Below are 45013 nucleotides of genomic sequence, written 5' to 3' on the forward strand. Positions count from 1 at the left end.
TTGCCTGGCGCCGCGCCCATAAGCTGCCGCCCCAGCGCTTTGCCACCTTCAACCTCGCCTACGACGATCCCGCCACCACCCCGCCCGAAGCCTATCGTTTCGGTCTGGGGGTCGCGACCCATCAGAACTACCCGCCCGACGACAGCGGTTTGGAGCCTTTGACTATCCCCGCCGGGCGCTGCGCCAAGATCCGCCATATCGGGCCGGATAGTGGTATCGCCGGGGCCGTGCTGTACCTCTATCGCGCATGGTTGCCGCAGAGCGGCCTCAGCCCACGCGATTTTCCGCTGTTCTTTCAGCGCGTGACGCTATTCCCCGATGTGCCGGAGGCGGAGATGGTGACGGATATTTTCCTGCCCGTTTAACGGCTTACCCTGCCTTCAGCAGCCGCACCGGCGTTGCTTTGAAGGCGGGGGTTTTGCTGCGGGGATCGACGGCGCAGCCGGTTAGCACATTGGCTTCCGGGTAATAGGCCATCACCGTGCCGCGCGCGACGCTATAGGCGCGGACGGTGACGCCTTCCAGGCGGCCAAAGTCCGACTCCAACACGGCGGCGTCGCCATCGCGAAGCCCGTGGGTTGCCAAGTCTTCGGCGTTCAGCATCACATCCATCCGCCCCAGGCCGCCACGGTAGGAATCGGTGCGTTCGTAAACGATGGAGTTGAACTGACCTTCCGACCGCACGGTTGTCAGCAGCAGCCCGTCTTGCACAGGCGGTAACGGGCGGGTGACGAAACGGGCTTTGCCGCTTTCGGTCTTAAAATGTGGCGTATGCAGCAGGCGGCCCCTTATGTGGAATTCCTGCCGCGCCACGTCGATATCGGCCAAATCTTCCATCCCCGGAATGATCTTGGCAATCGCCTCCCGGATCGTGCGATGGGCCTTGAAGGCGGTAAAATCCAGCGGGCAACCCGGCAGGAGCCGGGCGGCGAGGTCGCAGAGAATATCCGTTTCTGGCCGAACGTCGCCCAAGCGGCGGATGCCGCCGTCCGATAGGCGAACGAAGTTGAACATCGATTCTTGCGTCGTCGGCTGCCATTCCTCGTCCCGCGCGGTGACGGGCAGGATGAGGGCTTCGCTGCGGTCATGGCCGTGGATATGGCCTTTATTCAGTGTCGTCGTCAGGAACAGTTTAAAGCCAATCTTGTCGAAGGCTTCGGCTGAAAACCGCGTGTTTGGGTTGGCCTCATAAAGATTGCCGCCCATCAGCAGCGCTGCATCGATCTCCCCGCGATGGGCCGCCTGCATGCAGGCCATCGTGTCCATCCCTTTGGCGCGGGGTAGGGTAACGCCGAATAGGGTTTCAATCTTCGCCATGACGTCGGCGGCCAGCACGGGTTTGACGCCGATCGTGCCGATGCCCTGCACGTTGGAATGACCGCGCAAAGGCAGCAACCCCGCCCCCGGGCGCCCGATCTGTCCGCAGAGCAGGGCGAGGTTGGCGATATATTCGACCGTCTCGACGCCATTGAGGTGATGGGTGACGCCCATGCCCCAGGCGATGACGGCGGAATGTGCCCCGGCATAGCGCGCGGCGACCCGCTCGATCTCCGTTTGGCTCAGGCCGGTGCGGGCTTCAATCTCGGCCCACTCGGTGCTTTCGGTATCGGCGCGGAAGCGGTCAAAATCATCGGCATGCGCGGCGATGAACGTCGCATTTGCCGCGCCCGCCGCCAGCACGGCTTTGGCGATGCCTTTCAGCACCGCAAGGTCCGACCCGACGCGCGGTTGCACATAGTCCGACGCGATCCAATCGCCGCCCGAAACCATCGACCGCAGGCTTTTTGGCAGGGCAAAGCGCACCAGCCCGGCTTCCTTAGCGGGATTGATGACGATCACGTCGCCGCCCCGGTCACGCACCGCCTTGAGTTTATGGATAAAGCGCGGGTGGTTGGAGGCAGGGTTGGCACCGATCAGCAGCACCAGATCGCAGCGGTCGAGGTCTTCCATCTCCACCGTCGCCGTGCCGGTGCCGATGGTCGCATCAAGCCCCACGCCGGTGGCCTGGTGGCAGTAGTAGGAGCAGTTGTTGACATTGTTCGTGCCATAAAGCCGCGCCAGCAACTGCAGCACGAACCCAGCTTCGTTCGAGGAGCGGCCGGAGGAATAGAAGAAGCTGCGGGCGGGATCGGTCGCGGCGAAGCGCGCAGCAGCAAGGTCCAGCGCCTCCCCCCAGCCGATGGGGGTGAAACGGTCGGCACCAGGGGCTTTGTAGATCGGGAAGGCGAGGCGGCCCAAATGCTCCAGCTCGTGCCCATCGAGGTCGCGCAGGTCGGCAAGGCTATGGTCGATGACCGCCGCCGGAATGCCCGGCTGAATGTCGGTCGATTGCGCCTGGATGGATTTATTGCAGACGGAGGGGAACTCCCCCGCCTCATTCGTCATGCCGCCCTTCTGCCCGCCCATCCCAAGCGCGCAGGCTTTGCAGGTATTCTTCGCCGTCAGGGCCTTGGCGGTATTGTCGAGACCGATGCGGGTTGCGGTTTTCAGCGCATACAGCACTTTCTTCGGCCCGCCGCCGACAATGGCTTTGCTCATGGTTCCCCCGATCATTTTGATTATCTTAAGGCCTTGAAGGGTAATTTTCATCCCCCGCCGAAAACCCATGAAAAAATCAGGGTTTTGCTGGGCTTGACTGGGAAGAACTTCTCCGTAAGGTGCGCCGATGGAAACGCCGAAAGCCTTATTTTCTTACCGCAAGCATTGGGCGCACCGCTTTGGCACCGCGCCCTTCCTGCCCATGTCCCGCGCCGAAATGGAGATGCTGGGCTGGGACGCCTGTGATGTCATCCTGGTAACGGGCGACGCTTACGTCGATCACCCGAGCTTTGGCATGGCGATCATCGGGCGCTTGCTGGAGGCGCAGGGCTTCCGCGTCGGCATCATCGCGCAGCCCGATTGGACCAGCGCCGAGGCGTTCAAGGTCTTGGGCAAGCCGACGCTGTATTTCGGCGTGACCGGCGGCAATATGGATTCGATGGTGAACCGTTACACCTCGGACCGCCGCCTGCGCAGCAACGACAGCTACACCCCGAACGGCGAGGGCGGTAAGCGCCCGGACCGCGCCGCGATTGTCTATTCGCACCGCTGTCGCGAAGCCTATGGCGATGTGCCGATCGTGCTGGGCGGTATTGAAGGCTCGCTGCGCCGCATCGCCCATTACGATTATTGGTCGGACAAGGTGCGCCGCTCGATCCTGATCGACGCCAAGGCCGATATTCTGCTCTACGGCAATGCCGAGCGCGCGGTGGTGGAAGTGACCCACCGCATCGCCAAGGGCAAGGATATCCAGACGTTCGACGATGTGCGCGGCGTCGTGCTGGTCAAAGACCGGGTGCCGGACGGTTGGACGGAAGTTTCCGCCGAGGATATGGACACCGCCGAAGACGGCGCGCGCCCGACGCCGCCGAATACGGTGCTGCGTCTGCCCGCCTATGATCAAGTGGCGGGCGACCCGGAAAGTTATGCCCGCGCGTCGCGCGTGTTGCACCGGGAAAGCAATCCCGGCAACGCCCGCCCGCTGGTGCAGCGCCACGGCACCCGCGAAGTGTGGTTGACGCCGCCACCGATCCCACTGGAAACGGATGAAATGGACGGGGTCTATGATCTGACCTACGCCCGCGCGCCGCATCCCTCCTATGGCGAGGCCAAGATTCCCGCTTGGGATATGATCCGCTTTTCGGTCACGATCATGCGCGGCTGCTTTGGCGGCTGTTCCTTCTGCTCGATCACCGAGCACGAGGGCCGCATCATCCAAAGCCGGTCGGAAGAATCGATCCTCAAGGAAATCGAAGTCGTTCGCGATAAAACCGAAGGGTTTACCGGCATTATCTCCGACATTGGCGGACCGACCGCCAATATGTACCGTATGGCGTGTAAGGATAAGGAGACGGAAGCCGTCTGCCGCCGCCCGTCCTGCGTCTATCCGGATATTTGCAAGAACCTCAACACCAGCCATGATTCGCTGATCCAGCTTTACCGCAAGGCGCGGGAACTGCCGGGGATCAAGAAAATCATGGTCGCGTCGGGCGTGCGCTACGATCTTGCGATCAAAAGCCCGACCTATGTGAAGGAACTGGTGAAGCACCACGTTGGCGGCTACCTGAAGATCGCGCCGGAGCATACCGAAGACGGGCCGCTGTCCAAGATGATGAAGCCCGGTATCGGCTCCTACGACCGCTTTAAGCAGCTCTTTGATCAGGCCGCGCGCGAGGCGAAGAAGGAATATTACCTCATCCCCTATTTCATCGCCGCCCATCCGGGCACCAGCGACGAAGATATGATGAACCTTGCGATTTGGCTGAAGAAGAATAATTACCGCGCCGATCAGGTGCAAACCTTCCTACCGTCGCCCATGTCGCTGTCGGCGGCCATGTATTATTCCGGCGCCAATCCGCTGCGTCCGGTGCGGCGCGGCCAGTCGGAACGGGTCAATGCGATTAAGGGGCTGCGCCAGCGCCGCCTGCACAAAGCCTTCTTGCGCTACCACGACCCTGAAAACTGGCCGATGCTGCGCGATGCCCTGAAGCGTATGGGCCGGGCCGATTTGATCGGGCCGAGCAAGAACCACCTCATTCCAAGCTGGCAGCCGGCGGGGACCGGGCTGAAGCATGGTAATAGCGCGAGCGGCGGCTCGTCGGGCAAACCGCGCGACACTGGTGCGGCACCGGCCGCGCAGAAGTTCACCACCAAAGGCGTGTGGGCGCGGCCCAAAGCCAAGCCGAAGGCGAAGGGGGCGTAACGCCCCCGGGCTCCTAGCCCAAAACCGCCCGCAGGCGTGGCTGCGGCAGGGTCAGGCCCAAATTTTCCGCCGCCGCGACAAGGGGGGCGAGGCGGCGCAGGCGTTTATCGGCGTGGTTCTGGGCAATATCCGCCAACCGGTGCTTGAGGAACGGGTTGAGGAAACGGTCGCGCACGTCCGCGAGATAGGCCGTCGCCTCGGCCCCGAGGCCCCAGGCGGCGAAGATGGGCAGCACCTCCTCGGTCCACATCGCCTCGAGATCGGTGCGGATTGTCGGGGTTTCCATTGCTTGAAACACCGTCTCCCCCGCCGCGCGCGCCTGCCGTAGCCAACCATCGGCGAGATAGGTATGGCCGAGGTTCAGCAGATGCAGCTTTAGCCGCTCGATCACGGCCAAATCTGGGACGATTTGGAGGGCCGGATGGCGGCAGGGTAGGGTTAGCCCCGCCTGCGCTTCGATGGCCCAAAGCGCATAGGGTTCCGCCACCGCGCCCACCGGCTCGATGGGTTCGGAAACGATGCGATCCACCAAGGAATTCGCCCAGCGGCAACTCTCCGCTAGCCAGGCGCGAAACCCTGCCGCCGCGCCCCAGGTCAGGGCGAGGTTCTGCACAATGCCCCGTAACGTATCGCCATTACGGCTAATGAGTTCGCAGGGAAACACCGAAAGGGGGGGCGCCCCCGCCTGCCAGCGGTCGTGCAAGAGCACCAGCAGCTTCGCCGGAAAGGACCGGGGGGCGTCGGCGCCCGGAAGGAGCAGGCTCGGCCCATCGGCAGGGTGGAGGGCATAGCCCGCATCACCGGTATTGGACAGGATGACCTCAACCTCGCCCGTGATCATGCGGCGCAGAACGGCCCAATCTCGCCCGGCGTGATAGGCGGCGCGGATGCCGGTGCACCGCTGTTCTGTATCGATGATCTGACCGTTTTGCCGCCCCCGGATGCGCACGGGATAGCCGCCGCCTGCCGCCAGCGCGGTCACGCGGGCGTGGCTGGATGGATTATCGGTTGTCTGCACCACGGCAATCGGGCCGAGGGCCTCGCCGCGCTCCAGCGCTTCTGAAACAAACAGATCGGCATGGGCTTGCAGAAAGCGGCTGGTGCCGAATTGCAGGATCGGCGTTAGCATTCAACGAGGGCCTTTACCACGCCCGCTGCCGGATCGAGCAGGGCGGGAAACCGTTCCGGCACTTCGGTCAGCGTCATGCGGTGGGTGGCCAACGCCGCGTCGGGAATCTGCCCGGCGCGCATCGCGGCCAGCACAGTTTCGAAATCCGCCAGCGTGGCATTGCGGCTGCCCATCAGCGTCATTTCGCGCTTATGAAACTCTGGGTCGGAAAAGCCGATGGTGGCATTGACGATGGAGACCAGCACATAGGTGCCGCCGTGGGCGACGAAGCCAAAACCGCGCTCCATTGCTTTTGGATTGCCGGTCGCGTCGAAAACCCGGTCGAAGAAAACCCCCTCCGTTAGATCAATCAGCCGCGCCTGATCGTCCGGCCCTAGGGCGACGGTTTCAACGCCGAGATGCTGGCGGCAGAAGGCCAACCGATCTTCCCGCCCATCCAGCACCGTAACGATGCCGCCGCGCAGCTTAGCGAAAATGGCGACCGCCATGCCGATAGGCCCGGCACCGACGACCAGCGTGTGCTGATCGGTTTCGACCTGTCCGCGCCGCACGGCATGGGCGCCGATGGCGAGAAACTCCAGCATCGCCGCTTGATCGAGCGAAATTCCCTCTGCCTTGTGCAAAAACTGTTCGGGCAGGCTCAGATATTCGGTGAAGGCCCCATCGCGGTGAACGCCCAAGACCTGAATATTGCTGCAACAATTGGTCTTGCCCTGGCGGCAGGCGTGGCAGGTGCCGCAGGATAGATAGGGCATGACGAACACCGGATCGCCCGCCACAAAGCGGCTGCCCTTCGGCGCTTCTACCACTTCGCCCGAAAGCTCATGCCCCATGACGCGCGGATACTGCAAATAGGGCTGATTGCCGGTAAAGATATGCAAATCAGTGCCGCAAACGCCAACGCGGCGCACGCGCAACAGCACTTCCCCCTCGCCGCGTTCGGGCGTTGGGCTATTCAGGGCGCGCAGGGTGCCGGGGGTTTCGCAAACGACAGTGAGCATCGGAACCTCGTCAGGGCAAATCCCGAGCGGATGGCCTCACCCGCGACGGTGCATTTGCTGAAAAGCAATAGGTTAGAAAACGGGGGCGGCGGGATGGACCAGCCCGCGCGCCTTCAGCGCCTGCCAAAAATCGGCGGGAATGTCGGTGCCGAACCAAGCGAGATTGCTTTCAAGCTGCCCGCGCGTTCGTACCCCCGTCACCACCGATACGACGGCAGGATGGGCGAGCGGGAACTGTAACGCTGCCGCCGGAAGATCGACGGCGAAGTCCTTTGCCACGGCGGCGAGCGCTTCCGCCCGCGCCAAAATCTCCGGCGGCGCATCGGCGTAATTGAACTTGCCATTACCAACCAGCAGGCCGGAGTTAAACACCCCCGCCGCGACGATGGCATGGCCGCGCGTGACGCACTCATCAAGGAACGGCGACAGGCTGGTTTGTTCCAGCAGCGTATAGCGCCCGGCGAGCATGGAGCAATCGAGGTCGATTTCCTGCATCGCATCGCGGATCACCTCCCACTCGTTGACGCCCAGGCCGATGGCGGTCACCCGCCCGTCGCGGCGGAGGTCGCCCAGCGCGCGGAAACCGCCACCGGTGGTCAGTTGCCCCCAATAATGATCGTGCTTTTCGCCGTGGGTAACCCGCCCAATATCGTGGACATAGAGAATATCAATCCGCGCGAGGCTGAGGCGTTGCAGCGAGTCTTCGACCGACCGCAGGATCCCGTCGTAGGAATAATCATAAACCTGATGGAACGGCAGCGGGTCGGCCCAGCCATTGGCATCGGCGCCCGCACCCCGCGTGCTATAGGCATTGGCGCGGATCAAGCGCCCGACTTTGGTGCTGACGATGATTTCATCGCGCGGCAGATCACACAAGGCGGCACCTAACCGATGTTCCGAGCGGCCATAGCCGTAATAGGGGGCTGTGTCGAAATAGCGGATACCGGCTTCCAGCGCATAAGCCGCCGTTTCCAGCGATTCGGCCAAGGGGCTACTGCGGTACAAGCCACCCATTTGGGCGCAGCCCAGGCCGAGGATCGGCAGGGCAAGGTCAGTACGGGGCAGGCGGCGGCGGTCGGAAAGGTTCATCGTCGGCTCGGGAAAAAGGTGGGCGTGCGCGGCAGAGAGGGGGAGAGACACGCACGCCCCAGGGGGCGGAGAGAGAGGCTTAGTACAGGACGTTCTTAGCGTCGGTGCCGTCGATATTGCCCTTCGTGACAATGACGACGCCGGTATCGAGGAATTCCGGCACGGGCTGCTTTGCCAGCAGCTTCACCACGCTTTGAACGCCGAGGTAGCCCATCTGGTACGACCCCTGAACGGCGATGGCTTCCAAGGTGCCATCCTTCACGAAGCCTTGCAGGTCTTGATTGCCGTCAAAGCCAACGGCAGCGACCTTTCCGGCCTTACCCGATTGCGCGAGGGCGCGGCCCATGCCGATGGCGGTCGGCTCATTGGCGCCGAAAATGCCCTTCAAATCCGGGTTGGCGGCCAGAACGTCGGTCGTCTGGTTCAACGCGGTTGCCATCTGTGACTGCGAATAGAAGGGGCCGACGATCTGAAGCTGCGAGTTCGCTTTGATATATTTGGTGAAACCGCCGACGCGGCCAATTTCAGACCCGGCACCCGCCACATAAGACATGATGGCGATCTTGCCGGTGGTGCCGGTCTTGGCGATCAGCGCCTTGGCCGAAAGCTCGCCCGCCTTTTCGTTATCGGTGGCCAGGAAGGACTGATAGTAGCGCTTGCCCGCTTCCGACAGCATCGAGTCGATCAGCACGACAGGGATCTTGGCTTCCCAGGCCTTCTTCAGCGGCGGTACCAGCGCATCCGGGTCGGACGGGGCCAGCACGATGCCGGCGACTTTGCGGTTCACGGCGTTTTCGACCATGTTCACCTGATCGGCGATGGCCGATTCGGCGGCCGGACCCTGGAAGGTCATGGAATAGCCCGCCGCTTCCTTCTGCGCGTCGGTCGCGCCCTTTTGCACATTCTGCCAAAAGGTAGAATTCACGGTCTTGACGATCACCGCAATTTCCTTATCGGCAGCTTGGGCCGAGGCGGCGAGTAGGGCGACGGCCGAGACAAGGCAGGTCGTCAGAAACTTGGTCTGCATGGTTTCACTCCTTGGGGTATAGCGGACGTTGACCGTCCTTTTAGGGTGGGCAGCAGGCCGTCCTTTAAGATTGGACGGCATACCGTCCGGGGGGTTCAGCGTCGGTTGCGGATCTGGTCGATCCAGACCGTCAGCAGAATGACGAGGCCGATGATGATCTGCTGGGTGAAGGCGGAAACGCCGTTCATATTCAGACCATTGCGGAGAATACCGATGACGAAGGCGCCGATGACCGTGCCGGAGATGGTGCCGACGCCACCGATCAGCGAGGTGCCGCCGATGACGGCGCTGGCAATCGCATCCAACTCGTACATTACGCCTTCATTCGGCTGGGCGGTGACGAGGCGCGACATCAGCACGCAGCCGGTCAGCCCCGCCAAAGTGCCGGAGAGCACATAAGTAAACAGGGTAACGCGGGCGACATGGACGCCGGACAGGCGGGCGGCTTCGCTATTGGAACCAACGGCGTAGATATGGCGGCCCAGGGTGGTGCGGCTCAGCATCACCGCAACGGCGATGGCCAGCACGACCATGATGATAACGGGATAGGGGATGCCGGGAAAAATCACGTTGGGGAACCCGTCTGACCCAATTTCCACTTTGCGGAACAGGGCGCCATTGCCAAGCTCGCCGAACGCATCGCCGAGGCCGGAGACGGCGCGCGCGCCAGTGATCTGCAAGGCAAGGCCGCGCGCAACCAACATCATGCCGAGGGTGGCAATGAAGGGCGGCAGCTTTAGTTTCGTGACGGCCAAACCGTTGACGACACCGCAGAGCGCGCCGACGATAATCCCCGCCGTCATGCCCAGCGGGATTGGAACCCCCGCCTTCACCAACAGCGCGGCGACGACACCCGCCAACGCCAGGACGGAGCCGACCGACAGATCAATCCCGCCTGTGATGATCACGCAGGTCGCGGCAATGCCGAGATAGGCGATGCTGGTCACCTGCAAAGCGATGGTCATGCCATTACTGACTGACAGGAAGGCGTCGCTGGTCGCGGCAAAGACGATCACGAGCGCCATGAGGCTCGCTAAGGCGGCGAATTTCTGGATCAGGTCTTTCTTGCGGTCGTTCATCACGCGGGCCTTATGATCGGCGATTTCTTTATCGGTCTTGGCCGAGGCGGTGCTGCTGAGGTCGGTCATTCGGCGGCCACTCCCGTGATGCCCGCGCGGCCGTGGCCGGAGGCGTAATGCATGATTTCTTCTTGATTGGTATCGCGCGTCGTTAGCACGGCGGTGATCCGGCCCTCGTGGAAGACGGCCACCCGGTCAGTCAGCCCCAGGATTTCCGGCAGTTCGGAGCTTATTAGGACGACGCCGATGCCTTGCGCCGCCAGCCGGTCGAGCAGTTGATAGATGGCGAATTTCGCCCCCACATCGATGCCGCGCGTCGGCTCGTCAAAGAACAGGATGCGCGATTGGCGGAACAGCCATTTGCCGATGACGATCTTCTGCTGATTACCGCCCGACAGCAGTTTGGCGATCTGATGTTCGGACGGCGTGCGGATCGACAGCATGTCGATATAGGTTTTTGCCGCCTCGGCTTCCGCTTTGAAGTCGATGAAGCCGAAGCGGTTCGATACGGCGTCCATCGTCGCCAGCGTGAGGTTCTGCACCACCGACATTTTTACGGCGAGACCGTGGCTCTTGCGGTCTTCCGACAGATAGGCGATCCCGTGGCCGATGGCGTCGCGCGGCGATGTGATCGTAAGCTCTTGCCCGCCCAAGCGAATGCGGCCCGCGTCCAGCGGATCGGCACCGAAGATTGCCCGGGCGACCTCCGTGCGGCCCGCGCCCATCAGCCCGGCAAAACCGAGGATTTCCCCTCGGCGCAGCTCGAACCCAACATCGTGGAACACGCCCGCCCGGCGCAAGCCGCTGACAGAAAACAGAATCTCGTTGGTTGGGGCCGAGGTGCGTTCGGGGAATTTTTCATCCAGCGACCGGCCGACCATACGACTAACGATCTCATCGACCGTGGTTGCGGCGAAATCCTGGGTGGAGACGTAGCGCCCATCGCGTAAGACCGTTACCCGATCCACAATCGCGGCCATTTCATCGAGCCGGTGCGAGATATAGACAATGCCGACGCCCTGGTGTTTCAGATCATGGATCACCTGGAACAGCAGCGCCGTTTCGGATTCGGTGAGGGAGGAGGTCGGCTCGTCCATGATCAGCACTTCGGCGTTCAGGGACAGGGCTTTAGCGATCTCAACCATCTGGCATTGGGCGACCGACAGGCTTTTCACCAGCGCATCGGGGGCGATATCGACGCCCAGCCGGTCAAGGCACGCTTGCGATTGGCGCTTCAGCGCCGCCCGGTCGATGAACCAGCCGCGCTTGGGTTCGCGCGCTAGGAAGATATTCTCGGCGACCGACAGATGCGGGATCAGGTTCAGTTCCTGATGGATGATGGCGATACCCGCTTTTTCGGCCTCGAGCACCGACGCAAAGCGCCGCTGGGCGCCTTTGTAAGCAATCGTGCCGCCGTCCGGCTGATATTGACCGCTGATGATTTTCATCAGCGTCGATTTACCCGCGCCATTTTCGCCGCAGACAGCATGAACTTCGCCGCGCCGCAGGTCGAACTGCACCTCGTCGAGCGCCAGCACACCGGGAAAGCGCTTCGTCACTTTCTCCAGGCGTAGAATTTCGTGGCCCAAAGCGGGCGGGCTGGAAAGCGTTTGCATGGAACCTCCCAAGCGTTGCGGTCAGCCCGCAAGCGTCTTTTTTCCCCACTCTGCGGCGGGTTCTGGCGGTGGCACCTTCTATCGGCGGCCCGCTGTTAGACCGAACGATAGGAGGCAGTTTTTATTTGGTCAAGCCAATTTGCCAATTTTTCGATATTGGCTTGACCATACTGGGTCAGTCTATCGAAGAAGCTAGATTTGCTGCGCTGCACAGCGGGTTAACCCTTGTGAAGAATTGGCCTGACCAGATAGGATAAGGCCACTTTAGCCGGGAGTTCTCCCATGCCTGCCGTTCTAAAACCCATCGAGCCGCGCCGCCTGTACCAGCAGGTTGCCGACCAGATCCGCAGCCTGATCGCCAGCGGCGGCTTCCTGCCCGGGACGCGCCTGCCGCCGGAACGCGACCTTGCCCAGCAACTCGGCGTCTCGCGCCCGTCGTTGCGCGAGGCTTTGATCGCGCTTGAAATCGACGGCAGTGTCGAGATCCGCATGGGCAGCGGGGTTTATGTCTGTGCGCCGCCCGAACGGGTGGCGGCCAATACGGTGGCGCTGGGCGAAAGCCCGTCGGAACTGATGCAGGCGCGTGCGGCCCTGGAAGGGGCGGTTGTCGCGCTTGCCTGTGCCCGCGCCACGCCGGATGGCATCGCCCGACTGCGTGAAGCCCTAAGCCGCATGCAGGCGGAAATTCAGGACGGCCGCTCCCCCGTCGATCACGACCGCCAGTTTCATCTGACGCTCGCCCAGATGAGCGGGAACTCCGTGCTCGCCCGGCTGGTCGGCGATCTTTTTGACGAACGCCACAGCCCCATTTCCTCCCAACTGCGCGAACGTTTTGACAGTCTGCAAACGTGGCGCGCGGCGGTGGAGGAGCATGAGGCCATCGTCCAGGCGCTGGAAGCCGCCGATCCGCTGGCGGCGCAAACGGCGATGCGCCACCATCTTAAAACCTCAACAGATCGCTGGATCGGCGGGTGAGACGGGGGTAAGCCCCCGCCCAGGCTTTACCCCTGCACGCAGACCTGCCGCTGTTCGCCGAGGCCCTGGATGCCCAGCGCCATCGTATCGCCCGCTTTCAGATAGATCGGCGGCTTTTGGCCGAGACCGACGCCGGGCGGTGTGCCGGTGGAGATGATGTCGCCCGGCCGCAGGCTCATGAAGCGCGAGAGGTAGGCGACGACAAAGGCGACGCCATAGACCATCGTGCGGGTAGAGCCGTTCTGATAGCGGTGGCCATTCACTTCCAACCACATATCGAGGTTTTGCGGGTCCGGCACCTCGTCTTTGGTCACCAGCCAGGGGCCAGTCGGGCCGAAGGTATCGGCGCTCTTGCCCTTCGTCCATTGGCCCTGGTGTTCAAGCTGAAAGGCGCGTTCCGACAGATCATTGATAACGCAATAGCCTGCGACGTAATCGAGTGCATCCGCCTCGCTGACATATTTCGCGGTCTTGCCGATGACGACGCCGAGTTCCACTTCCCAATCGGTCTTTTCCGACCCACGCGGGATTTCCACAGGATCATTGGGGCCTTGAATGGCGGAGGTAGCCTTCATGAAGATCACCGGCTCGCTCGGTACCGACGCGCCGGTTTCGGCGGCATGGTCGGAATAATTCAGGCCGATGCAGATGAACTTGCCGGTGCCGGTGACGCAGGGGCCAAGGCGCGGTGTGCCGCTGACGATGGGCAGGCTATCCAGCGGCAGGGCAGCAATCGCGGCCAGCCCTTCCGGCGCAATCCAGCGCCCGCCGATGTCGCCGACATGGGCCGACAGATCGCGGATCTGGCCGTTTGCATCGAGAATACCCGGCTTTTCGGCCCCAGGTTCGCCATAGCGCAGCAGTTTCATGGTCGTTTCCGTACTTTAGATATTGGACCAGCCGCCATCGACGGTGATCGCTTGGCCGGACATGAAGCCCGATTCGTCCGACGCCAGATAGACGGCGAGGGCGGCGATTTCTTCGGCAGTCCCCAGGCGCCCCATCGGCTGCCGGGCAATGAAGGCGGCGCGGGCCGTCTCGTAATCGCCCTGGGCGCGCATGCGGTCGTGCAGCGACGGGCTATCGACCGTACCGGGGCAAATGGCATTGGCGCGGATGCCCTTGGTGACGAAATCGGCGGCAACGGATTTCGTCAGCCCAACGACAGCGGCCTTGGTGGTGCCATAGATAAAGCGGTTGGGGGCCGCGATGACGGAGGAGGCGACGGAGGCCATATTGATAATCGACCCGCCCCCGGCCGCGATCATCCCCGGCAGCAGCGCGCGGATCATCCTGTACATCGAACGGACGTTGAGGGTGACGGAGAAATCGAAGGCCGCCTCGTCGCACTCCAGGATCGTCCCGGCGTGGACGTAACCCGCGCAGTTGAACAGAATTTGCGGGGCTGGGGCGTCTTTGGCGAAAGCCGCGATGGCGGCGGGATCGCACACGTCCAGGCGGCGGGGGGTAATCCCGGCAATCCCGGCCAAGTCGCCCAGCAGCGTTTCATTAATGTCGGTCGCGATCACCTGCGCGCCTTCGGCGGCAAACGCCAAGGCCGTAGCCTTGCCCATGCCTTGCCCGGCGGCGGTTACAATGGCGGTCTTTCCGGTCAGCCTTCCGGTCATTGAGCTTCACTCCCAAGCGAAGGACGGCGGCCTATATCCGCGTCAGGGTCCGGTATTCGGATCGTTGAATTTTACATACACAGCATCGTTGCATATGTAAATCGTAATTTCAGTCGAGCGATAGGCCATCGGAAATGCGGCGGGCGGCTTCGCTCAAGGCGGCAAGGATGGCTTCCGGCTCCTGCGGGTTCTGTTTCATGCGTAGGTAAGGGCAGGTGAGAGCGGCAATCGCCCCGCCCTCGTGGCTATCGAGGATCGGTACCGACAGATCGATGACCGCTTCGGAAATGCCGCTGGGGCGTTGGAGCACGCCAGCAGCGCGGATGCTATCCAGGCTTTCGGTCAGCGCGTCGAGGTCAATCCAAGCGTCATCCCGGCGCAAATCCTCGTAAGCGCGATGGCGGCGGCGGGCGCTCATAAAGGCGAGCAGGCAATGGCCGGACCCAGTGAGCACCAGCGGCTGCCGATAGCCGATGCGCACGGTAAAGCCGATGTGGCTCGTGCTTTCCACCCGCGCAATCACGGCGATTTGTGTGCCGGACGGCACCGCGAGGTGGCAGGCGTAGCCCGTGCTATCCGAAAAAGCGTTCATGAAGGGCAGCGCGGTTTCGACCAGCGACCGGTTGACCGGATGATTAAGCCCTAGGCGAAACAGCCGGTCGGTGACGCGGAAGCGATCATCGCCCTCCGTGCGCTCGATATAGCCACGCTCGGCCAGCACCGCGACCATGCGGAAAATCTCGCCCTTGGTGCGGCCAACGCCGTCGCCGATCTGCTGCAAGGACTGCGCGTCGCGGCATTCGGACAGAAATTCCAGAATATCCAAGCCTTTTTCGAGCGCAGGGGCGGAATAGCGCCGTTCCGGTGCGTCGGGAGTGGGGGTATCGAAATCGGCGTCGGTCACGCGGTCATCCTCACAGCGGCTTGACGGTTCATTTTATATATGATTATCCATTTTACAGGAAAAACACCTAAGCAAAAATCGCCCCCCGGAGGAATCATGCCGACCGATCTGCGCATCACCGGCCATCGCAGCTACGATATTCGCTTTCCCACCTCCTCGCAAAAGGATGGATCGGACGCGATGAACGCCGACCCCGATTATTCCGCCGCCTATGTGGTGCTGGAAACGGACGGCGGGTTACAGGGGCACGGGCTGACCTTCACCATCGGGCGCGGCAATGATCTGTGCCGGGCGGCCATCGACCTGCTGATGCCACGCCTGATCGGCCTGAGCCTGGCCGAGATCACGGCGGATATGGGCGCGTTCTGGCGGCATGTTACCGGCGATTCACACCTGCGTTGGGTCGGGCCGGATAAGGGCGTGATGCATCTCGCTACCGGCGCCGTCGTCAATGCCGTCTGGGATCTCTGGGCGAAGCACGCGGGCAAGCCGGTCTGGCAGTTGGTTGCCGATATGACGCCGGAGGAGATCGTGAAGCTGATCGACTTCCGCTATCTCACCAATGCCTTAACCCCCGACGAAGCCCGAGCCATCCTGACCAAAGCCAAAGACGGGCAGGCGGAGCGCCGGGCAAAGTTGCTCGCCGAAGGCTACCCCAGCTACACCACCTCCGCCGGTTGGCTGGGCTATGACGACGACAAAGTGCGCCGCCTGTGCCGCGAGGGCGTGGCGGCGGGCTGGAGCCACTTTAAGCTGAAGGTTGGCCGCGACCGTGCCGATGACATCCGCCGCTGCCGGGTGGTGCGCGAGGAAATCGGCCCGGACCGCGTGCTGATGATTGACGCGAACCAAATCTGGGAAGAAGCCGAGGCCATCGCCTGGGTCCGCGACCTTGCGCCCTTCAATCCCTGGTTCATCGAAGAACCGACCTCGCCGGACGATATCCTCGCCCATAAGGCCATCCGCGCGGGCGTGGCGCCGATCAAGGTCGCGACCGGCGAAATGTGCCAGAACCGTATTCTGTTCAAGCAGTTCCTACAAGCCGACGCGATCGACGTGGTGCAGATCGACGCGGCGCGCGTCGGTGGCCTCAACGAAAACCTCGCCATCATGCTGCTGGCGGCGAAATTCGGGAAGCCCGTCTGCCCCCACGCGGGCGGCGTCGGCCTGTGTGAATATGTTCAGCACCTATCGATGATCGACTATCTCTGCATCTCCGGCACGTGGGAGGGCCGCGTTGCCGAGTTCGTCGATCATCTGCACGAGCATTTCGTAACGCCCTGCGTGGTGCGCCAGGGCCGCTACCTCGCCCCGACCGCACCGGGGTTTTCGATTGAGATGAAGCAACCGTCGATTAAGGCGCATCTGTTCGCGGGGTGAGGGAGGGGCCAGGAACCGTCAGCCCACGGCTTCCGGGGCGCGCCCGACATACTGTTCGTAAGGGGCTGGATCGGTCGCGCCTTCGGTGGCGATGAGCAGTACGCGCGCCTCGGGGCCGAGGCCCAGGGCGCGGCGCTGGTCAGGGCATGGATTTTCGCGTCCTACCACCCCGCGAGCGACCAATCGCCTGCGCCCGTTCCCCCCTTTTCCACCCGCAGCACAGCGGTGCGCTTTCACGGCGGAACTATCGATCAGCACCTCCGCCGGAGGCCCGCCCACCGGGGCAAGCGCCTTAAAAAAAACCTGCCAGATGCCTTTGTCCCCCCAACGGACAAAGCGATTATAGAGCGTCTTACGCGGCCCATAGATCGACGGCGCATCCACCAAACGGCGCCCCGATTTCAACACATGAATGATATCGCTAATCACGCGGCGGTCATCCGCTCGCGCTTTCCCCCGGGGATCCTGCGGAAGATACGGCGCAAGCCGTGAAAACTGCTCGGCGCTCAGCCAAAAAGGTGCGTCGCTCATTCAACGCCTCCTTCACGAGGCTTTGAGTCATAACCGGATTGGCTTGAAAACAGAGTTTATGAGTCCAGAGCCTATGAAGCCTGAGAAACTACAGTGATCAATCATTTATAAACCTCCACTCTCATAAAGTTTAAAATTAACCATCGGATCATATATAAAAATTAATAAATATATATAGATAATATTTATTGCAATGAATGCAATGACAAACAATGTGCTAACCTTACTCCCCTTCACTAGCGCTACATAGCGATGGGTTGCGATGAAAATAATTAGCATTAGAACTAACAAGATAATTGCGATCTTCGCAATTCCTGTTTTTAGGTAAAAAATATTAGAACTCCCTGATGGAATAAAAGTAGTAAATAGAAATATATAATTAAATAGAAAAATAAAAAAATTCTTTTTGTCATTGAATAATAGTAATCAATTTTGATTTGATTTTTGCCATAAAATATTATCGCAATAACAGAAAAAAAGCTAAGTATATTTCGGAAGCGAAAACTATTATCGCCGTCATTGTCAGCAATGATAAAAACCTCTCTCCGAAAAGCTGAAGATAATACCCACTCATCACGCCTGCCCCCCGACCTCAATCCCGGGCACGACGCTCTTGAGGTCAGCAATCATCGCCTCCCTATGCCCAAACGGCGCCACCAGATCAATCAGGCGAAGGATCGCGCCGCTGTTCCAGTCGGCGGGATGCAGGCGCAGGGTGCCGCCGTTCAGCCGTTCCCGCACCTCTGGCGAGACCTTCCCCCACAGCGCCACGCCAATCGGCTTCTGCGGATCGCGAAAGATGCGGTAGGTGCCCAGCAGCAGGGCCGGGGCCACGAACCAATCGAGATCCGCCATGAAGAGATGCTTATGGGCGGGCGATTGCGACATCAGCCAGCAAATCTCCCCCATCGTCCCCGCAACGGTCTGTTGCGCGGTCTGCGGGGCCGAATCGGTTACAGTCGTCAGATAAAAATCCTTCGCATTTTAACGAGATATTAACGAACACAGCTTCNTTTCATCAGCGGTGCCGCCGCTTGAGTTATATTCTCCAATATATTATTTTGATAAAGATATTCTAAAAATTGGATACATGTTCAGGAATTTTCCTTCTTATGGCCGCTGGCTCAATGAGATTCCGTATGATGCTGGAAATATAATCTCTGATTATGTTGAAAAAAATATCCCATTTCGTAAATTTTATCAACAGTATGATAGTGTCGTGGTCGATGTTTCTGCTTTGAAAGGGAGAAAAATAAAATCTCTGGATCCTTTTCCGATGGGATATTTTCCGCAGTACCTTTTACCAACGCCTGGGATTGTAATTGACGAGGATGATAATTTGTATCAATTCTCCCCGAAACGCCATACTGGGAACTATAGTGGAGATGAATTTTTTCTAGCAGGCAGGGATCGCGATAAACAGAACTTTTATCTCCCCTATCCTCGGCTGGTCGAAATGCCGATTAAGACTTGGCCGGTTAGGGCTGTGATCCAGGAATAACCCCCTCGGTTTCCCCTTATTGCGCAAATTGTCGCAGATGTGCAGTCCTCGAAGCCCTGATGCCCGATTTGCGATCCTATCTTGCGCTTGCCGCTGCCAAGGACGCTAAGGTAACCAAAAGGCTGTAAACACCCGCCGCCGCCCAAAGGCGGGTATCGCCGACAACCGGGAGGGAAAGCCGCTCATGGCTGAGGATATCCGCGACGCCGCGCTAGAGTACCACCGCCTGCCCCAACCGGGGAAACTGGCCATCGTTCCCACCAAGTCGATGGCGACCCAGCGCGATCTGGCCTTGGCCTATTCCCCCGGCGTGGCCCACGCCTGTACGGCAATTGTCGAGGATGCCTCGAACGCCGCCAAATATACGGCGCGCGCCAATCTGGTGGCGGTGATTTCCAATGGGACGGCGGTGTTGGGCCTTGGCAATATCGGCCCCTTGGCGTCGAAGCCGGTGATGGAAGGCAAGGCGGTTCTGTTTAAGAAATTCGCCGGGATTGACGTGTTCGACATCGAAATCGACGCGGAAGATCCGGATAAGGCGGTGGAGGTTATCGCCGCGCTGGAGCCGACGTTCGGCGGCATCAACCTGGAAGACTTCAAAGCGCCGGAATGCTTCGAGATCGAATCGCGCCTGCGCGCGCGAATGAAAATTCCGGTTTTCCACGATGATCAGCATGGCACGGCGATTATCGTCGGTGCAGCTATCCTGAACGGGCTGCGCGTCGTCGGGAAAGACCTGAAGGACGTGAAGCTCGTCACCTCCGGTGCGGGGGCGGCGGCGCTCGCCTGCCTCGATCTGCTGGTCGATATGGGCCTGCCGCTCGAAAATATCACCGTCACCGACCTTGCGGGCGTTGTTTACAAAGGCCGCGTCGAGCTGATGGACCCGCGCAAGGAGCGGTATGCGCGCGACACCAATGCGCGCGGCCTCGCGGATGCTATCGTCGGCGCAGATATTTTCCTCGGTCTGTCGGCGCCGCGCGTGCTGAAGCCGGAGATGGTGCAGTCGATGGGCGAGCGGCCCATCATTATGGCGTTGGCGAACCCGACGCCGGAAATTATGCCGGACGAGGTAAAGGGCATCCGCCCGGATGCCATCGTCGCGACGGGCCGGTCGGACTATCCGAACCAGGTCAACAACGTCCTCTGTTTCCCCTTTATCTTCCGCGGCGCGCTGGATGTTGGCGCGACGGTGATCAACGAGGCGATGAAGATTGCTTGCGTTAAAGCCATCGCCGATCTTGCCATGGCCGAAGCGTCGGAAATCGTCGCCAACGCCTATGCCGGGGAAGAGCTGAAGTTCGGGCCGGAATATCTGATCCCGAAGCCCTTCGATCCGCGCCTTATTGTCGAAATCGCCCCGGCGGTCGCCAAAGCCGCGATGGATAGCGGCGTCGCTACCCGCCCGATCGAAGATTTCGACGCCTACCGCGATCATCTCAGCGAGTTCGTTTATCGCTCTGGCCAAGTCGCCCGCCCGATCTTCGACGCCGCCAAGCGCGACCCGCGCCGCGTCGTGTTTGCCGAAGGGGAAGAGGAACGGGTGCTGCGCGCCGTGCAGCAGGCGGTTGATGAAAAACTCTGCCGCCCGATCCTCATCGGTCGCCCGGATGTGATAGAAAGCCGCGTCGCCCGCCTGGGGCTGCGGCTGAAGATCGGCGAGACGGTGGAGATTTGTAACCCCAACTCCGACCCACGCTATAACGAGTATTGGACGCTCTATCATAGCCTCATGGCGCGGCGCGGCGTCTCGCCGGACAATGCGCGTACCATCGTCCGCACCCGGAGCACCGTGATCGCCGCGCTGATGCTGCGCCGGGGCGAGGCCGATGCGATGATCTGCGGCACTATCGGCCGCTACCATCGCCATTTGGGGCATATCGCCGAAGTGATTGGCCGGGCGCGCGGCGTTTCGGGCTTCTATGCCCTCAACGCCCTCATCTTGCCGAAGGGCACCTATTTCATCAGCGATACCCATGTGCAGCGCGATCCCAGTGCGGCGCAATTGGCGGAAATGACCATCCTGGCCGCCGATGTGGTGCGCCGTTTCGGGATCAATCCCAAGGTGGCCCTGCTATCGCATTCCAACTTCGGTGGGTCGGATGCCCCGTCGGCGGTGAAGATGCACGAGGCGCTGGACCTGATCGTCGAACGCTTCCCCGATATGGAAGTCGAAGGCGAAATGCATGCCGATAGTGCCTTGAACGAGGAAATCCGCAATCGCATCTTCCCCGGCTCGCGCCTGAAAGGATCGGCCAATCTCTTGATCATGCCGAGCCTTGATGCGGCCAATATCTCCTTCAATCTGATGAAATCGACCAGCGATGGCCTCTCCATCGGCCCGATGCTGATGGGCGCGGCCAAACCCGCCCATATCCTGACCCCCTCCGTCACGGTGCGCGGGATTTTGAACATGATCGCCACGGCGGTCGTGCACGCCCAGCAGTTGGAGCCGAAGTAGAGACTCTCCTTGACTTCGCGGGCGGAGGGGGGTACCAAACCGCCTCTTCCGCGAGGTTGGCCCGGCAGGGTCGATCTGGCTCCCGTTTCGGCGGGGTGAGCACGCGAAGGCTCGGGAAATCACTGTGTTTATAGAGTGAGCAGCAATGTCGAAGCGCATTCAAGCGAAGTACAAGATCAATCGCCGTCTGGGCGTCAACCTTTGGGGCCGTGCCAAGTCGCCGGTCAACAAGCGTGAAGGTGGCCCGGGCCAGCATGGCCAGCGTCGTCGGAAGCCGACGGACTACGGCACCCAGCTGCAGGCGAAGCAGAAGCTGAAGGGCTATTACGGCAATATCGGCGAGCGCGCGTTCCGCAAGCTCTACGAAGAAGCCGTGCGCCGCAAGGGCGATTCGGGTGAAAACCTGATCGGTCTGCTGGAACGCCGCCTGGACGCCGTCGTCTACCGTTTGAAGTTCGCCATCACCCCGTTCGCTGCCCGTCAGTTGGTCAGCCACGGCCATGTGAAGGTCAATGGCAAGCGCGTCAATATCGCCTCCTACCAGGTCAGCGACAATGATGTGATCGAACTGACCAGCAAGGCGAAGCAGATGGCTGTCGTTCTCGAAGCGCAGGCTTCGGGCGAACGCGATGTGCCGGATTACTTCGACCACGATCAGGCCGGTGCCAAGGGCACGTTCCTGCGCGCGCCGAAGCTGGCCGATGTGCCGTATCCGGTGCAGATGGAACCGAACCTGGTTATCGAATTCTACTCGCGCTAATCGGCGCGACGATCCGAGTTCCGAAAGGGGCGGCCTTGCGGTCGCCCCTTTTGTTTTGATCAGCGGATCGTGCCGTCCAGCCCGTGCTTCTTGACCAGGGCGGCATAGGCGGGGGTTGCTTTATAGGCCGCCAACCCGGCATTAAAAGTTTGCAGAAAGGCTGCGCCACCGGCCGTCTTTTTGCCGACAATCAGGTAGCTGGCGTTCTCTTTAAACGGGGTTTCGGCAAACCCGATCTTCTCCGTGAGGCCCAGGTCGCCCGCCGTCGCGCGGATCACCGGCAGCGACGAGATGATAAAATCGGCCCGTCCGACATCGAGAAATTTCAGACAGGCGGGCATATCGTTCGGTTCCTGCGCCCGCAGGTCTTTGGCGTCAAGGGCGGCTTTGATTTCCGGGTAGACCACATAGCCCGTCGGATTACACAGGGTCTTGCCCTTCAGGCTCGCCATCCCGTCATAGGCAATCGGCGCGGCTTTATTGAAGACGATGCGCGATAGGTCGAAATAGAGCGCGTCGGAAAACAGCATTTCCGCCTCGCGGTCTGGGTTCCGCACATAGGGGAAGGTGGCCAGGGCTTCGCCCGCCGCCGTCATTTGGTAACCGCGCTTCCAGGGCAGAAAGCGCAGGCGCGGGGCATCACCGAGGTTGGTGAGGACCGTCCGCACCAAATCGGTGGCGAAACCGCCCTCCGGCAGTTTTTCATCACTATAGGGGGCATAATCATTGCCGGTCACGATCTCGGCGGCGGCTGCGGGTAGGGCGAGCAAGCAGGCTGCCACGATCAGGCGGAGAGAGACGATCATCAGCGCGGTCCATTCTTAACATAGAAACCCCGGACGGGACTTCGATCTTAAGATCGGGCAAGAATGCCGCGCTACATCCATCTCCCTAAAAAGTTGCTAAATTACACTTAGCGAAGAACCTGCGCTAGAAACGCCTCCATCGGCTGCGTCCAAAAACCGCCACCGAAATACATCAGCAGATGCCCGTCACGCCCTGGTACCGGCGGTGTATTGACCAACCAGCCCTGACCGCCGCCCGCGCTGAAGGCGGCAAACCAAGTCTTCGGAATCTCCGGTCCCCAGTAGCTATCATTCGCCGCATATAGCCAGAGGCTGGGGCGTTTAAGGCGGGCGCCGAAACCGCGATAGAGGTCGGCCAGCACATCGGGCGCGCAGCTCTGGCCCGGGAATTTCTCGGGGAAGCCGCCCATCCCCCCCGCGAAATTGATCACCCCGGCAACCCCTGGCGGGTTTTCTGCCCCAAGGGCAAGGCTGACGACGCCACCGACCGAGCTTCCTTCCAGCAGGATCTGCCTGGGTTTCACCCAAGGTTGCTGGCGGGCCCACGCGAGGGCGAAGCGGCTGGCCCACACGGCGTTCTCGATTGCGGTCGTATAGTCGGGGCGGTTCACACAGCCGTCCGGTAGGCGCCAGCGGGTTTCGGTATATTCAGGGTCGATGGCCGCGCTCTCCCCATAGCCGGGACGGATGGGGGCTACGACGGCAAACCCTTTGTTCAGCCAATAATCGGCATGCTGGGGGGCGAGGCCGATCACTTTTGCGCGCGCTTCACGGTTGGCCGATCGGCCATGCGAATAGAGAATCAGCGGAAACGGGCCGTTGCCCGGAGGGCGATAGACGGCGAGCGGCAGGGCCAAGGTCTCCAACCCGTAGCGCGGCGGTAGCGGCAGCTTTACCCGCTCCGTCTCGGCAATGGCAGGGCGGAGGCCAAGCAGCAGCAACGGTAGGCCAAGGAGGGCCTGCCGAAGCCAGCCTAGCCCATGCCGCTTATGCCGCCGCGACGCGCGCTTTGCGCAGCAACTCGCTGGTGTAAAGCGCCAGGCTGAGCCAGATGCAGCCGAAGGCGATGGCATGCCCTTGGGTGAAACTTTCGCCATAAACCGCGACTCCCAGCAAAAACTGTCCCGACGGAGAAATATATTGAAAAATCCCAATCGTGGCGTAAGGGAGGCGGCGGGTGGCGGCGACGAAGGCAGCCAACGGCACGATGGTAACGATGGACGTGCCGATCAGCAGGGCGCTGAGACTGGGGGAGGGGAAAAAGACGCCGATCCCGCTGGGGTCCGTCATTGCCCGCCACGTCAACCAGGCGATGCAAGGGGTAAAGACCAGCGCGGTTTCGAAGAATAATCCGACGAGCGCATCGACCGGCGTGATCTTACGCACGAGGCCATAGAGGCCAAAACTCAGTGCCAAGGTCAGGGCGATCCAGGGGAACTGCCCACCGCCGATGACGAGGCCGAGAACGCCCAGCGCTGCAATGCCGACCGCGACCCCTTGGCGCCGGGTTAGCGTTTCCTTCAGCACCAGCACGCCGAGAACGACGTTGACCAGCGGGTTGATGAAATACCCAAGGCTCGAGTCGAGCACATGGCCGCTGCTGATCGCCCAGAGCCAAACGCCCCAGTTAAGGCCGATCAGCAGCCCGGAGATCACGAGCCGCCCCAGCAGTTTCGGCTGCCGTAGGGTCGCGATCACCTGCCGTAACCGTCCGGTGACGCAAACGATCAGGGCAAGCGCCAGCAGCGTCCAGACGATGCGGTGTGCCAGCATGTCGGTGGTCGGAACGGCCCCGAGCAGGCGGAAGTAGAGCGGGGCGATGCCCCAACTGCCGAAGGCCAGCAGGGCGCAAAGATACCCGATGGTCTGGGGGGAACGGTCGGCGGGGGGCATTCCAGGGGCCTCTTGACACTGTTAGCCTGCAAGCCTAGCAGACGCCCCCGCGCTTTATTCCTGCGAAACCTGCGGGTCAGCCCCCGCGTTGTGCGCAAAGATTAGACAATTTTAGCCGCTTGCTCGAAGCTGAAGCGCGGTTGACGGGGCCGCACCTGGCTGGCGTCGGCATAGCCGAGGTTGCAGATAAAGTTGATGCGATAGGGCGTTCCGGCGAAGAAGGCGGCATTGATTCCCACCGCGTCAAAGCCGCCCATCGGGCCGCAGTCCAAGCCCAAGGCGCGGGCGGCCAAGATGAGATAGCCACCCTGGAGCGAACCGCTTTGCAGGGCTGCGTCCGAGATCGCGCGTTCGTTCGTCGTGTCGTACCAGCTTTTCGCGTTGCTGCCGGGGGCGAGCAGGTCGAAATGCTCGTAAAACTCCAGATCGATCCCCAGCAGCGCGGTGACGGGGGAGGTGGAGACGGAAGCGCGGTTCCCGCGCGACACAAGCTCCGTCAGTTTTGCCTTTTCGGCCGGGCTGCGGACGAAGACCAAGCGTAACGGGCAGCAATTGGCCGCCGTCGGCCCCCATTTGGTCAGGTCGTAGAGCGCGCGCAGGGTCTCGTCGCTGACGGGGCGGTCGCTCCAGGCGCGGTGCGTGCGGGCCTCGGTAAAAAGCTGGGCCAAGCTATCGGCGGGCAGGGCGGCGGCCATCGAAATCTCCAGTTTCACGAATTGTTCTTGTGAAAGCGCTTAAAACGACAAAACCGCCCGAGAGAAACTCTGGGGCGGTTAACGTGCCGTTCCGTGACCTCCGAAGAGGAGAGGAAGACGCGAAAGGCTTAGAAGCCTTCGCGTTCCAGGCGCTTGCGCAGCAGCTTGCGATAGCGACGCACTGCTTCGGCCTGTTCGCGCGCCTTACGTTCCGAGGGCTTCTCGAAATTACGGCGCAGCTTCATTTCACGGAAAATCCCTTCGCGCTGCATCTTCTTCTTCAGCGCGCGCAGGGCTTGATCGACATTATTGTCGCGGACGATCACATGCACGGTTTAACTCACGCCCCTTATAGTCTGGACCTGTGGATAAGAGGGCGTCCGGGTACCATATGTGACGGCGTTTGGAAAGAGAGAATCGTGAAAACACCGAGTCTTTCTGCCTTGCGCATCGGTTTACGGCCGCGGCAATGCCTGCGATAATGGGCCATGCCGTTCGATTTTTCCATTCCCGACACTGATGCCGCGCTACCGATCGTTACCGCCGGACACCCGGTTTTGCGGGCGATTGCCGCGCCGGTCGCCGATCCGACCGATCCCGCGATTGCCCGCCTGGGGCGCATTCTGGCCAATAGCCTCGCCGCCGTGGGCGGGGTTGGGCTGGCGGCGCCGCAGATCGGGATTGGTCTGCGCGTCGTGCTGTTCGAAGTGCCCGCCCGCCGACTGACCGGCGCCGCCGACGATCCCGAACAGGCGCCCTTGGTGCTGGTCAATCCCGTTATCACACCCCTTGGGCCGGAAATCGCGGAAGATTGGGAAGGGTGCCTATCGCTGCCCGGCCTATGCGGCCGGGTGCCGCGCCCGCAGCGCATCCGCTACACGGGGGTCACCCCGGCGGGCGAGGCCATCGACCGAACCGTTGGCGGCTTCCATGCGCGGGTGGTGCAGCACGAGTGCGATCACCTCGACGGCACGCTCTATCCGCAACGTATGGCGGATCTGGGTAGCCTTATGTATGTCGCCAACCGGCTATCAGCCGCGACGGCGAAGTAGGAAAGGACGGCGCGATGACCCTTGAAGCCCTGCAAACCCAGCTTTTACCGGCCATTCTCGACGAAGTGCCCTTCGATGGGTGGACGGATCGTTGCCTCGCCCATGCGGCCAAGCTGGCGGGGCTTACCCAGGTTGATCTTCTCCGCGCCTTTCCCGGCGGGGCTATCGACGTGCTGGCCTATTGGAACCGCGCGCTGGATAGAAGTGCGGCTGACGCGATAGCCGCGTCGCCCGAACTGAAAGTGCGGGAGAAAATCACCCTCGGCGTTCGCACGCGGCTGGAAGCGGCTGCGCCCCATAAGGAAGCGGTTCGCCGCGGTCTTGGCCTCTTGGCGCTGCCTGGCCATGCCGCAACCGGCGCGCGCCTGCTGGCAGGCACGATGAATGCCCTCTGGTACGCAGCGGGCGACCGGGCGACCGACTTCAACTACTACACCAAGCGCGGCCTTCTGGCGGGGGTCTATCTCGCGACCCTGCTTTATTGGCTCGATGATGATAGCGAGGGCAGCGCTGCGACTTGGGCGTTCCTGGATAAGCGCATCGCCGATGCAATGCGATTGCCGACGCTGGTGGCGCCGTTGCGCGCGGGGGTGAAGACCCTGCTGACCCCGCCCTTCCTGCGCCGCCAGGCGCCCGGCCCGGTCTGATCGCTTCCGCCCCGTGCCGCCGCCCCCCGCAAAATCCGCGTCGCATCCCGATGTGACCCAGCAGCTTCTGGAAGAGATTCTGGAAATTCTGCCGGTGAATATCTTTGTGCGCGATACCGCCGGGCGGTTCATTTACGTCAATTCCCAAACCGCGCGCTTCATTGGCCTGACGCCGGAGGAGATGATCGGCTATACGGTCTTCGACCTATACCCGCCCCCCATTGCCCAGCGCTTTCATGAGGGCGATCTGGCGGCCCTGGCGGGGGAGGAGGTTCATCTCGAAGACTGGATCGTCCCCGATCCCGACGAAACGCCGCGTCAGTATCTGTTGCGTAAACGGGCGGTGGAGATCGGCGGTAAAAGCATCGTTATCGGTGCTTCGGTCGATATTTCCGACCGCCTGCTCGCCGCCCATAAGCTGGCGGAGAGCGAGGCGCGCTTTCGCCATCTCATCGAAGGGTCGCTGCAGGGGATTCTGATCATCTCCGGGCGGCGTGCGCAGTTCGTCAATCAAGCCTTCGTGCAGATTTTCGGATTCAACGATGCCGCCGAAGTGCTGGCCTTCGATCATTTGATCGGCGTGTTCGGCGATGAGGCCGAACAGATGATTCTCGACATCTGGCGCCGGATGGTCGAGGGCGAGAATGGCGTCATCCTCCATCGGCTGCCAACTCGGCGCCAGAATGGTCAGCGCATCTGGGTGGACGTGTTTGCCCGCGCTATCCGCTGGGACGGGCGGCAGGCGATGCAGGTGACGCTGATCGACGTGACCCAGCGCACCCTAGCCGAAGAGGCGCTGGAGGCCTCCAATCGGGCGCTGGAGGCGGCCCGCGCGCAGGCGGAGGAGGCGGACCGGGCCAAGGGGCAGTTTTTGGCCGTCATGAGCCACGAATTGCGCACGCCGCTGACAGGGGTGATCGGCATGGCCGATCTGCTGCTCGATACCGCCCTTGATGCCGAACAGGCGACCTATGCGACGACGCTCAAAACCTCCGCCCAAAGCCTGCTGACCTTGCTGAACGATATTCTCGATCTTTCAAAGATCGAAGCGGGCGGGTTGGTGCTGGAAGAAATCGATTTCGACCTGATCGAGCTTTTGGATGGGGTGGTCGCGCTCTATCGCGGGCGGGCGCAGGAAAATCGTACCGCGCTGCGGGTTGAAACCGATCCAGATAGGCCGCGTTTTCTGCGGGGCGATCCAACCCGGTTGCGCCAAATTCTGCTGAACCTGATCGGTAATGCGGTGAAGTTTACCCAGGCAGGGCAGGTGACGGTGCAGGCGGCGGTTGAACCAGCGGAAAGCGGGATGCGGCTGATCCTGTCGGTCGCCGATACGGGCATCGGCATTACCCCCGAGCAGCAGGCGCGGCTGTTTCAGCCCTTCGTACAGGCCGACGCCTCGACAACCCGCAAGTATGGCGGTACCGGCCTGGGGCTCGCCATCTGTCGGCGCTTGGCGGAGGCGATGGGCGGAACCATCGGCGTAACGTCCCGCCCCGGTGCGGGGGCGACCTTCACCGTCAGCGTGCCGATCCGCGCGGGGGCCGATGCCTCGCCCTTGCCCGATCCGCAGGCGGCGGCAATCACCGCCTGTCGGTTGTTGGTGGCGGAGGATAACGAGGTAACGCGCACGCTGTTGCGCCTGATGCTCACCCGCCACGGCCATACGGTGGTGACGGCCGAGAATGGGCGGGAGGCGGTGGCCGCCGTGCAGGATGCCGGGCCGTTCGATCTGGTGTTGCTCGATATGCAGATGCCGGAAATCGACGGTGTTGCGGCGGCACGGGTCATCCGGTCGCTCGCGGGGCCGGAAGCCCAAGTCCCGCTGATCGCCCTGACCGCCGACCCAACGCCAGAAGTGCGGGCGGCCTGCACGGAAGCGGGCATTGATCTCGTGCTGGCGAAACCCATCGACTGGCCCAGTCTGATGCTGGCGATGGCGCAACTGATGCCCGGCCAGCGCGAGGCGCTGCCGCTGCCAGCGGCGCCCGTCGCGGTGGAGGAGGCGCCCGTGCTCGATGCCGTCGTTGCCGTTACCCGCGAAGCGCAATTGGGGCCACTCGGGGTGAAAATCCTCTGGGCGGAGGCCCCGGCCAGCTTTGGCGAGGCGCTGGCCCGTTTGGGACGGGCACAACGCTCGCAGGATTGGGGGCAATGGGACCAAACGCTGACCGGGCTGGCGACCCTGGCCGATGGTCTGGGGGCGCCCCGGCTGGCGGCGGTTGCCCGGCAGGCGCTTCTGCCGGTCTCTCAGCCCTTGACTGCCGGGCAGGCCCAGCGGGTTATCGACCGGTTGACTGCTGCGGCGAAGGCCACGCTCAGCGCCGCCGACCAGCCGGGCTTACCCGCTTAAGTCAGTTTCCCAAAAGCCGCGTGACATGGCCCATCTTGCGGCCTGGACGGGCTTCCGCCTTACCGTAAAGATGCAGCTTTGCACGCGGATCGGCCAGAATCGCCCGCCATTGATGAACCTGATCGCCGATCAGATTCTGCATCACGCAGTCGGTCAGCCGTTCGGTGGACCCCAGCGGCAGCCCGCAGATGGCGCGCACCAATTGTTCGAATTGACTGGTGACGCAGGCATCCAGCGTCCAATGACCGGAGTTGTGTGGGCGCGGCGCCAGCTCGTTGACCAGCAAGTCCCCGTTCGCCGTCACAAAAAGCTCGACGCAGAGGACGCCGATCAGGTCGATGGCCTCGGCGATTTTACGGGCGAGGTCTTGCGCCTTGGCCGCCCCATCGGCGGGTAAAGGCGCGGGAACGATGGTTTCGGCGAGAATATGGTTCTCGTGGCGGTTCTGCACCGGCACATAGCAACTCATGCCGCCATCAAGCCCGCGCGCGACGATGACCGAGGCTTCGTAAGCGAAATCGACGAATTTTTCGACGATGCCGACCGACGCGCCCATCTGCCGCCAAGCGGTGGCGAGATCGCTGTCTTCCAGGATTTTCGCTTGGCCTTTGCCGTCATAGCCCATGCGGCTGGATTTCAGCACGCTCGGGCGTCCAACCTCCGCCACCACTTCCGCCATGCGGTCGAAGGCGGAGACCCCCCGGTAGCGGGTGGTGGGAACGCCGATGCGCGCCAGAAAGTCTTTCTCGTTCAGCCGGTCTTGCGTGATGCGCAGCACGCGCGGGTTCGGGCGCACCGGCAGCAGTTCGGCGAGAAAACTGACTGGTTCGACGGGGATATTCTCGAACTCATAGGTCACCACGTCGCAGTCGGCGGCAAAGCGGGCCAGCGCGTCGCGATCCTCATAGGCCGCCGTGGTCGTCTTGCTGGCGACTTGGGCGGCAGGCGGATCATTTTCCGGCGCATAGATATGGGTGCGATAGCCCAGGCTGGCGGCGGCTTGGGCGATCATGCGCCCGAGCTGACCGCCGCCGAGAATGCCAATCGTGCTACTGGGGGCGAGGATCGGATCGGTCATCGCAGCCTCAACGCCCCGTCTTTTGCCAATAGGGATCGTCCTCATCCTCTGGGCTATCGGCGACATTGGCGGTCTGGCGGGCGCGCCAGGCATCGAGCCGTTCGGTCAAGGCGGCGTCGTTGAGCCCGAGGACGGATGCCGCGAGCAGCGCGCTATTCACCGCACCCGCCTTGCCAATCGCCAGCGTGCCAACCGGGATGCCGCCCGGCATCTGGACGATGGAGAGCAGGGAATCCATGCCCTTCAGCGCATGGCTTTCGACGGGAACGCCGAAGACCGGCAGGCTGGTCAGCGCCGCCACCATGCCCGGCAGATGCGCCGCGCCGCCTGCGCCCGCGATAATGACCTTCAGCCCGCGCCCGCGCGCGTCCTTGGCGTATTGATACAGCCGGTCCGGGGTGCGGTGGGCCGAGACGATGCGCACCTCGTGCGGCACATCTAGGGCTTGGAGGGTTTCGGCGGCGTGGCGCAAGGTGGCCCAGTCGCTCTGACTGCCCATGATGATGCCGACCAACGGCGAGCTGCTCATGAAAACGCATCCCCCTTAAAGAAAAGAGGCGCGCATTATAAAGCCCTAGGCCCCCCTGGCAATGCCAGACGGCGGCGGTTAGGCAATAATATCGGGCAAAAGCGCGCTTTCGAGCTTATGGATCTGGTCCTTCAGCACCAGTTTGCGCTTTTTCAGGCGTTGAACTTGCAAAAGATCGACACTATCCCGCCGCTCGATCAAGCGGTCGATCACCTCGTCGAGGTCGCGATGTTCCAGCCGCAGTTCTTCGAGCTTGCGGCTTAATTGTTCGATATCGTCGATCATAATGCCAATCAGGTCACACCCCGGGGGCCGACAGAAAGGCCTTATACCATGAAAAAAATCGCCCGCGCATCTTTCGTGTGCGGTAAAGCGATAAGCGAGTCTTGCTGCTGGTTCTTGCCACAATTCGTGGGTAGGCTTTTTCCTGGTTTCGGCAGAAACCGGGTGGGGCGATCCCGCCTCACCGTCCCACGATGGAGGGAGAGACGCATGGCATCTTTTGACCGGGTTAAGTCGTTGCAGGCTAAGCATGCACAACTCGAGTCCCTGCTCGATCGGGAGCGAACCCGCCCCGAACCCGATGCCGTGATGGTTCGCAACCTTAAACGTGAAAAATTACGAATTAAGGACGAAATTGCGCGCATGGCGTGACAATCGGACCTTAACGGCTTTAGGAGAGCTAATCGCTGCCCGTCGATCCCTCGGATCGACGGGTTTTTAATGGGTAAAGCGGCTATCGTATGATGAATGGCAGGCCTGCCAGCGCGATCAATCATAATTAATACATTTTTAGATATTTAATTTCACAGTGGCGCCCGACAAAAGGGGAGGGGCGCAATGACGATCCGGGCGAAGATCTTGGCGATGGTGGTGGCGAATGCCACGCTGATCGTCCTTATGGTGGGCGGCGCCTTCTGGACCCTACGGCATCAGTCGGGTGAATTGACCCGTGCCAACCGCGAGACGGTGCAGCCGATGCCGGATATTGTTGCCCTGGCCGATACGATCAAAAGTATCGAGGTCAATATCGTCGAAGTGCAGCAGTTCCTGACCGACGTTTCGGCGACCCGCGATCCCGATGCGTTCGAAGACGCCGAACAAAACGCCAAGGGCTTCGAAGAAAACAGCCGCAAGGCCCTTGCCCTAGCAAAGCAGCTCAACCTGACGGAGCTTATTGCGCCACTCCAGGCTATCCAAGGCGCGTTCCCCGCCTTCTACGACCTCGGCAAGCAGATGGCGCAAGCCTATCTCGATGAAGGGACCGAGGGCGGCAATCGCTTCATGCGCAAGTTCGACGGGGTGGCGCTGAAGATGGCCGAACGGATGGCCGCGCTGGCGGATGTCACCCACGGTGCCGTCGAAACTTCGACCCAGCGTCTGACAGGCGATATGCAGGATCTCGTCGAGGAAGGGGACCGGCTGCTGTCCCTGGTGCTGATCGCCGGTCTGCTGGCGGTGGCGGGGAGCTTGGCCCTGGCGGTCGGCTTCCTCGCCTGGGTCACGCGGCCGCTGACCCGGGTAGAGCAAGCAATGCACCGGTTGGCCGGGGGGGATCTCGAAACCCCGCTGCCGCAGCATCGTCACCGCGACGAAGTGGGCACGATGATCAATGCGCTGGAGGTGTTCCGCACGGCAGAACAGGACCGCCGCGCGCTTACCCAAGCGCAGGCCGATCAGGACGCGGCGGCCGCGGTCGAGCGTAAAACCCTGCGGGAAACCCTCGCGGCGCAGTTCCAATCGACCATTGGAACGCTGATCCGCCAGCAGGCTGAAGCGGCGGAAGCCTTGCGCGCCAGTTCGCAAGCGATGGCGGTGGCGAGCAAGCAGACCGTTCAGCAGGCCGCGACCGTGGCGACTTTGGCCGATGATACCGCCGACAATGTGAAGACGATTGCCGCTGCGACGGAAGAACTCGCCGCCTCGGTCGGGGAAATCGGCGCCCAGGTGGGCCGTTCGACCGATATTCACGAGCGCGCCCGTGCTCAGTCCGAAAAGGCTGATACGGAAGTCTGGCAGCTGACCCATGCCGCCCAGCAGATCGGTGACGTCGTGAACCTTATTCAGTCGATTGCCGGTCAGACCAACCTGCTGGCGCTGAATGCGACCATCGAGGCGGCGCGGGCCGGGGAGGCGGGGAAAGGCTTTGCCGTCGTCGCCTCGGAAGTCAAAAGCCTTGCCAATCAAACCTCTGGCGCGACGCAGGATATCATCGCCCGCATCGGCGATATTCAAGCCTCGGTCGAAGCGTCGGCCGGGGCGCTGAAGCTGGTGTCCGATACAGTGGGCAGCAGCCACGAGATCGCCACCTCGATTTCCTCCGCCGTGACGCAGCAAGGTATGAGTGCCCAGGAAATTGCGCGTCATGTGCAGGAGGCGTTTCAGCGCACCGCATCGGTCAGCAGTACGGTCGTCGAAATTCGTCAGGCCGCCAGCAAGACCGGCGACGCGGCAACCGATGTGCTAAGCGCCGCCAATAGCCTTGCCGAGCAGGCCAAGCGGTTGGACCACGAGGTCGAAGGCTTCGTAAAAACCGTTCTTGCGGTTTAGCGCCGAACGGGCGCCGGTTGGTCCGGCGCCCGTTCCTGCTTTTACAGAGCCTTCGCCTGATCGCGCAGAATGAACTTCTGCACTTTGCCAGTCGAGGTTTTCGGCAGGGCACCGAAGACGATGGTTTTCGGAACTTTGAAGCCCGCCAGATGCTGGCGGCAATGGGCGATAATCTCCGCCTCCGTCGCCGTCGATCCGTCCTTTAGCAGCAAGAAAGCACAGGGGGTTTCGCCCCATTTCTCGTCGGGCCGGGCGACCACGGCGGCTTCCAGCACGTCCGGGTGCTGATAGAGCACGCCTTCCACTTCGATGGTCGAGATATTCTCGCCGCCGGAGATGATGATGTCCTTCGACCGGTCTTTAAGGGCGATATACCCGTCTGGGTCGAGGACCGCGAGGTCGCCGGTATGGAACCAGCCGCCCGCGAAGGCCTTTTCCGTTGCGCTGGGGTTCTTCAGATAGCCCAGCATGGTGATATTGCCGCGAATGAAAACTTCGCCCAGGGTTTTGCCGTCGGCGGGCACAGGTTCCAGCGTATCGGGATCGGCGACCATCAATCCGGCCTGAAGCTGATAGCGCACGCCCTGACGGGCTTTCAACCGTGCGCGTTCTTCGACCTGCAGGGCATCCCATTCCTGCTTCCAGGCGCAATAGACCACCGGGCCGTAAACCTCGGTCAGCCCATAGACATGGGTGATGGAAAAACCTTGGGTTTCCATCGCCTGGATGACGCTGGCGGGCGGCGGCGCGGCGGCGGTCATCACCTCCACCTTATGGGGTAGCGGGCGACGGTCGGCAGGCTTAGCGTGGATCAGCATATTCATGACGATGGGCGCGCCACACAGATGCGTCACACCGTAATCGGCAATGGCGTTATAGATCGACGCCGCGTCCACCCGCCGCAGACAGACGTGGGTGCCTGCTTGCAAGGTGATCGTCCAGGGAAAACACCAGCCGTTGCAATGGAACATCGGCAGGGTCCAGAGGTAGACCGGGTGCCGGGGCATCGACCAGACCACGGCATTATTCACCGCGTTTAGGTAAGCGCCGCGATGGTGATAGACGACGCCTTTCGGATCGCCCGTGGTGCCGGAGGTATAGTTGAGCGCCATCGGCGACCATTCGTCGTCGATCGCTGGGGTGGTGAAGGCCGGATCGCCCGCCGCCAGCCAACTATCGAACTCAATCTCGCTCAGGCGCGGGCCGGGGGCATGGGCCTGCGGGTCCAGCACATCAATCGCGGGCGGGGCGTTTTCCACCTGAGCCAGGGCGGCGGCGGTGAGCGCGCTGAAATCGCTATCGACGATCAGCAGCTTCGAGTCGCCATGCCGAAGCTGGAAGGCGATGGTGGCAGCGTCAAGCCGGGTGTTGAGCGTGTTCAGCACGGCGCCCAGCATCGGCACGGCATAATGCAGCAACACCATCGGCGGCGTGTTTGGCAGGATTGCCGAGACCGTGTCGCCCGCCGTGATCCCGCGCGCGGCGAGTTGCGACGCCAACTGCCGGACGGCGGTGCGCATCTCGGCATAGGTCCAGCGCGTGTCGCCATGCACAATGGCGGTAACATTTGGATAGGTCGCGGCGGTCCACTCGAGAAAATCGACCGGCGTTAGCGCGGCGCCATTGGCGGCACAGCGCATCAAACCCTCATGAGCCATAGTTCCCCTCTCCCCTTTTTATACGTCCTACCGGCCTTTGGCCTGCTTGAGGACGGGTTTATCCGTCCTCTCGGCCCCCGACCTGCTGCGAAGTGTCGCGCGGCATCCCCTCCGCTTGTGACCCGCAGAACGCTATGATTAATCCAGATCGAACCATAACGCGGCGTGGGAAGACAGAAAATTGTCGTCACCCGCGCCTAAAGTCGCAGGGGGGAAGCGATGGGCTATCAACAGGTTTACGATCAGGCGTGGAACGATCCCGAAGCCTTCTGGGGCCAAGCGGCGCAGGCGGCGGATTGGTTTAGCCCGTGGACGCAGGTTCTCGACCGCGACGCCAGCCCGGGCGGGCGCTGGTTCGTCGGGGCCACGACCAATGTCTGCCATAATGCGCTGGACCGGCACGTCGCCGCCGGGCGCGGCGATCAGACGGCGCTGATCTATGATTCGGCGATGACCGGCACGGTCGAGCATTACACCTATGCCGATCTGACCGAGAAAGTCGCGAAACTCGCCGGGGCGCTCGCGGCCCTGGGGGTTGGCAAGGGCGACCGGGTGCTGGTCTATATGCCGATGATCCCGGAAGCGGCGATGGCGATGCTCGCCTGCGCGCGGCTGGGGGCGGTGCATTCGGTGGTGTTTGGCGGTTTTGCCGCGACCGAGTTGAAGACCCGGATCGAAGACGCCAAGCCGAAGGTTATCCTCTCCGCCTCCTGCGGGCTGGAGCCGGGGCGCACCATTGCCTATAAGCCCCTGCTGGATGCGGCGCTGGCCATGTCCGCCCATAAGCCTGCCCGCGTGCTGGTGCATCAGCGCCCGCAGTTGATTGCCCCGCTTGATCCGGCGCGCGATACCGACTGGGCCGCAGCGGTGGCTGCCGCCGATCCCGCGCCCTGCACGCCGGTCGAGGCGACCGATCCGCTTTATGTCCTCTATACCTCCGGCACGACCGGGGTGCCGAAGGGGGTGGTGCGCGATAGCGGCGGCTATATGGTGGCGCTGCTGTGGAGCCTGAAGAATATCTACGGGCTGACGCCGGGCGAGGTGATGTTCACCGCGTCGGACGTGGGTTGGGTGGTCGGCCATTCTTATATCGTCTATGGCCCGCTGCTTTACGGGGCGACCACGGTTCTTTACGAAGGCAAGCCGGTCGGCACGCCCGATGCCGGGGCCTTTTGGCGCATTATTCAGCAGCATAAGGTGAGCGTGCTGTTTACGGCGCCGACGGCGTTCCGGGCGATCAAGCGCGACGATCCCACCGGGGCGCTGATGGGGGATTACGATCTCAGCAGTTTCCGCGCGCTGTTTTTGGCTGGGGAACGCTGCGACCCCGATACGCTGCACTGGGCGCAGGATCGGGTGAAGGTGCCGGTGGTCGATCATTGGTGGCAGACAGAAACCGGCTGGCCGGTCGCCGCGAACTGCCTGGGGCTGGAGCCGAAGCCGGTCAAACCGGGATCGCCGACAACGGCGGTGCCGGGCTGGAAGGTGGATGTGCTGAATTCCGAAGGCCAGCCGCTGCCCGCCGGGGAAATCGGCGCGCTTGCCCTAAAGCTGCCGCTGCCGCCGGGTGCCTTGCCGACCCTGTGGGAGAATGACGCCGGGTTCCGCAAATCCTATCTGACCGATTATCCCGGCTATTATAAGACCGGCGACGCAGGGTTTGTGGATGACGAGGGCTATGTCTTCGTCATGAGCCGCATCGACGATATTATCAATGTCGCCGGCCATCGCCTCTCGACCGGTGGGATGGAAGAGGTGCTGGCGGCCCATCCCGATGTTGCCGAATGCGCGGTGATCGGCGTGGCCGACGATCTGAAGGGCCAAGTGCCGCTGGGGCTGCTGGTACTGAAAGCCGGGGTCAGCCGCCCCGCCGCCGAGATCGAGAAAGAGGCGGTGGCCCTTGTGCGCGACAAGATCGGCCCGGTCGCGGCTTTCAAGACGGCGCTGGTGGTGCCGCGCTTGCCGAAAACCCGCTCCGGCAAAATTCTGCGCGGCACAATGCAGAAAATCGCCGATGGGCAAGAGTATAAGATGCCCGCGACGATTGACGATCCCGGCGCGCTGGAGGATATCAGCGATAAGCTTCAGACGGTCGGCTATGCCCAAAGCGGGGCGGGGGCCGCGTCGTAACCGGAAAAGGATCGGCCATGCAGCTTCAGGATAAGGTCGCCCTCGTCACGGGGGCGGCCTCCGGCATCGGGTTCGCCATTGCGGCGGCCTTCGTTGCCGAAGGGGCCAAGGTGCTGCTGGCCGATGTGAACCGGGAGAAGGGGGAGGCAGCGGCGCGGTCCTTGGGCGAGGCCGCCGCTTTCACAATCTGCGATGTCGGCGATAAGGCTTCTGCCACGGCGGCCGTGGCGGCGGCGGTGGCGCGCTTTGGGCGTCTCGATATTCTGGTGAATAACGCCGGGATCATCCATCCCGCCGAGTTCCTGGACTTGGCGGAGGAGGATTTTGACCAGGTGCTGCGGGTGAACCTGAAGGGGGCCTTCCTTTGTGCCCAAGCCGCCGCGCGGCAGATGGTGGCCCAGGCGGCGGGCGGGGCGATCATCAACCTCAGCTCCGTCAATGCCGTGATGGCGATCCCCAATCAGACCGCTTACAATGTTTCGAAAGGCGGCGTTACGCAGCTTACCCGCAATGCCGCCCTCGCCCTGGCGCCGCACGGGATCCGCGTTAATGCCATTGGCCCCGGCAGCATTCTGACCGATATGCTGGCGGTGGTGATGGATGACGAGGCGGCGAAAGCCCGCATCCTCTCGCGCACCCCGATGGGCCGCTGCGGCACGGTGGAGGAGATTGCCGCCATCGCTGTCTTCCTCGCCAGCCCGGCGGCGAGCTATATGACCGGCCAGACGCTCTACGCCGATGGCGGGCGTATGGCGCTGAACTATACGGTGCCCGCGCCGACTGCCTAAAAAATCCGCAACAGTGCCCCGGTGCCGGCGACAACGCTCCGGGGTCGGTGGGATTTTTGGTTTGTGTTACAAATTTACCCCCGCTCTGCTTGACTTCGCCGCGACGAATCCAATACTCGACTCCTGGCAGAAGGCCGAGAAGGGATGCGGGCGACCGAATGTCGAACGAAAAACGCAATTTATATAAAATTAAAATATATGAGGTCTTTCGGCAGCGCATTTTTGCCGAAGACCTTGAGATTAATAGCCGCACTTATCTAACAATTATTATTCAAATTGGATTTATCGCCTGCTGGCTGCTGGCCGAACAAATCAAGGGCGATTATGCCGTAAAGGATTTTCGGCTGTTCCTATCGGCCTGCCAACTCGTGGCTGCGTCCTTCTCCCTCATGTCGATTTTCGCGGCCCTGCGCGAGATCAGAAACAATAAGAGGCGCTACAAGGACCGCTACGCCGATATTCTCGACGACCGCTATGTACCGCTGGTCATCGGGGGGTCGCGCTTTCATCAGGCCAGCCACGCGCTCTCGATCGTTACCCAGATCATTTTTGTCGGGATCGGCAGCTTTTTCCTCTATCTCAGCATGCATTGATCGCTATGGGGGCGGGGCGCCCCCCAGTTTAAAAATGCTCCGCGCGTAGAACTTGCACGTCCGACACGGTGACGATGCCGAAACCATCGCCCAGAATGCGCTGGCTGCCCTCCAAGATACGGTCGGCGATGACCGGGGTGCAGATGACGATGATTAAAACATTGCTGTTTTCGCCCAGGGCTTCCCGGCCCCGCTCGCCATGCCGCCCGCGCCCGATCAGGTCGCGGATGACCGTGTAGCCGGTGGCGCCCGTCGCATCGATCATCGCCAGCATCGGCGACAGATAGGCGCTTTCGACGATCAGCTCGATTTTCTTGCGGGGAAACGTTTGCATTGGCTCAAGCCCCCAAGGCCCAGCGGGCGACGGCAAAATAGAGCGGCACGCCCAAGGTGATATTGAACGGAAAGGTTACCGCTAAGGATAAGGTCATATAAATCGCAGGATCGGCTTTCGGCACGGCAAGGCGCATCGCGGCGGGAACGGCGATATAAGACGCCGAAGCACACAGCAGCATCAGCAGCGTCACCCCACCCAGGGATAGGCCGAGCAATAGCCCTGTGCCGAGGCCCGCCGCTGCCGCAACCGGCGGCATCATCAGGCCGAAAGCGATCAACCCCGCCTTGAGTTGTCGCAGGGCGGCACCCCGGCGGGCGACCGTGAGACCGATGTCGAGCAGAAAGAGGCAAAGGGCACCCTTAAAGAGATCAACGAAGAACGGTTTCACTTCTGCTTCGCCGCGCCCGCCGGTTAACCAGCCGATCAGCAAGCCGCCGATCAGCAGCATGACCGACCCGTTGAACAGCACCTCGCGCATCAGGTCGCCCCGATGGCGGTTGGTTTCGGTCGTACCGCGCTGCGCGAGGTAAATCCCGGTAACGATGGCGGGGGTTTCCATAATCGCCACCATGGCGACGATATAGCCCTCGTGCCCTATCCCCTGCTGGGTCAGGAAGGCTTGGGCCGACGCGAAGGTGACGATGCTGATCGACCCGTAATGGGCGGCGACCGCTGCGGCCGTTGGCCGATCCTGCCCCAGACCAAACCGCAGGAAGGCATAGGCAGGCAGGGGGAGCAGCAGGCTGAGCCCGGCCGCCGCCAACAGGGCTGGGGCCGCCGCCCAACCAACCCCACTCCCCGCTAAGCTCCAGCCGCCCTTAAGGCCGATGGCCAGCATGAGATAGAGCGATAGCCCTTTGGCGATGGGGGCGGGGACTTCCAGATCGGATTTCACCGCCCCGGCGATCAGCCCCAATACAAAGCATAGGATGAGCGGCGACAGCAGATTGGTTGCGGCAACATCAAGGATCATAATGTCCGTCAGCAGTCAGGGTTAAGCGGCCTCGTCGTCTTGCTGGCGGATATAAGTGATAAAATCGCGCACGTCAGCCCCGAGTTGTTCCGCCGGGGTCAGCAGCCCTTCGGCGGCCCACAAAACTTCAATCGCGCCGGAGCAGGATTTGATCGTGCCGAAGGTAACGGTGGAGATGGCATCCGTAACGCGGCTCATTTCAGTCGCGACGCCCTGGACGTTGCGGGTGATTTCGCCGGTCGTGGCCTCCTGCTCTTCCACCGCCGCAGCGACGATGGCGGCGATTTCGTTCACCTCGGCGATTGTCTTGCGGATGCGCGTCATGCCATCGACCGCGCCGGTGGTTTCATCGCGGATGCGGGCGATGCGTTGAGCAATATCCTCGGTTGCTCGTCCGGTTTGGGCGGCAAGGTTCTTTACCTCGCCCGCGACGACGGCAAAGCCCTTGCCCGCATCGCCCGCGCGCGCGGCCTCGATGGTGGCATTGAGGGCCAGCAGATTGGTTTGCGCCGCGATCTGATTAATAAGGTCAACCACCTGTCCGATTTCCGTCGCAGCTTCTGACAGGCGGCGGACCTGATCGGCGGCATTATCAACATCGGTCACGGCCTGCCGGGTGCAGGCGACGGAGCGGGTCATATTCTCGCCGATTTCCTGCACCGACTTCGACAGTTGCTCGACGGCGGCGGAAACGGTCTGCGCGCGTTCCAGCGTTGCATCCGCCGCGCCCGCGACTTGCAGCGTGCTGGTGGAGCCGGTTTCTTGGCGTTCGGCGGTATGTTCGGCCATCTGGCAAATCTCGCCCGCCGAATCGATCACCATATCAACGACGCCGATCACCGATTTTTCGAACGTGGTGGCGAGCTGGTTCATCCGGTCCTGCAAGGCCCGGCGGCTCTGGCGCTTGCTTTCGGCCTGCGCCCGCTCCAGCGCCGTTTTATCGATCGCCTGTTGTTTGAAGACGGCGAGGGCCTTGGCAATCGCCCCCACCTCGTCCGGGCGGTCGGCGCCGACCACCTCGGTCTCTAGATTGCCGTCCGCGATCTCCTGCATCGCTTCGGTGATGCGGTTGAGCGTGCGGCTGGTGCGGCGGGCGATGGCGAGTGCGACCAAGATAGCGACGGCAACGGCCCCGCCCAGCAGACCCAGGAAGCGGTTCGACCCTTCCTTGCGCTTCTGTTCGAGGGCGGTGATCGTGTTGCTGATCGCCGCCTCGCGCTCTTGAATGGCGGTTTCGAGCAGAGAGACGACGAAGGCATTCTGCTGTTCGGCATCGACCATCGATGAATCGAGGCCAAGGCCGCTGTTCTGGATCGTGCGGATGATGCTCTCCGCGATTTCCGTATAGGCCTTCTGTTCCTTGCGGATGGTATCGATCTGCCCCTGGGCATCGGCACTTAAGCCTTGGAAGGCGGCGAGTTTATCAAAGACCTCGGAAACGCCCTTCAGCTTGTCACTATATTCGGTGCTGATCTGGTTCAGCATGCTGTCCGGCATATTCGCCATTTTAAAGGAGACGAGGCGGAAGAGCGCCGCATGCGCCTGCTGCACCGCTGTCCCCGCCTGGGCATAGGCCCGGCTAACGCTCACCGCGTGAACGACTTCTGCGGTCGCCGCTTCGTCCTCCTTCACAAAGGACAAGAACACCCCTGCCATTGCCGCCATAAAGAGGGTGGCAAGAACAGGCGCAATTAACAACTTAGTCAGCAGGCTCCGCCGATCTAACCATTTCATCCCCAGTGCCCTCATGTACTCTGGAATTCCCCGGAAACCAGCCTACGCGCTTCCTTCTGTAACGGAAAGGACATCTCGCACGCGCACACGGCGGCCATGCGATAAAATTAAGGCGGTAGATGACTCTTTTGCTTGACGCGAGCGGGAGTGCTGCCTATTTTGCGCGCTCCCGAAGGTGTCGGTTCGTTACGGGTCGGATCATCGGGAAAGGTTTCATAGTGTCAAGCCGGGTGACAGCCTTGCTTGACCCGATCAGATGAAGCTGGAAAACGAGCCGACGGCGGTAACGCCTCGCCGCGTTTTTCTGCTGATTTTGGGGATCGCTTAGGGAAGGGCTCTGATGCCAACCATCAACCAGTTGATCCGTGCGCCGCGCCAAGCTCCGCGGACGCGCAACAAGGTTCCCGCGCTGGAAGCCTGCCCGCAGAAGCGTGGCGTGTGCACGCGCGTGTATACCACGACGCCGAAGAAGCCGAACTCGGCGCTGCGTAAGGTCGCCCGTGTGCGCCTGACCAACGGGTTCGAAGTGACCAGCTACATCCCGGGCGAAGGCCATAACCTTCAGGAACACTCTGTCGTGCTGATCCGCGGCGGTCGTGTGAAGGACTTGCCGGGCGTGCGCTATCACATCATTCGCGGCACGCTCGATACGCAGGGCGTGAAGGATCGTCGCCAGCGTCGTTCGAAGTACGGCGCGAAGCGTCCGAAGTAAGAGGGGTAGGGGTATGTCTCGTCGTAGGGCTGCTGTCCGCCGCGAAGTTCTGCCGGATGCGAAATTCGGTGACATCGTGCTGACCAAGTTCATGAATTGCCTGATGTATGATGGCAAGAAGTCGGCTGCCGAAGCCATCGTTTACGGTGCGCTCGATAAGGCTGAAAACCGCGCCAAGGCCGAAGGGTTGAAGGTGTTCCACGAAGCGCTCGGCAATGTCCGTCCGCTGGTGGAAGTTCGGTCGCGCCGCGTCGGCGGTGCCACCTATCAGGTGCCGGTGGAAGTCCGTCAGGACCGCGCCCAGGCGCTCGCAATCCGCTGGATCATCGATTCGGCGCGCAAGCGTTCGGAAACCACGATGATTGATCGTCTGTCCGGCGAACTGCTGGACGCGGCCAACAACCGTGGCTCGGCCGTGAAGAAGCGCGAAGATACGCACCGTATGGCGGAAGCCAACCGGGCCTTCTCGCACTATCGCTGGTAATCCAGTCGACCCGACAGGCGAAGGATCTGACTTATGGCTCGCACCACTCCGATCGAACGGTACCGCAATATCGGCATCATGGCTCACATTGATGCCGGTAAGACGACCACGACCGAGCGTGTCCTTTACTACACCGGTAAGTCCTACAAGATCGGCGAAGTGCACGAAGGCACCGCGACGATGGACTGGATGGAACAGGAACAGGAACGCGGCATTACGATTACATCGGCCGCGACGACCTGTTTCTGGAAGGATCACCGCATCAACATCATCGACACCCCGGGCCACGTCGACTTCACGATCGAAGTCGAACGCTCGCTGCGTGTGCTCGATGGTGCTTGCGCCGTGTTCGATTCGGTCGCTGGTGTCGAGCCGCAGTCGGAAACCGTTTGGCGTCAGGCCGACAAGTACAATGTTCCGCGCATCTGCTTCGTGAACAAGATGGACCGTATCGGTGCCAACTTCTTCCGGTGCGTCGATATGATGGTGGACCGTCTGGGTACCCGCCCGATGGTCATGCAGTTGCCGATTGGCGCTGAATCCGACTTCGTCGGCATGGTCGATCTCGTCAAGATGCAAGCGGTCATCTGGAAGGATGAATCGCTGGGCGCGGAATTCTACTACACCGACATTCCGGCGGACCTTGCCGACCAGGCTGCGGATTACCGCGCGAAGCTGGTCGAAATGGCCGTCGAAATGGACGACGCTCTGATGGAATCCTACCTCGAAGGCACCGAGCCGACGGAAGAGCAGCTGCACGCTTGCATTCGCAAGGGTGTGATCACCTCTTCCTTCGTTCCGGTTTTCCTGGGGTCGGCCTTCAAGAACAAGGGCGTGCAGCCGCTGCTGGATGCCGTTGTGACCTATCTGCCGTCGCCGCTCGACGTTAAGGCCGTTGTCGGTCGTAAGGTCGATTCGGAAGAAGAAGATACCCGTGCGACCTCGGACGAAGCGCCGATGTCGGGTCTCGCCTTCAAGATCATGAACGATCCGTTTGTCGGCTCGCTCACCTTCGTCCGCCTCTACTCGGGCGTGATGGAAGGCGGTTCCTACATTCTCAACACGGTGAAGAATAAGCGCGAACGCATCGGCCGCATGCTGCAGATGCACGCCAATAGCCGTGAAGACATTAAGGAAGCCCGCGCGGGCGACATCGTGGCGTTGGCCGGTCTGAAAGACACGACCACCGGCGACACGCTCTGCGATCCGAATGCGCCGATCGTCCTCGAACGCATGGAATTCCCGGAACCCGTCATCGAAATCGCCGTCGAGCCGAAGTCGAAGGCCGATCAGGAAAAGATGTCGGAAGCGCTGCAGCGCCTCGCGAAGGAAGATCCGTCGTTCCGCGTGTCGGTCGATCACGAAAGCGGTCAGACGATCATTAAGGGGATGGGCGAACTCCATCTCGAAATCATCGTCGATCGCATGAAGCGCGAATTCAAGGTCGACGCGAACATCGGCGCCCCGCAGGTTGCCTATCGCGAGACGATCTCGAAGAAGGCCGAAATCGACTACACCCACAAGAAGCAGTCGGGTGGTTCGGGTCAGTACGCCCGCATTAAGCTGGTGTTCGAGCCGCAGGAAGCGGGCCAGGGCTTCACCTTCGAAAACAAGATCGTTGGTGGTTCGGTTCCGAAGGAATATGTCCCGGGCGTCGTCAAGGGTCTCGAAGGCTCGATGGACACCGGCGTCATCGCGGGCTTCCCGGTCATCGACTTCAAGGTGCAGCTGATCGACGGCGCGTACCATGACGTCGACTCGTCGGTCCTCGCCTTCGAAATCGCCGCCCGCGCTGCCTTCAAGGAAGGCATCCAGAAGGCCGGTCCGAAGCTGCTGGAACCGATCATGTCGGTCGAAGTGGTGACCCCGGAAGACTATATGGGCGACGTGATCGGCGATCTGAACAGCCGTCGCGGTCAGGTCAGTGGTATGGATAGCCGCGGGAATGCCCGCGTCGTTTCGGCCATGGTCCCGCTGGCGAACATGTTCGGTTACGTGAACACCCTGCGCTCGATGAGCCAGGGCCGCGCCCAGTACACTATGCAGTTCCACCATTACGAAGCGGTTCCCCAGGCGGTTGCGGACGAAGTCCGCGCCAAGATGGCGTAACCCGGCAGATCAAGGATATCGATCATGGCGAAGGCTAAATTTGAGCGGAACAAGCCGCACTGCAACATTG

General features: G+C 61.8%; 41 protein-coding genes and 1 pseudogene (1 of these 42 running past the window's edge). 18 read left to right on the top strand and 24 right to left on the bottom strand.

The genetic code is table 11. From position 1 onward, the window contains the following. A protein-coding gene (locus CHR90_RS03760) for an AraC family transcriptional regulator (RefSeq protein ID WP_094407645.1) crosses the window boundary here: on the top strand, window positions 1–365 show its end. It extends 511 nt beyond the left edge of the window; only the last 365 of its 876 coding nucleotides appear in the window; its start codon lies beyond the left edge, outside the window; the stop codon is at window positions 363–365. Window positions 366–369: 4 nt separating this feature from the next. Here the strand turns inward: CHR90_RS03760 and CHR90_RS03765 are convergent, their stop codons facing one another. Then, window positions 370–2553 carry an FdhF/YdeP family oxidoreductase gene (locus CHR90_RS03765; RefSeq protein ID WP_212668603.1) on the bottom strand — a complete coding sequence of 728 codons (2184 nt, stop codon included), beginning with the start codon at window positions 2551–2553 and terminating at the stop codon, window positions 370–372. Between the two features lie 112 nt (window positions 2554–2665). On the opposite strand from CHR90_RS03765, the gene CHR90_RS03770 reads away from it, so the two are divergent. Then, window positions 2666–4741, top strand: coding sequence for a YgiQ family radical SAM protein (locus CHR90_RS03770; protein WP_094407646.1), 2076 nt, complete (start codon window positions 2666–2668; stop codon window positions 4739–4741). A 13-nt stretch (window positions 4742–4754) separates the two neighbouring features. Here the strand turns inward: CHR90_RS03770 and CHR90_RS03775 are convergent, their stop codons facing one another. From CHR90_RS03775 to CHR90_RS03800, 6 genes are all read right to left on the bottom strand, one after another. After that, window positions 4755–5870: a mannitol dehydrogenase family protein gene (locus CHR90_RS03775; protein WP_094407647.1), complete on the bottom strand. Its 1116-nt coding sequence runs from the start codon at window positions 5868–5870 to the stop codon at window positions 4755–4757. Continuing rightward, window positions 5864–6871: a zinc-binding alcohol dehydrogenase family protein gene (locus CHR90_RS03780; protein ID WP_094407648.1), complete on the bottom strand. Its 1008-nt coding sequence runs from the start codon at window positions 6869–6871 to the stop codon at window positions 5864–5866. Before CHR90_RS03780 ends, CHR90_RS03775 begins: the two co-directional genes overlap by 7 nt. Before the next feature lie 72 nt (window positions 6872–6943). After that, window positions 6944–7960: an aldo/keto reductase gene (locus CHR90_RS03785; RefSeq protein WP_094407649.1), complete on the bottom strand. Its 1017-nt coding sequence runs from the start codon at window positions 7958–7960 to the stop codon at window positions 6944–6946. Between the two features lie 79 nt (window positions 7961–8039). Next, entirely contained in the window at window positions 8040–8987 is a 948-nt protein-coding gene (locus tag CHR90_RS03790; RefSeq protein ID WP_094407650.1) for an ABC transporter substrate-binding protein, read from the bottom strand. Between the two features lie 95 nt (window positions 8988–9082). Continuing rightward, entirely contained in the window at window positions 9083–10135 is a 1053-nt protein-coding gene (locus CHR90_RS03795; protein ID WP_229671469.1) for an ABC transporter permease, read from the bottom strand. Beyond that, a complete protein-coding gene (locus tag CHR90_RS03800; RefSeq protein ID WP_094407651.1) occupies window positions 10132–11682 on the bottom strand; it encodes a sugar ABC transporter ATP-binding protein in 1551 nt (516 codons plus the stop codon). The genes CHR90_RS03795 and CHR90_RS03800 overlap by 4 nt, the downstream gene beginning before the upstream one ends. 282 nt (window positions 11683–11964) lie before the next feature. Between CHR90_RS03800 and CHR90_RS03805 the strand changes: the two genes are divergently transcribed. Next, on the top strand, window positions 11965–12657 hold the full coding sequence (locus CHR90_RS03805; protein ID WP_094407652.1) for a FadR/GntR family transcriptional regulator: 693 nt from the start codon (window positions 11965–11967) through the stop codon (window positions 12655–12657). 26 nt (window positions 12658–12683) lie between these two features. Here CHR90_RS03805 and CHR90_RS03810 read toward each other — a convergent pair whose 3' ends face one another. The 3 genes from CHR90_RS03810 to CHR90_RS03820 all read right to left on the bottom strand — a co-directional run bounded on the left by CHR90_RS03810 (window position 12684) and on the right by CHR90_RS03820 (window position 15189). After that, entirely contained in the window at window positions 12684–13526 is an 843-nt protein-coding gene (locus tag CHR90_RS03810) for a fumarylacetoacetate hydrolase family protein (RefSeq protein WP_094407653.1), read from the bottom strand. A gap of 15 nt (window positions 13527–13541) precedes the next feature. Continuing rightward, complete coding sequence (locus tag CHR90_RS03815; protein WP_094407654.1) at window positions 13542–14285, bottom strand: SDR family oxidoreductase; 744 nt, start codon at window positions 14283–14285, stop codon at window positions 13542–13544. 109 nt (window positions 14286–14394) lie between these two features. After that, window positions 14395–15189 carry an IclR family transcriptional regulator gene (locus tag CHR90_RS03820; RefSeq protein ID WP_094407655.1) on the bottom strand — a complete coding sequence of 265 codons (795 nt, stop codon included), beginning with the start codon at window positions 15187–15189 and terminating at the stop codon, window positions 14395–14397. A gap of 96 nt (window positions 15190–15285) precedes the next feature. Here CHR90_RS03820 and CHR90_RS03825 point away from each other — a divergent pair, with 96 nt between their 5' ends. Then, a complete protein-coding gene (locus CHR90_RS03825) occupies window positions 15286–16569 on the top strand; it encodes an L-fuconate dehydratase (protein WP_094407656.1) in 1284 nt (427 codons plus the stop codon). Between the two features lie 137 nt (window positions 16570–16706). Here CHR90_RS03825 and CHR90_RS03830 read toward each other — a convergent pair. Together CHR90_RS03830 and CHR90_RS03835 are read right to left on the bottom strand one after the other, a co-directional pair. Continuing rightward, window positions 16707–17100: pseudogene (locus CHR90_RS03830) on the bottom strand (IS5 family transposase); the annotation flags it as partial. A 573-nt stretch (window positions 17101–17673) separates the two neighbouring features. Then, window positions 17674–18009 carry a toxin-activating lysine-acyltransferase gene (locus CHR90_RS03835; protein WP_094407657.1) on the bottom strand — a complete coding sequence of 112 codons (336 nt, stop codon included), beginning with the start codon at window positions 18007–18009 and terminating at the stop codon, window positions 17674–17676. Window positions 18010–18190: 181 nt separating this feature from the next. Between CHR90_RS03835 and CHR90_RS19115 the strand changes: the two genes are divergently transcribed. From CHR90_RS19115 to rpsD, 3 genes are all read left to right on the top strand, one after another. After that, the gene (locus CHR90_RS19115) at window positions 18191–18601 is read left to right on the top strand and encodes a hypothetical protein (RefSeq protein ID WP_141210862.1); all 411 of its coding nucleotides are present in this window, start codon (window positions 18191–18193) and stop codon (window positions 18599–18601) included. A 184-nt stretch (window positions 18602–18785) separates the two neighbouring features. Continuing rightward, window positions 18786–21062: an NADP-dependent malic enzyme gene (locus CHR90_RS03845; RefSeq protein ID WP_094407659.1), complete on the top strand. Its 2277-nt coding sequence runs from the start codon at window positions 18786–18788 to the stop codon at window positions 21060–21062. A gap of 145 nt (window positions 21063–21207) precedes the next feature. Beyond that, window positions 21208–21822, top strand: a complete 615-nt coding sequence (gene rpsD, locus CHR90_RS03850) for a 30S ribosomal protein S4 (protein ID WP_094407660.1) — start codon at window positions 21208–21210, stop codon at window positions 21820–21822. Window positions 21823–21881: 59 nt separating this feature from the next. Here rpsD and CHR90_RS03855 read toward each other — a convergent pair whose 3' ends face one another. The 5 genes from CHR90_RS03855 to rpsU form a co-directional block, all read right to left on the bottom strand. Beyond that, complete coding sequence (locus CHR90_RS03855; protein WP_094407661.1) at window positions 21882–22628, bottom strand: substrate-binding periplasmic protein; 747 nt, start codon at window positions 22626–22628, stop codon at window positions 21882–21884. Between the two features lie 107 nt (window positions 22629–22735). Beyond that, window positions 22736–23569, bottom strand: a complete 834-nt coding sequence (locus CHR90_RS03860) for an alpha/beta hydrolase family protein (protein ID WP_094407662.1) — start codon at window positions 23567–23569, stop codon at window positions 22736–22738. A 46-nt stretch (window positions 23570–23615) separates the two neighbouring features. Continuing rightward, entirely contained in the window at window positions 23616–24521 is a 906-nt protein-coding gene (gene rarD / locus CHR90_RS03865; RefSeq protein ID WP_094407663.1) for an EamA family transporter RarD, read from the bottom strand. Between the two features lie 101 nt (window positions 24522–24622). After that, the gene (locus tag CHR90_RS03870) at window positions 24623–25234 is read right to left on the bottom strand and encodes a malonic semialdehyde reductase (RefSeq protein ID WP_229671591.1); all 612 of its coding nucleotides are present in this window, start codon (window positions 25232–25234) and stop codon (window positions 24623–24625) included. Between the two features lie 110 nt (window positions 25235–25344). After that, on the bottom strand, window positions 25345–25548 hold the full coding sequence (gene rpsU, locus CHR90_RS03875; protein ID WP_094407664.1) for a 30S ribosomal protein S21: 204 nt from the start codon (window positions 25546–25548) through the stop codon (window positions 25345–25347). Between the two features lie 156 nt (window positions 25549–25704). On the opposite strand from rpsU, the gene CHR90_RS03880 reads away from it, so the two are divergent. The 3 genes from CHR90_RS03880 to CHR90_RS03890 are packed head-to-tail and all read left to right on the top strand — an operon-like array spanning window position 25705 to window position 29268. Beyond that, window positions 25705–26268: a peptide deformylase gene (locus tag CHR90_RS03880; protein WP_094407665.1), complete on the top strand. Its 564-nt coding sequence runs from the start codon at window positions 25705–25707 to the stop codon at window positions 26266–26268. A gap of 14 nt (window positions 26269–26282) precedes the next feature. Further along, window positions 26283–26915, top strand: a complete 633-nt coding sequence (locus tag CHR90_RS03885; protein WP_094407666.1) for a COQ9 family protein — start codon at window positions 26283–26285, stop codon at window positions 26913–26915. Between the two features lie 13 nt (window positions 26916–26928). Further along, window positions 26929–29268, top strand: a complete 2340-nt coding sequence (locus tag CHR90_RS03890) for a PAS domain-containing hybrid sensor histidine kinase/response regulator (protein WP_094407667.1) — start codon at window positions 26929–26931, stop codon at window positions 29266–29268. A 1-nt stretch (window position 29269) separates the two neighbouring features. Here the strand turns inward: CHR90_RS03890 and CHR90_RS03895 are convergent, their stop codons facing one another. The 3 genes from CHR90_RS03895 to CHR90_RS03905 all read right to left on the bottom strand — a co-directional run bounded on the left by CHR90_RS03895 (window position 29270) and on the right by CHR90_RS03905 (window position 31160). Then, a complete protein-coding gene (locus CHR90_RS03895; RefSeq protein WP_094407668.1) occupies window positions 29270–30346 on the bottom strand; it encodes a 5-(carboxyamino)imidazole ribonucleotide synthase in 1077 nt (358 codons plus the stop codon). 7 nt (window positions 30347–30353) lie between these two features. Next, window positions 30354–30875 carry a 5-(carboxyamino)imidazole ribonucleotide mutase gene (gene purE, locus CHR90_RS03900; protein ID WP_094407669.1) on the bottom strand — a complete coding sequence of 174 codons (522 nt, stop codon included), beginning with the start codon at window positions 30873–30875 and terminating at the stop codon, window positions 30354–30356. Between the two features lie 78 nt (window positions 30876–30953). Further along, complete coding sequence (locus CHR90_RS03905) at window positions 30954–31160, bottom strand: YdcH family protein (RefSeq protein ID WP_170941279.1); 207 nt, start codon at window positions 31158–31160, stop codon at window positions 30954–30956. A 207-nt stretch (window positions 31161–31367) separates the two neighbouring features. On the opposite strand from CHR90_RS03905, the gene CHR90_RS03910 reads away from it, so the two are divergent. Both CHR90_RS03910 and CHR90_RS03915 read left to right on the top strand, forming a co-directional pair. Further along, window positions 31368–31529 carry a YdcH family protein gene (locus CHR90_RS03910; protein WP_094407670.1) on the top strand — a complete coding sequence of 54 codons (162 nt, stop codon included), beginning with the start codon at window positions 31368–31370 and terminating at the stop codon, window positions 31527–31529. A gap of 186 nt (window positions 31530–31715) precedes the next feature. Then, complete coding sequence (locus CHR90_RS03915; RefSeq protein WP_094407671.1) at window positions 31716–33425, top strand: methyl-accepting chemotaxis protein; 1710 nt, start codon at window positions 31716–31718, stop codon at window positions 33423–33425. A 41-nt stretch (window positions 33426–33466) separates the two neighbouring features. Here CHR90_RS03915 and CHR90_RS03920 read toward each other — a convergent pair whose 3' ends face one another. Beyond that, a complete protein-coding gene (locus CHR90_RS03920) occupies window positions 33467–35083 on the bottom strand; it encodes an acyl-CoA synthetase (RefSeq protein ID WP_094407672.1) in 1617 nt (538 codons plus the stop codon). 219 nt (window positions 35084–35302) lie between these two features. Between CHR90_RS03920 and CHR90_RS03925 the strand changes: the two genes are divergently transcribed. The 3 genes from CHR90_RS03925 (at window position 35303) to CHR90_RS03935 (ending at window position 38594) form a co-directional block, all read left to right on the top strand. Next, complete coding sequence (locus CHR90_RS03925) at window positions 35303–37213, top strand: propionyl-CoA synthetase (protein WP_094407673.1); 1911 nt, start codon at window positions 35303–35305, stop codon at window positions 37211–37213. A gap of 17 nt (window positions 37214–37230) precedes the next feature. After that, complete coding sequence (locus CHR90_RS03930) at window positions 37231–38001, top strand: SDR family NAD(P)-dependent oxidoreductase (protein ID WP_094407674.1); 771 nt, start codon at window positions 37231–37233, stop codon at window positions 37999–38001. 158 nt (window positions 38002–38159) lie between these two features. Next, window positions 38160–38594 carry a hypothetical protein gene (locus CHR90_RS03935; RefSeq protein ID WP_094407675.1) on the top strand — a complete coding sequence of 145 codons (435 nt, stop codon included), beginning with the start codon at window positions 38160–38162 and terminating at the stop codon, window positions 38592–38594. A 28-nt stretch (window positions 38595–38622) separates the two neighbouring features. Here the strand turns inward: CHR90_RS03935 and CHR90_RS03940 are convergent, their stop codons facing one another. Genes CHR90_RS03940 through CHR90_RS03950 form a run of 3 tightly spaced genes read right to left on the bottom strand, consistent with a single transcriptional unit; the run spans window position 38623 to window position 41638 of the window. Continuing rightward, window positions 38623–38928, bottom strand: coding sequence for a P-II family nitrogen regulator (locus CHR90_RS03940; protein ID WP_094407676.1), 306 nt, complete (start codon window positions 38926–38928; stop codon window positions 38623–38625). A 4-nt stretch (window positions 38929–38932) separates the two neighbouring features. Then, window positions 38933–39904: a sodium-dependent bicarbonate transport family permease gene (locus CHR90_RS03945; RefSeq protein ID WP_094407677.1), complete on the bottom strand. Its 972-nt coding sequence runs from the start codon at window positions 39902–39904 to the stop codon at window positions 38933–38935. Window positions 39905–39925: 21 nt separating this feature from the next. Next, window positions 39926–41638 carry a methyl-accepting chemotaxis protein gene (locus CHR90_RS03950; RefSeq protein ID WP_170941280.1) on the bottom strand — a complete coding sequence of 571 codons (1713 nt, stop codon included), beginning with the start codon at window positions 41636–41638 and terminating at the stop codon, window positions 39926–39928. 340 nt (window positions 41639–41978) lie between these two features. Here CHR90_RS03950 and rpsL point away from each other — a divergent pair, with 340 nt between their 5' ends. The 3 genes from rpsL to fusA are packed head-to-tail and all read left to right on the top strand — an operon-like array spanning window position 41979 to window position 44943. Next, window positions 41979–42350, top strand: a complete 372-nt coding sequence (gene rpsL, locus CHR90_RS03955) for a 30S ribosomal protein S12 (RefSeq protein WP_045776240.1) — start codon at window positions 41979–41981, stop codon at window positions 42348–42350. A gap of 13 nt (window positions 42351–42363) precedes the next feature. Beyond that, complete coding sequence (gene rpsG, locus CHR90_RS03960; RefSeq protein ID WP_094407679.1) at window positions 42364–42834, top strand: 30S ribosomal protein S7; 471 nt, start codon at window positions 42364–42366, stop codon at window positions 42832–42834. Window positions 42835–42867: 33 nt separating this feature from the next. Next, entirely contained in the window at window positions 42868–44943 is a 2076-nt protein-coding gene (gene fusA, locus CHR90_RS03965; RefSeq protein WP_094407680.1) for an elongation factor G, read from the top strand. Window positions 44944–45013: the final 70 nt, after the last annotated feature.

Source organism: Elstera cyanobacteriorum (assembly GCF_002251735.1).
Taxonomy (GTDB): Bacteria; Pseudomonadota; Alphaproteobacteria; order Elsterales; family Elsteraceae; genus Elstera; species Elstera cyanobacteriorum.

Excerpts from the sequence above, each read along its gene's own strand:
- CHR90_RS03940 (WP_094407676.1), bottom strand. The coding sequence starts at position 38,928 with ATGCAAACGTTTCCCCGCAAGAAAATCGAGCTGATCGTCGAAAGCGCC.
- CHR90_RS03805 (WP_094407652.1), top strand. The coding sequence starts at position 11,965 with ATGCCTGCCGTTCTAAAACCCATCGAGCCGCGCCGCCTGTACCAGCAG.
- CHR90_RS03770 (WP_094407646.1), top strand. The coding sequence starts at position 2,666 with ATGGAAACGCCGAAAGCCTTATTTTCTTACCGCAAGCATTGGGCGCAC.
- CHR90_RS19115 (WP_141210862.1), top strand. The coding sequence starts at position 18,191 with ATGTTCAGGAATTTTCCTTCTTATGGCCGCTGGCTCAATGAGATTCCG.
- CHR90_RS03910 (WP_094407670.1), top strand. The coding sequence starts at position 31,368 with ATGGCATCTTTTGACCGGGTTAAGTCGTTGCAGGCTAAGCATGCACAA.
- CHR90_RS03845 (WP_094407659.1), top strand. The coding sequence starts at position 18,786 with ATGGCTGAGGATATCCGCGACGCCGCGCTAGAGTACCACCGCCTGCCC.
- fusA (WP_094407680.1), top strand. The coding sequence starts at position 42,868 with ATGGCTCGCACCACTCCGATCGAACGGTACCGCAATATCGGCATCATG.
- CHR90_RS03810 (WP_094407653.1), bottom strand. The coding sequence starts at position 13,526 with ATGAAACTGCTGCGCTATGGCGAACCTGGGGCCGAAAAGCCGGGTATT.
- CHR90_RS03930 (WP_094407674.1), top strand. The coding sequence starts at position 37,231 with ATGCAGCTTCAGGATAAGGTCGCCCTCGTCACGGGGGCGGCCTCCGGC.
- CHR90_RS03785 (WP_094407649.1), bottom strand. The coding sequence starts at position 7,960 with ATGAACCTTTCCGACCGCCGCCGCCTGCCCCGTACTGACCTTGCCCTG.
- CHR90_RS03950 (WP_170941280.1), bottom strand. The coding sequence starts at position 41,638 with ATGAAATGGTTAGATCGGCGGAGCCTGCTGACTAAGTTGTTAATTGCG.
- CHR90_RS03895 (WP_094407668.1), bottom strand. The coding sequence starts at position 30,346 with ATGACCGATCCGATCCTCGCCCCCAGTAGCACGATTGGCATTCTCGGC.
- CHR90_RS03835 (WP_094407657.1), bottom strand. The coding sequence starts at position 18,009 with ATGGGGGAGATTTGCTGGCTGATGTCGCAATCGCCCGCCCATAAGCAT.
- purE (WP_094407669.1), bottom strand. The coding sequence starts at position 30,875 with ATGAGCAGCTCGCCGTTGGTCGGCATCATCATGGGCAGTCAGAGCGAC.
- CHR90_RS03800 (WP_094407651.1), bottom strand. The coding sequence starts at position 11,682 with ATGCAAACGCTTTCCAGCCCGCCCGCTTTGGGCCACGAAATTCTACGC.
- CHR90_RS03925 (WP_094407673.1), top strand. The coding sequence starts at position 35,303 with ATGGGCTATCAACAGGTTTACGATCAGGCGTGGAACGATCCCGAAGCC.
- CHR90_RS03855 (WP_094407661.1), bottom strand. The coding sequence starts at position 22,628 with ATGATCGTCTCTCTCCGCCTGATCGTGGCAGCCTGCTTGCTCGCCCTA.
- rpsG (WP_094407679.1), top strand. The coding sequence starts at position 42,364 with ATGTCTCGTCGTAGGGCTGCTGTCCGCCGCGAAGTTCTGCCGGATGCG.
- CHR90_RS03780 (WP_094407648.1), bottom strand. The coding sequence starts at position 6,871 with ATGCTCACTGTCGTTTGCGAAACCCCCGGCACCCTGCGCGCCCTGAAT.
- CHR90_RS03880 (WP_094407665.1), top strand. The coding sequence starts at position 25,705 with ATGCCGTTCGATTTTTCCATTCCCGACACTGATGCCGCGCTACCGATC.
- CHR90_RS03915 (WP_094407671.1), top strand. The coding sequence starts at position 31,716 with ATGACGATCCGGGCGAAGATCTTGGCGATGGTGGTGGCGAATGCCACG.
- CHR90_RS03935 (WP_094407675.1), top strand. The coding sequence starts at position 38,160 with ATGTCGAACGAAAAACGCAATTTATATAAAATTAAAATATATGAGGTC.
- CHR90_RS03945 (WP_094407677.1), bottom strand. The coding sequence starts at position 39,904 with ATGATCCTTGATGTTGCCGCAACCAATCTGCTGTCGCCGCTCATCCTA.
- rarD (WP_094407663.1), bottom strand. The coding sequence starts at position 24,521 with ATGCCCCCCGCCGACCGTTCCCCCCAGACCATCGGGTATCTTTGCGCC.
- rpsL (WP_045776240.1), top strand. The coding sequence starts at position 41,979 with ATGCCAACCATCAACCAGTTGATCCGTGCGCCGCGCCAAGCTCCGCGG.
- CHR90_RS03905 (WP_170941279.1), bottom strand. The coding sequence starts at position 31,160 with ATGATCGACGATATCGAACAATTAAGCCGCAAGCTCGAAGAACTGCGG.
- CHR90_RS03775 (WP_094407647.1), bottom strand. The coding sequence starts at position 5,870 with ATGCTAACGCCGATCCTGCAATTCGGCACCAGCCGCTTTCTGCAAGCC.
- CHR90_RS03920 (WP_094407672.1), bottom strand. The coding sequence starts at position 35,083 with ATGGCTCATGAGGGTTTGATGCGCTGTGCCGCCAATGGCGCCGCGCTA.
- CHR90_RS03790 (WP_094407650.1), bottom strand. The coding sequence starts at position 8,987 with ATGCAGACCAAGTTTCTGACGACCTGCCTTGTCTCGGCCGTCGCCCTA.
- rpsD (WP_094407660.1), top strand. The coding sequence starts at position 21,208 with ATGTCGAAGCGCATTCAAGCGAAGTACAAGATCAATCGCCGTCTGGGC.
- CHR90_RS03885 (WP_094407666.1), top strand. The coding sequence starts at position 26,283 with ATGACCCTTGAAGCCCTGCAAACCCAGCTTTTACCGGCCATTCTCGAC.
- CHR90_RS03795 (WP_229671469.1), bottom strand. The coding sequence starts at position 10,135 with ATGACCGACCTCAGCAGCACCGCCTCGGCCAAGACCGATAAAGAAATC.
- CHR90_RS03815 (WP_094407654.1), bottom strand. The coding sequence starts at position 14,285 with ATGACCGGAAGGCTGACCGGAAAGACCGCCATTGTAACCGCCGCCGGG.
- CHR90_RS03825 (WP_094407656.1), top strand. The coding sequence starts at position 15,286 with ATGCCGACCGATCTGCGCATCACCGGCCATCGCAGCTACGATATTCGC.
- CHR90_RS03765 (WP_212668603.1), bottom strand. The coding sequence starts at position 2,553 with ATGATCGGGGGAACCATGAGCAAAGCCATTGTCGGCGGCGGGCCGAAG.